47 protein-coding genes and 5 pseudogenes (1 of these 52 running past the window's edge) are annotated in these 57,377 nt (G+C 70.9%); 29 read left to right on the plus strand and 23 right to left on the minus strand.

Features of this window, described 5'->3' with window-relative positions:
• A partial coding sequence (locus ACFQ87_RS09345) for a hypothetical protein (protein WP_380610011.1) occupies positions 1-265 on the minus strand: 265 nt, incomplete at its 3' end.
• On the opposite strand from ACFQ87_RS09345, the gene ACFQ87_RS09350 reads away from it, so the two are divergent.
• The 7 genes from ACFQ87_RS09350 (at position 243) to ACFQ87_RS09380 (ending at position 6,535) form a co-directional block, all read left to right on the plus strand.
• Positions 243-1,496 (plus strand): hypothetical protein, encoded by a 1,254-nt coding sequence (locus tag ACFQ87_RS09350; protein ID WP_380610012.1) that lies wholly within the window; start codon positions 243-245, stop codon positions 1,494-1,496. The genes ACFQ87_RS09345 and ACFQ87_RS09350 overlap by 23 nt on opposite strands.
• On the plus strand, positions 1,489-2,358 hold the full coding sequence (locus tag ACFQ87_RS09355; RefSeq protein ID WP_380610013.1) for a thiopeptide-type bacteriocin biosynthesis protein: 870 nt from the start codon (positions 1,489-1,491) through the stop codon (positions 2,356-2,358). The genes ACFQ87_RS09350 and ACFQ87_RS09355 overlap by 8 nt, the downstream gene beginning before the upstream one ends.
• 122 nt (positions 2,359-2,480) lie before the next feature.
• Complete coding sequence (locus tag ACFQ87_RS09360; protein ID WP_380610014.1) at positions 2,481-3,398, plus strand: ABC transporter ATP-binding protein; 918 nt, start codon at positions 2,481-2,483, stop codon at positions 3,396-3,398.
• Complete coding sequence (locus tag ACFQ87_RS09365; protein ID WP_380610015.1) at positions 3,395-4,210, plus strand: ABC transporter permease; 816 nt, start codon at positions 3,395-3,397, stop codon at positions 4,208-4,210. Before ACFQ87_RS09360 ends, ACFQ87_RS09365 begins: the two co-directional genes overlap by 4 nt.
• Before the next feature lie 211 nt (positions 4,211-4,421).
• Positions 4,422-5,585: a sensor histidine kinase gene (locus ACFQ87_RS09370; protein ID WP_380610016.1), complete on the plus strand. Its 1,164-nt coding sequence runs from the start codon at positions 4,422-4,424 to the stop codon at positions 5,583-5,585.
• Entirely contained in the window at positions 5,582-6,187 is a 606-nt protein-coding gene (locus tag ACFQ87_RS09375) for a response regulator (protein WP_380610017.1), read from the plus strand. Before ACFQ87_RS09370 ends, ACFQ87_RS09375 begins: the two co-directional genes overlap by 4 nt.
• A 126-nt stretch (positions 6,188-6,313) precedes the next feature.
• The gene (locus ACFQ87_RS09380) at positions 6,314-6,535 is read left to right on the plus strand and encodes a hypothetical protein (protein WP_380610018.1); all 222 of its coding nucleotides are present in this window, start codon (positions 6,314-6,316) and stop codon (positions 6,533-6,535) included.
• Positions 6,536-6,642: 107 nt separating this feature from the next.
• On the opposite strand, the gene ACFQ87_RS09385 is transcribed toward ACFQ87_RS09380, so the two are convergent.
• Entirely contained in the window at positions 6,643-6,804 is a 162-nt protein-coding gene (locus ACFQ87_RS09385) for a thiocillin family RiPP (protein ID WP_380610019.1), read from the minus strand.
• Between the two features lie 89 nt (positions 6,805-6,893).
• Positions 6,894-7,529, minus strand: coding sequence for a response regulator transcription factor (locus tag ACFQ87_RS09390; RefSeq protein WP_380610020.1), 636 nt, complete (start codon positions 7,527-7,529; stop codon positions 6,894-6,896).
• Positions 7,530-8,401: 872 nt separating this feature from the next.
• Here ACFQ87_RS09390 and ACFQ87_RS09395 point away from each other — a divergent pair.
• The 4 genes from ACFQ87_RS09395 (at position 8,402) to ACFQ87_RS09410 (ending at position 11,760) form a co-directional block, all read left to right on the plus strand.
• Positions 8,402-8,845, plus strand: a complete 444-nt coding sequence (locus ACFQ87_RS09395; RefSeq protein ID WP_380610021.1) for a helix-turn-helix domain-containing protein — start codon at positions 8,402-8,404, stop codon at positions 8,843-8,845.
• Positions 8,846-8,928: 83 nt separating this feature from the next.
• Entirely contained in the window at positions 8,929-9,444 is a 516-nt protein-coding gene (locus ACFQ87_RS09400; RefSeq protein WP_380610022.1) for a hypothetical protein, read from the plus strand.
• Entirely contained in the window at positions 9,444-10,565 is a 1,122-nt protein-coding gene (locus tag ACFQ87_RS09405) for an MAB_1171c family putative transporter (RefSeq protein ID WP_380610023.1), read from the plus strand. Before ACFQ87_RS09400 ends, ACFQ87_RS09405 begins: the two co-directional genes overlap by 1 nt.
• Positions 10,566-10,575: 10 nt before the next feature.
• Positions 10,576-11,760: an amidohydrolase family protein gene (locus ACFQ87_RS09410; protein ID WP_380610024.1), complete on the plus strand. Its 1,185-nt coding sequence runs from the start codon at positions 10,576-10,578 to the stop codon at positions 11,758-11,760.
• A 141-nt stretch (positions 11,761-11,901) separates the two neighbouring features.
• Here the strand turns inward: ACFQ87_RS09410 and ACFQ87_RS09415 are convergent, their stop codons facing one another.
• Together ACFQ87_RS09415 and ACFQ87_RS09420 are read right to left on the minus strand one after the other, a co-directional pair.
• Positions 11,902-12,033 (minus strand): hypothetical protein, encoded by a 132-nt coding sequence (locus tag ACFQ87_RS09415; RefSeq protein ID WP_380610025.1) that lies wholly within the window; start codon positions 12,031-12,033, stop codon positions 11,902-11,904.
• 993 nt (positions 12,034-13,026) lie between these two features.
• Positions 13,027-13,989, minus strand: coding sequence for a hypothetical protein (locus tag ACFQ87_RS09420; RefSeq protein WP_380610026.1), 963 nt, complete (start codon positions 13,987-13,989; stop codon positions 13,027-13,029).
• Positions 13,990-14,833: 844 nt separating this feature from the next.
• Here ACFQ87_RS09420 and ACFQ87_RS09425 point away from each other — a divergent pair.
• A complete protein-coding gene (locus tag ACFQ87_RS09425) occupies positions 14,834-16,711 on the plus strand; it encodes a WD40 repeat domain-containing protein (protein ID WP_380610027.1) in 1,878 nt (625 codons plus the stop codon).
• Positions 16,712-17,198: 487 nt separating this feature from the next.
• On the opposite strand, the gene ACFQ87_RS09430 is transcribed toward ACFQ87_RS09425, so the two are convergent.
• Positions 17,199-17,600, minus strand: a complete 402-nt coding sequence (locus ACFQ87_RS09430) for a hypothetical protein (protein ID WP_380610028.1) — start codon at positions 17,598-17,600, stop codon at positions 17,199-17,201.
• 784 nt (positions 17,601-18,384) lie between these two features.
• Between ACFQ87_RS09430 and ACFQ87_RS09435 the strand changes: the two genes are divergently transcribed.
• Positions 18,385-20,316, plus strand: coding sequence for a WD40 repeat domain-containing protein (locus ACFQ87_RS09435; protein WP_380610029.1), 1,932 nt, complete (start codon positions 18,385-18,387; stop codon positions 20,314-20,316).
• 181 nt (positions 20,317-20,497) lie between these two features.
• On the opposite strand, the gene tnpC is transcribed toward ACFQ87_RS09435, so the two are convergent.
• On the minus strand, positions 20,498-21,940 hold the full coding sequence (tnpC, locus tag ACFQ87_RS09440) for an IS66 family transposase (protein ID WP_380610030.1): 1,443 nt from the start codon (positions 21,938-21,940) through the stop codon (positions 20,498-20,500).
• A gap of 112 nt (positions 21,941-22,052) precedes the next feature.
• Complete coding sequence (locus tag ACFQ87_RS09445) at positions 22,053-22,985, minus strand: hypothetical protein (RefSeq protein ID WP_380610031.1); 933 nt, start codon at positions 22,983-22,985, stop codon at positions 22,053-22,055.
• A gap of 1,013 nt (positions 22,986-23,998) precedes the next feature.
• Here ACFQ87_RS09445 and ACFQ87_RS09450 point away from each other — a divergent pair.
• Complete coding sequence (locus ACFQ87_RS09450; RefSeq protein ID WP_380610032.1) at positions 23,999-24,706, plus strand: hypothetical protein; 708 nt, start codon at positions 23,999-24,001, stop codon at positions 24,704-24,706.
• A 92-nt stretch (positions 24,707-24,798) separates the two neighbouring features.
• On the opposite strand, the gene ACFQ87_RS09455 is transcribed toward ACFQ87_RS09450, so the two are convergent.
• The gene (locus tag ACFQ87_RS09455; protein ID WP_380610033.1) at positions 24,799-25,053 is read right to left on the minus strand and encodes a helix-turn-helix domain-containing protein; all 255 of its coding nucleotides are present in this window, start codon (positions 25,051-25,053) and stop codon (positions 24,799-24,801) included.
• A pseudogene (locus tag ACFQ87_RS09460) lies at positions 25,004-25,405 on the minus strand (hypothetical protein); the annotation flags it as partial. The pseudogene ACFQ87_RS09460 and the gene ACFQ87_RS09455, both read right to left, overlap by 50 nt.
• Before the next feature lie 369 nt (positions 25,406-25,774).
• Between ACFQ87_RS09460 and ACFQ87_RS09465 the strand changes: the two are divergent.
• The gene (locus tag ACFQ87_RS09465) at positions 25,775-26,029 is read left to right on the plus strand and encodes a hypothetical protein (protein WP_380610035.1); all 255 of its coding nucleotides are present in this window, start codon (positions 25,775-25,777) and stop codon (positions 26,027-26,029) included.
• Between the two features lie 44 nt (positions 26,030-26,073).
• Here ACFQ87_RS09465 and ACFQ87_RS09470 read toward each other — a convergent pair whose 3' ends face one another.
• From ACFQ87_RS09470 to ACFQ87_RS09480, 3 genes are all read right to left on the minus strand, one after another.
• Positions 26,074-27,420: a cytochrome P450 gene (locus ACFQ87_RS09470; RefSeq protein WP_380610036.1), complete on the minus strand. Its 1,347-nt coding sequence runs from the start codon at positions 27,418-27,420 to the stop codon at positions 26,074-26,076.
• 148 nt (positions 27,421-27,568) lie between these two features.
• The gene (mctP, locus tag ACFQ87_RS09475) at positions 27,569-29,194 is read right to left on the minus strand and encodes a monocarboxylate uptake permease MctP (RefSeq protein ID WP_380610037.1); all 1,626 of its coding nucleotides are present in this window, start codon (positions 29,192-29,194) and stop codon (positions 27,569-27,571) included.
• Positions 29,194-29,478 carry a DUF3311 domain-containing protein gene (locus ACFQ87_RS09480; protein ID WP_380610038.1) on the minus strand — a complete coding sequence of 95 codons (285 nt, stop codon included), beginning with the start codon at positions 29,476-29,478 and terminating at the stop codon, positions 29,194-29,196. The genes mctP and ACFQ87_RS09480 overlap by 1 nt, the downstream gene beginning before the upstream one ends.
• Before the next feature lie 375 nt (positions 29,479-29,853).
• Between ACFQ87_RS09480 and ACFQ87_RS09485 the strand changes: the two genes are divergently transcribed.
• On the plus strand, positions 29,854-31,341 hold the full coding sequence (locus ACFQ87_RS09485) for a hypothetical protein (protein WP_380610039.1): 1,488 nt from the start codon (positions 29,854-29,856) through the stop codon (positions 31,339-31,341).
• Between the two features lie 293 nt (positions 31,342-31,634).
• On the opposite strand, the gene ACFQ87_RS09490 is transcribed toward ACFQ87_RS09485, so the two are convergent.
• The 3 genes from ACFQ87_RS09490 to ACFQ87_RS09500 all read right to left on the minus strand — a co-directional run bounded on the left by ACFQ87_RS09490 (position 31,635) and on the right by ACFQ87_RS09500 (position 34,648).
• Positions 31,635-32,570 (minus strand): NADP-dependent oxidoreductase, encoded by a 936-nt coding sequence (locus tag ACFQ87_RS09490; RefSeq protein WP_380610040.1) that lies wholly within the window; start codon positions 32,568-32,570, stop codon positions 31,635-31,637.
• 72 nt (positions 32,571-32,642) lie between these two features.
• Positions 32,643-34,280: an AMP-binding protein gene (locus ACFQ87_RS09495; RefSeq protein WP_380610151.1), complete on the minus strand. Its 1,638-nt coding sequence runs from the start codon at positions 34,278-34,280 to the stop codon at positions 32,643-32,645.
• Between the two features lie 221 nt (positions 34,281-34,501).
• Positions 34,502-34,648: a hypothetical protein gene (locus tag ACFQ87_RS09500; RefSeq protein WP_380610041.1), complete on the minus strand. Its 147-nt coding sequence runs from the start codon at positions 34,646-34,648 to the stop codon at positions 34,502-34,504.
• A 133-nt stretch (positions 34,649-34,781) separates the two neighbouring features.
• On the opposite strand from ACFQ87_RS09500, the gene ACFQ87_RS09505 reads away from it, so the two are divergent.
• Positions 34,782-37,079: an ATP-binding protein gene (locus ACFQ87_RS09505; protein ID WP_380610042.1), complete on the plus strand. Its 2,298-nt coding sequence runs from the start codon at positions 34,782-34,784 to the stop codon at positions 37,077-37,079.
• A 171-nt stretch (positions 37,080-37,250) separates the two neighbouring features.
• Positions 37,251-40,118 (plus strand): helix-turn-helix transcriptional regulator, encoded by a 2,868-nt coding sequence (locus ACFQ87_RS09510; protein WP_380610043.1) that lies wholly within the window; start codon positions 37,251-37,253, stop codon positions 40,116-40,118.
• A 9-nt stretch (positions 40,119-40,127) separates the two neighbouring features.
• Here the strand turns inward: ACFQ87_RS09510 and ACFQ87_RS09515 are convergent, their stop codons facing one another.
• The gene (locus tag ACFQ87_RS09515; protein ID WP_380610044.1) at positions 40,128-42,905 is read right to left on the minus strand and encodes an ATP-binding protein; all 2,778 of its coding nucleotides are present in this window, start codon (positions 42,903-42,905) and stop codon (positions 40,128-40,130) included.
• A gap of 274 nt (positions 42,906-43,179) precedes the next feature.
• Between ACFQ87_RS09515 and ACFQ87_RS09520 the strand changes: the two genes are divergently transcribed.
• The 8 genes from ACFQ87_RS09520 to ACFQ87_RS09555 all read left to right on the plus strand — a co-directional run bounded on the left by ACFQ87_RS09520 (position 43,180) and on the right by ACFQ87_RS09555 (position 50,425).
• Positions 43,180-43,668, plus strand: coding sequence for a sigma factor-like helix-turn-helix DNA-binding protein (locus tag ACFQ87_RS09520; RefSeq protein WP_380610045.1), 489 nt, complete (start codon positions 43,180-43,182; stop codon positions 43,666-43,668).
• Positions 43,665-44,408 carry an anti-sigma factor family protein gene (locus tag ACFQ87_RS09525; protein ID WP_380610046.1) on the plus strand — a complete coding sequence of 248 codons (744 nt, stop codon included), beginning with the start codon at positions 43,665-43,667 and terminating at the stop codon, positions 44,406-44,408. Before ACFQ87_RS09520 ends, ACFQ87_RS09525 begins: the two co-directional genes overlap by 4 nt.
• Positions 44,409-44,799: 391 nt before the next feature.
• Entirely contained in the window at positions 44,800-45,366 is a 567-nt protein-coding gene (locus tag ACFQ87_RS09530) for a sigma-70 family RNA polymerase sigma factor (RefSeq protein WP_380610048.1), read from the plus strand.
• Positions 45,367-45,514: 148 nt separating this feature from the next.
• Positions 45,515-46,045: a hypothetical protein gene (locus tag ACFQ87_RS09535; protein ID WP_380610049.1), complete on the plus strand. Its 531-nt coding sequence runs from the start codon at positions 45,515-45,517 to the stop codon at positions 46,043-46,045.
• Positions 46,046-46,125: 80 nt separating this feature from the next.
• The gene (locus ACFQ87_RS09540; RefSeq protein ID WP_380610051.1) at positions 46,126-46,728 is read left to right on the plus strand and encodes a WhiB family transcriptional regulator; all 603 of its coding nucleotides are present in this window, start codon (positions 46,126-46,128) and stop codon (positions 46,726-46,728) included.
• Positions 46,729-46,964: 236 nt separating this feature from the next.
• Complete coding sequence (locus ACFQ87_RS09545; RefSeq protein ID WP_380610052.1) at positions 46,965-47,870, plus strand: oxygenase MpaB family protein; 906 nt, start codon at positions 46,965-46,967, stop codon at positions 47,868-47,870.
• A 322-nt stretch (positions 47,871-48,192) separates the two neighbouring features.
• On the plus strand, positions 48,193-49,446 hold the full coding sequence (locus tag ACFQ87_RS09550) for a threonine/serine exporter family protein (RefSeq protein WP_380610053.1): 1,254 nt from the start codon (positions 48,193-48,195) through the stop codon (positions 49,444-49,446).
• A gap of 409 nt (positions 49,447-49,855) precedes the next feature.
• Positions 49,856-50,425: a GNAT family N-acetyltransferase gene (locus tag ACFQ87_RS09555; RefSeq protein WP_380610055.1), complete on the plus strand. Its 570-nt coding sequence runs from the start codon at positions 49,856-49,858 to the stop codon at positions 50,423-50,425.
• Positions 50,426-50,639: 214 nt separating this feature from the next.
• Here ACFQ87_RS09555 and ACFQ87_RS09560 read toward each other — a convergent pair whose 3' ends face one another.
• The gene (locus ACFQ87_RS09560) at positions 50,640-51,251 is read right to left on the minus strand and encodes a GNAT family N-acetyltransferase (protein WP_380610056.1); all 612 of its coding nucleotides are present in this window, start codon (positions 51,249-51,251) and stop codon (positions 50,640-50,642) included.
• A 431-nt stretch (positions 51,252-51,682) separates the two neighbouring features.
• Complete coding sequence (locus ACFQ87_RS09565) at positions 51,683-52,450, minus strand: SDR family NAD(P)-dependent oxidoreductase (RefSeq protein ID WP_380610057.1); 768 nt, start codon at positions 52,448-52,450, stop codon at positions 51,683-51,685.
• 247 nt (positions 52,451-52,697) lie between these two features.
• On the opposite strand from ACFQ87_RS09565, the pseudogene ACFQ87_RS09570 reads away from it, so the two are divergent.
• Both ACFQ87_RS09570 and ACFQ87_RS09575 read left to right on the plus strand, forming a co-directional pair.
• A pseudogene (locus tag ACFQ87_RS09570) lies at positions 52,698-52,913 on the plus strand (transposase); the annotation flags it as partial.
• Between the two features lie 260 nt (positions 52,914-53,173).
• Positions 53,174-54,334, plus strand: coding sequence for a PP2C family protein-serine/threonine phosphatase (locus ACFQ87_RS09575; protein ID WP_380610058.1), 1,161 nt, complete (start codon positions 53,174-53,176; stop codon positions 54,332-54,334).
• Positions 54,335-54,574: 240 nt separating this feature from the next.
• On the opposite strand, the pseudogene ACFQ87_RS09580 reads toward ACFQ87_RS09575, so the two are convergent.
• Both ACFQ87_RS09580 and ACFQ87_RS09585 read right to left on the minus strand, forming a co-directional pair.
• Positions 54,575-55,776, minus strand: a pseudogene (locus ACFQ87_RS09580) (PP2C family protein-serine/threonine phosphatase).
• 219 nt (positions 55,777-55,995) lie between these two features.
• A pseudogene (locus ACFQ87_RS09585) lies at positions 55,996-56,064 on the minus strand (hypothetical protein); the annotation flags it as partial.
• Positions 56,065-56,172: 108 nt separating this feature from the next.
• Between ACFQ87_RS09585 and ACFQ87_RS09590 the strand changes: the two are divergent.
• A pseudogene (locus ACFQ87_RS09590) lies at positions 56,173-56,707 on the plus strand (transposase); the annotation flags it as partial.
• Between the two features lie 83 nt (positions 56,708-56,790).
• On the opposite strand, the gene ACFQ87_RS09595 reads toward ACFQ87_RS09590, so the two are convergent.
• Positions 56,791-56,985 carry a cold shock domain-containing protein gene (locus tag ACFQ87_RS09595; protein ID WP_380610152.1) on the minus strand — a complete coding sequence of 65 codons (195 nt, stop codon included), beginning with the start codon at positions 56,983-56,985 and terminating at the stop codon, positions 56,791-56,793.
• Between the two features lie 233 nt (positions 56,986-57,218).
• Positions 57,219-57,377, minus strand: the 3' portion of a protein-coding gene (locus tag ACFQ87_RS09600) for a hypothetical protein (RefSeq protein ID WP_380610153.1). Its footprint extends 201 nt past the window's final position; only the last 159 of its 360 coding nucleotides appear in the window; its start codon lies off the right edge, out of view; its stop codon occupies positions 57,219-57,221.

A 57,377-nucleotide genomic window follows, 5' to 3' on the forward strand; every position in this document is an offset into this window, starting at 1 on the left:
AGGTTTTTTGGTCGCAGTTTTTTTTTCTTTTGCTTTTGTTTTTTGGTTCTTTTTTTGGGGCCTGGTTCTTGGTTTTGGGCTGTCGCTCCGCCGCCTTCTTTGCCCCCTCCCCCCCCCCCCTCGACCGGCTCGCCGCGCAGGAGGCGGAGGTCGCCGGCACCCGCGATGCCGCACGGCGCATCACGGCGATCGGTGCTGCTCGCACCGCCGTGGCGGAGGCGTTCGAGTCGGTCGGTTCGCCGGTGCCCAGCTGGGCGACGAGCACCCCCCTGTTCCACGAGACCGACGCCTCGGCACAGGCGGCCGCTCCCGGGCTGCCCGAGGTGGTCCGGGAGGATCTCGCCGAGGCCGGGCGCTGGCTGGCACCGCTGACGGTGCGCCACCCGCTCTACGACGAGATGGTCCGCTGGTTCGTGCGACGTCACGGGCCGGGTGCCGGCGGTGTGGACCTGCTCGGATTCCTGTACTCCTTCCTGGAGGTGGCCGACCTCGCCGCCCTGGCCCGACGGACGCCGGGCCCGCACCCGGGGGAGGGCGGTGCCGACCGCCTGCGCGGTCACGGCACGCTCGGCCACGCCGGTCACGCGGTCTTCTTCCAGATCGCGGCGGCGGACGCCGCGCGGATCGCGGACGGCGAGTACGACATGATCGTCAATCTGGTGCACTCGGGGGCGACCGGACTGCTGAGCCGCTGGACCGGCGTTCCGGCGGTCCACGACCGCCTGGCCGAGCCGCTCACGGACTGGGTGCGCCAGCGGCACCCCGGCTGCACGGTCTACCAGGTGGCCGCCCACGGTGACTGGCTGGACCTGCAACGACCTACCCTGCGGACGCTGCCGAGGCTGCGCTGCCCGGGCGACCTGGCGGACCCGGGGGCCGACGCCGACCTCGCGGAGCTGGCGCTGGCCCACGACCCCGCGACCGGGACCTTGCAGGCATCCGGCCGTGACGGTGCGCCGGTGGCGTTCAGCTACTTGGGCACCGTGCCGCAGTACCTGCTGACCGGGCCGGTCCAGTTGCTGTGCCTGCTGTCCGACCCGTGGATCAGCATGGGCCGCGTCGACCGCGACCGCCGTGTCCTCGACGACGGCGACAGCGCCGGGGTGACGGTCCTGCCGCAACTGCGGCAGGGCAGGATCGTCTGGGCCCGCAAGCGGTGGAGCTTCTCCCCGGAGGACCTGCCACAACCGCGGCACCGGCAGGCCCCGGTGGAGTTCCTGGCCGAGGTGGACCGCTGGCGGTCCCGGCACGGTCTGCCGGACGAGGTGTTCGTCACTCAGATCGTGCGCAGGCCGACCGGCGCGGAGAAGGACAAGCCCCAGTGGCTGGGTTTCGACCACCCGCACTCGATCTGGGCCGTGCTCGGGCACCTGCGGGTCGACGCCGCACGGATCGACGTCGCAGAAGCCCTGCCACACCGCGGGCACCACTGGGCCGACGGCCCGGACGGTCGCCCGGTCGCCACGGAATTCCTCGGACTGGTGTCTCATGCCTGACCCGACGACCTCACCCGGAGCACTGCTGCGCTCCGTCCGCCCGCCGTCCCACGACTGGTTGTACTACCGCATCCACGTCACGGACCCGGAAGCGGCGGACCGCCTCCTCGAACGCCTGGTCGCCCCGATGATGCGGACGCTGCAGCAGGAGGTGCCCGGACTGCGCTGGTTCTTCCTGCGGTTCCTCGATCCCACCGGACTCCACGTGCGGCTGCGGCTCCAGGCCGAACAGCAGGCGCTGAACGCGTGCGAACGGCGGCTCGACGCGGCTCTGGCGGCCGGTCGGCAGGACCAGCCGGGCCTCTTCGAGTCCTCGGGCAAGTTCCTGTACGCCCCGGAGGTCCACAAGTACGGGCCGGGAGCCGGGATGCAGCTGGCCGAGGAGCTCTTCCAGGCCAGCAGCGAGATGGCCGTCTCGTGCCTGGGGGAGCGTCATCGGGCCAACCGGGTCGGTTACGGCGCCGCCCACATGAAGGTCCTGCTCGCCGGTCTGCCGGCGCAGCAGCGGCCGGCGTTCGTGCACCAGTACGCCTGGTACTGGTCCGGTGGGCCGCTGACGACCGGCCAGGCCGCGAAACCGCGGTTCGCCCGGACGGATGCCCGGGCGGCCGCCCAGGCGTCCCGGCTGGCCTCGCAGGTGGAGCGGGCCCTGGCGGACCCGGCGACCCGGGCTGCCCTGGAGCTCTTCGCCGCGCGGTTCTGGACGGCCATGGAGGGTCGCGAGCGGCAGGCGGGCACAGGGTCGGACTACTACCTGCTCTTCCACCACATGCACCTGACGAACAACCGGCTCGGGGTCTTCCCGGGTGTCGAGGCGGCGCTGGCCCGGCTGATGTGGCTCTCGGCGGACCGGCTCTGTTGAGCCGCCGGGCCGCGTCGCGAAATCGCATGACAAATGTCATGCCGGGCGGATGCGGAAAGTATCGCGGAGTTTCTGACATGTGCGCCAATGCCCCTGAATAACCTTTCTGATATCTTTCAAATATGGCCCAGGACATAGTGATTGAGGTTCGCGATCTCCACAAGAAATACGGGGACTTCGCTGCGGTGAAGGGAATTTCTTTCCAGGTTCCACGGGGGCAGGTGTTCGCACTGCTCGGTACCAACGGCGCCGGAAAGACGACGACGATGGACACCCTGGCCGGCTTCCAGAGCCCGACGAGCGGCACGGTCAGCGTACTGGGCGTCGATCCCCGGGCGGGACGGCGGAAGACGGCCGGGCGGGTGGGCGTGATGCTGCAGGAAGCCGGCTTCTTCGAGGGCCTGACGGTGACGGAGACCGTTGACGCCTGGCGCAGGTTCACCCCCGGTGCCAGGCCCCGCGAGGAGGCGATCGAGATGGTCGCGCTGCAGGGCCAGGCCAGAACACCTGTGGGTCGGCTCTCCGGGGGCGAGAAGCGCCGGCTCGATCTCACGCTCAGTCTGCTGGGCCGTCCGGAGGTGCTCTTCCTGGACGAGCCGACCACCGGGCTCGACCCGCAGGCCCGGCGCCAGACCTGGGCCCTGCTGCAGGACCTGGTGTCCGAGGGCATGACCGTCCTGCTGACCACGCACTACATGGAGGAGGCCGAGTTCCTCGCCGACCACGTGGCCATCATGGACGGCGGCACCATCGCGCGGGAGGGGAGCCTGACGGAGCTGAGGGACCGGGTGGGCGGCACGATCGCCTTCCGCCTTCCGCCCACGCTGAGCTCCCACGACCTCCCGGAGCTCGGGAACGCCGAGGTGCGCGAGTCAGCGGGCCGGGTGACGCTCCTGGCGCGCGACTCCCAACGGGCCCTGCTCGACGTCCTGCTGTGGGCAGACGGGCGCGGTGTCGAGCTGCTCGACCTCCAGGTCGACGGCGGATCCCTCGAGGACGTCTTCCTCGGCATCACTGCGCACGGAAGGGCTGGGCGATGAACTGGTTCGAATACACGGTGGCACATTTCCGGCTGGCTCAGCTGGTCTTCTGGAAGCGCCTCGGATTCGCGCTGACGGGGACGGTACTGCCGCTCGGCCTCGGTATCGCGCTGTCCGTCCGGGCGAAGCAGCAGGACCCCATCGCCGGTGTCCCGGCGGACCTGTACGTCCTGACCGGATTCCTGGGGTTCTCGCTGTTCTTCGTCGTCTACAACCTGGTCAACTCGGTGACCTCGCGGCGTGATGCGCTGATCTACAAGCGGCTGCGCGGAACCGCCCTCCCGGACAGTTCGATCTTCATCGGGGAAGGGGCGAGTGCCTCCGTCGTCAGCTGCGGCGTGGCGGTGATCCTGGCGGTCTTCGGAGTAGCGGGCCTGGGCTCGGGACTGCCGTTCAACATTCCGCTGCTCGCGCTCGGGATCCTGCTCGGAGCCACGATGTTCGCCATGCTGGCGGTCGGCGTCTCGGGCATCCTGCCCAGCGCCGAGATGTCGGTCTGGATCACGACTCCCGTCATGGTGTTCCTGATGATGTGCTCCGGCATCTTCATCCCGCTGTCGAGCCTGCCGGGCCCGCTGGGAACTGTGGCGGCCTACCTGCCCCTGGCGCCGGTGGTCAGCATCGTCCGCACCTCGTACTTCGGCCGTGACTTCGCCAGCCACTCCGTCACCGCGCTGCCCGGGGCGAAGCTGGACTTCCTGGGGAGCCTCCACGTCTGCCTCAGCCCCATCGGGGTGACCGTCGCCTGGGCCGCGATCGGGCTCTGGCTCGCCCGGAGGTGCTTCAGGTGGGATCCGAAGCGCACCGGTTGACCGCCGGGCGGCTGCCGTAACGGGCGGTCGGTCGCGCGCCGGGCGGTGGGCCTGCGTCCGGGGTGCGCGCTAGGCTCGCACAGGGGAGGTAGTTCGCAAGCTCGCGGACCCGTCGGCCGGACGAGAGTCGCCGCCACCCGCGGTGGCCGTCGCGGCGGACGAACTGCTGAGCCTCGGCAAGGTACGGGAACAGGGAGGGGGACGGGCGCGCATGGGTGAGCACTCGTCGCAGGCGGTGTCCCGATCGGCGACCATCGTGCTGATCGCGATCGCGTTGGTCTACGCAGCGGAGCCGCTGCTGCGAATCGGCCGCCCCGGACCGTTGCCGGCCGCCCTGCTCCTGCTCGGGCTGGCAGCGTTCTCCACCGCGCTGGCGCGCGTGCTGTGGCGCGGCGCCCGGGGTGCGCCGCCGGCGGCGCGAACTCCCCTCGATCTCCTGGTGGTCGGGTACGCGGCGTTGGCGATGTGCCTGCAGTTCGGGCTGGAGTGGGCCGCTCTCCCGGCCCTGTTCTCCGGGGCGGCAGCCGTCACCCTCTCCCGCTACCGGGCGCTCGCGGCGGTGCTGGTGGCGCTGTCGGTCGAGCTGTACGCCGGTCTCAAGCTGCACCTTCCCGCGCTGACGGTCGCCGATCTGTTGGGCCGCGCGAGCATCGTGATCATCGTCATCTACGCGGTGGGGAGGATCCTCAGCATGGGGCGCGAGATCGAGCGCAACCGGACGGAGCTCGCCCGGCTGGCCGTACTGGAGGAACGCCTGCGCTTCTCCCGCGACCTGCACGACCTCGTGAGCCACAGCCTGTCGGTGATCTCGCTCAAGAGCGAGGTGGCGACCAGGCTTGCCGAGCGCGACCTGCCGAGGGCGGGAGCCGAGATGGGCGCCGTCGTCGAGATCTCGCGACAGGCGATCAGCGACGTGCGCTCCCTCGTCCGCGGGTACCGGGAGCAGTCGCTGGCTTCGGAACTCGACGGCGTGGTCAGTGTGCTGGAGGCCGCCGGCGTACACGTCGAGGTCACCGCCTTCCGGACCGACCTGCCGCAGCATCTCCAGGACACCTTCCGGTGGGTGGTGCGTGAGGCGGCGACCAACATCCTCAGGCACAGCAGCGCGACGAACTGCACGGTCGAGGTCAGGAGTACGAGTGGTGGAGTGGCTGTGGAGATCATCAACGACGGCGTCGCCGACAGGAGCGCGGGCAGGGTCCCCGACGGGGGCGGCCACGGGCTCGAAGGTCTCTCCGAGCGGCTCGCCCTGATCGGCGGCAGCCTGTCGTACGGCCGCGTGCCGGGCGGCGGCTTCCGGGTGCACGCATGGGCTCCGGAGCAGGCGGTCGCCGGTGCGGGTGGCACGTCGGCCGGGACGGAGGAGGGCCGGTGATCCGGGTGTTGATCGCGGAGGACGAGCGCCTCCTCCGGGACGCGATGACCACCGTGCTGTCCCTGGAGGACGACATCCTCGTCGTCGCCCAGACCGGCAGCGGTGCGGAGGTCGCCTCGCTGGTGGTCTCCGAGAGGTGCGACGTGGCACTCCTCGACATCGACATGCCGGGCATGAACGGCTTCGAGGCCGCGGAGGCGCTGCGAGCACTGCCGTCGACCGTCCCGGTCGTCATCCTCACCGCGCAGGGGCGTCCGGGCTATCTGAGGCGCGCCCTTCGGGCCGGAGTCCGCGGGTTCGTCACCAAGGACGTCTCGGGCTCGCAGCTGGCCGTGATCATCCGCCAGGTGCACGCCGGCGGCCGGTACATCGACCCCGAGGTCGCCGAGGACGCCATGTTCGTCGGTGAGTGCCCGCTGGGACCGCGTGAGCTGGAGGTGCTGCGGCTGGCCGAGGGCGGGCGGTCCCTGGGCACGGTCGCACGCGAGCTCTCACTCAGCGAGGGAACCGTACGCAACTACATGTCGGCCGCCATGTCCAAGCTCGGTGCCGGCAACAGACTGAGCGCCATCAAACTCGCCCGCTCCATGGGATGGCTGTAGCGACGGCGGTTGGTCCGTCGCGCTGGCCCGCGCGCCGTCGGCGCCACCGGGCCCGGCCGGAGCGGCACAGCTTCCGCAGACCTGCGGATGACGGCTCGGGCGAGCCGTGTTCACGAAGGGAACGCCATGGAATCCAAGAAGGACGACAACTCCGGGAGTGGTCTGCTCGGCAGGCTGTTCGGCTCGGACGACGCGCCCGCCGAGTCGGGTGCTGCCGGAGGCGAGGAGGGGCAGAACTCCTCCTCGGGAGCGCAGAGCGGTAAGGACCGGAAGGACCAGAAGGACAAGAAGGAGAAGCGCAAGCGGATCTCGGGCATCATGGGCGGAATCGCCGGCGCAGGAGGCTGAGCCGCGCACCGCCGCCGAAGGACCGGCAGCCGGGCCGTGCGCACGGCCCGGCTGCCCCCAGGTCAGGTACGGGAGCCCGCCAGGGGCTCAGTGCCCGACCGAACCGGTCAGTTGGAGCCGACCGTCGAGGCGCTGCCCAGGCAGCCGCCGACCGTGCCGGCCGACGAGATCGTGCCGAGGCAGTTGAATCCGATGGTCTCGGGCAGCTCCTCGATCAGAAAGCCCTCGTCGCCCAGGTCGGAAACCGCGATGTCTGAAACGGAGTTCATGATGGTGCTCCTCTGGTTGAAGGTGGATCCCGCTGTGGTACGGGCGGCCCCGTCGATCCCTGGCCGCCCTGTGATTCCGGGCCTTTCGCTCAGATCGCGATGAGCCCGGATTCGTACGCCGTGGCAACCGCTTGCGCGCGACTTCGCACGGCGAGTCTGTTGAGAATTTGGTGCACGTGAGATCTCACGGTCGTCTCCGTGACGCAGAGTTCCGCGGCCACTTCGGCGTTCGACAACCCCTGGGTGAGCAGCACGAGCACGTCCAGCTGGCGCCCGGTCAAGATGTCCTGTGGATCGGACCTGACCCCCGCGGCCGTGGACCGCACCAGTCGCACCGTCTTCTCCGCTATCGCCAACGGCATGAGCACGGTGTCCCCGGAAGCGACCACGTGGATGGAGTGGATGAGTTCCGTCGGTGAGCTGCTGGGGCTCAGCACGGCCCGCGCGTTGACCGAGAAGAAATCGGAGCCGCGCACGGTGTCGACATCGGCGAGCATGATCACTTTCGCCGTCCTGGCGATTTCCCGCTGGACGTCGAGGCTCACGACGAGCCCCGAGATCAGGACGATGTCGGGCAGCCATTCCTCCGTCGCCCGGAGTGACTCGTGGTCACCCTGCACCTGAGCCACGACTTCCAGGTCCGGCTGCGCGTCGATCAGCGCTCGCAGGCCGGCGCCGAACAGCAGGTCGGTGGAGCAGATGAGTACACGCGTCACCGTCAGCACTCCGAAGTGCATTCGTCGCCGATCGATATCGCAACTGCCATAAGTATCGCATCCCCCGTTGGAGTGCCCGCTCTCGTGGGCGCTGATCCGTGTGGACAAAGATGTGATCGCCGTTCAGTCCATTCCCGTCGAATTCCCCTTCGCCAGCTCTTCGCCCGCCCGCCAATTTGTCGGGCCGGTAGGTGATCTGACGCCTCGTCGCACTCATAGATCGTCCATCAGATGTGGACCTCGCGGCAACATGTTCGGAGGATTTTGAGGATCACCTGAGGTTTGCGGCTGACTGGATCCATGACGGGGCGAGGCAAGGTCTGCGGGATTGCCCCACAACTCCTGGGCGGACTTTCGGGCGAGGCCAGGGACGGCTGGAGAAGGGTTGGGAATATCCGCCTCGACGGCATGCGTCAGTTCGACTCCCGGACATCACCGATTGATGTCGAGGAGCCGGAGGAAAAGGCTGCGTTCGGGTCCGTCCTGGATTTCTGTGAATGGAATTCAGGAGTCCTCTTGCCGCTATCCGGCGACAGTCGGTCGGGCCGGGTCGGGGGCGGCGCGCCACGCCGCGGGCCGCCTCGAACGGGATTCCGGGTGCACCCGTACCGACGGCGGCGTGCGCCGCACATCCCGGCCGCGTGTCACCTCGACTGCCGCCCGGTGCATGGCGGTACCCCCTGCCCTGGCTGGAGTCGGTCCGTCCACTCTCATGAAGATCGTCTTCAGTTCACATGTACCTCAGTGGAGATCTGACATGAGCAAGTCCTACCACGGGGTGGCGGTTGGTTCAACTGACATATAGACGCCGGGCGTGAGGTACATTCATGCCAGTGGATTCATGCGAGTGGAGTCCCGGCTGCCGTGGTGAGGAGAGACGCGTGACCGAGCAGGCAGGCCGCAGCCTGGCGGACCGGCTGAACCACCTGTTCGCGACCGTCAAGCCGCGCGGGGGCCAGGAATACAGCAACGAGCACGTTGCGGCCGCCTGCAGCAGGGCCGGCGTCGCGATCTCACAGAGCTACATCTGGCAGCTCCGCAAGAACAAGAAGACGAACCCGACCCTCCGGCACCTGCAGGCGCTGGCCGACTTCTTCGGCGTGCCGGCAGCCTACTTTTTCGCTGACGAGGTGACGGACCGGGTCGAGGGGCAGCTCAGGCTCCTGGTGGCGGAGCAGGAGCGCCTGGAGAAGACGGTCGGCAGCAATGACGTGAAGGTGATGGCCATGCGCGCGGGCGAGCTGTCGCCGGAGCGGCGCAAGCAGGTCATGGACCTCCTCGACGTCGTCTACCGACTGGAACAGGCCGAACGTCGGGGTATGTGACCGCGGGCGATGTGACCATCCGTCCGCCGGGGGGCGGTCCGGCGAGCGCGACGACCTGGCACCGAATCTGAGCGGGGGACGGATTGAACGAACGGGCGCTGCGGCGTCAATGCCGGCGTGAGCTGCAAGCACTGGGCGTCCAGCCGCCGCTGCGGGTGGACGACCTGTGCCGGCTCCTCGGGGAACGGCGGGAGCGCCCCATCCGGCTCGTGCCCCACCCCCTGCCGGTGCCAGGGCCGTTCGGCATGTGGCTGGCCACCGCGTCGGCCGACTACATCCTCTACCAGCAGAAGACCAGCAAGATCCATCAGGACCACATCATCCTGCACGAGGTCGGCCACATCCTGGCGGACCACCAGAGTGACGACACCGACGAGGAGTTCTGGCGGGAGTCGATGCCCGACCTCTCGCCGGACGCCGTCCGGCGAGCACTCCGACGCACCCACTACGACCACGAGCACGAGCGCGAGGCGGAACTCGTCGCCACGATCATCCTCGAGTGGGCCTCCGTGCTGGACCGGGTAACTCCGCGTCGGGTCAGCGACCCGTCCCTGCACCGTATCCAGACCGCTCTCGGTGACCGGCGGGGGTGGCTGTAGTGAACGCCGCGATGTACCTGACCGCTGCGATGTTCCTGTTCGCGGTGTGCTGGAAGGTCTACCAGCTCTGGCAGGCCCCCCGGGACCGCGCTCTCAGATCGGTGACTGCCTGCCTCATCTGCCTGGCGGTGTGTTTCTCCACGGGGTTCCCGCCTGAGGAGCGCGCCTTGAACGCCATCGCGAGGGGCGCGGCCCTCCTGGTCTCGAACATCCCGCTCCTGGCGGCCGTCTACTTCCTGCTCGCCTTCTACCTGCACTCCGCCGCCGACCGAGCTCGGGCACGGCGACGGGCCCGCCTGGAGGCCGTTCCGCTGTTGGTGACCGTGCTGGTCATCACTGCAGCGACGTTCGCCACCCCGGCCGGCATCCTCAGACACCCCTATACCCCGGCCGAGCTGCACAATCCGTGGATTGCGATCTTCTTCCTCGCGGCTCAGCTGTATCTGGTCCACGCGTTCGCCACGACGTCCTGGTGGACCGCCCGTTACGCCCGCATGTCGCGCGGGCCGGCAAAGGTCGGTCTTTGGCTCACCACCGGGTCGATGGTCGGCATGGCGATGGCCGATGCCTGTCGCGTCGTGATGGACGTGATCGGCTGGAGCGACGGTGCCATACCCACGTGGCTGGACGGCGCTGCGAACGGCTTCTTCACGATCGCAGTGCCAGTCTTCATCGCCGGTCTGAGCTACCCGGGCGTCATGTTGCGGGTGGCGGCATTCAAGATCTGGCGCCAGCACCGCCGAACCTACCGGCGCCTTGACCCGCTGTGGCAGTTGCTGCACGAGGCGTTCCCGGAAGACGCTCTGGACCGTGCGCCGGCGGCCGGCACCTGGCGGGATGCCCTGGCCCTGCACGCGGTGCACCGCAACTACTACCGCCGTGTCGTCGAGTGCCGCGACGGCCTGGTGAGGGTGAGCCCCTACCTCGCGCAGCAGGGCGTGCAGGACAGCGCAGCCCCCCACGAGGTGGCTGGCCATCTGCGCCCGGCTCTCCAAGCCCGGGCGGCCGGCGTGCCCGCACCGACCCAGGCGATCGCCGTCGCTCTGCCTGACGAGGACGGCCTCGACGCCGACGCGCGCCAGCTGGTGACGCTCTCCGACGCCCTCACGACTCACAGATAGAACTCCACGCATGTTTGACCAACTGATCACAGCTGCCCGAGTCATCATCGGGCCTGGCGGCGAATGCATCGAGGACGGTGCAGTCCTCATCCGCGACGACATCATCGCGGAGGTCGGACCACGCGAGTCCGTCGGGACGCTGCAAGTCCAAGGCGTGATCAGGCACGACTTCCCTGCTGGCACGGTACTGCCGGGACTCATCGACGCCCACGTCCACCTCGCCTTCGACGCCGGTTCGGATCCGGTGACCGGTCTGCTCAGCACGGATGACGAGACCCTGCTGGAGGGCATGGCCGACCGTGCCCTCCAGCTGCTTCGCACCGGCGTGACCACGGTGCGAGACCTCGGAGACCGCAACGCCCTGGCCGTACGGCTGCGCGACGCGATCGCCACCGGGTCCGTACCCGGCCCCCGGATCTTGTCCGCAACAACACCGTTGACCGCGGTCGGCGGGCACTGCTGGTTCTTCGGCGGCGAGGTCGAAGGTGCCGATGCCATCCGGGCCCTGGTACGCCGCAACGTTGAGGCTGGAGCCGACGTCATCAAGGTGATGGCCACCGGCGGTGGCCTTACCAAGGGCGGACCTGCTATCTGGCAGTCCCAGTTCACCGTTGACGAGCTTCGCCTCGTCGTGGAGGAAGCCCGCCTGGCGGGTCTGCCGGTGGCGGTGCACGCTCACGGCACCGAGGGCATCGAGGCAGCTGTGGCCGCCGGGGTGAACACCATCGAGCACTGCACGTGGATGGCCGAGAACGGTGGCTTCGACCTCCGCGAAGATCTCGCCGCCGCAATCAAGGCTGCCGGGATCCACGTCTGCACAGCCACCAGCCCCAACTGGCGCGCGTTCGCTGAACGGGTCGGCCACGAGCGCGCCGAGGAACTCTTCGCCTCGATGCGCTGGATGGCTGAGCTGGACCTCCCGATGATCGCTGGTACGGACGCCGGCGTGACGCGAGCCGTGTTCGACCAGTTCGTCAACAGCCTGGAGTTCTACCAGCACTTGGGACTTCCGCTCTGGAAGATCATCGACATGGCCACCGTCACCGCGGCCAGCGCCCTGGGCATCGGCTCCGACACCGGACAGCTGGCCGTGGGCTACCGCGCCGACCTCCTGGTCGTCGACGGCAACCCTCTCGACGAGCTCGACGCCCTGCGCCGGGTGCAGCTCGTCCTGGCTGCCGGTCTTCCCTTCTGAAGCCGAGCGGAGATGGCCGGCCCGACGCTGCACACGCGCTCAGGACGGCTACTCCAGCTCTGCTGAGCTGACCCGAGACGCGCGCGAACACCGGCGTGTAGAGGTGCGCGAACTGCTCGGGCAGCGATTCGAGTTGGAACATCACGCCGTCGCACTGGGCGAGGCTGGGGCTGTGTAGGCGAGGTTTTCGATGTCCTCGAAGAGCTCGTCGATGAGAAGGTCGATGGCGCAGACGAGCGCGCCGGCCGCGAGCTCGGCGTCCTCTCGCGCCACGATCAGCTCCCTCGAACGCCCCCCACCGCTCGCCGTCCCGGGCCGCGACTCCGCCGCGGCAGCCTTGAGACGGACCCAGACGGCCGGCGGCAGGATCGCGTCATGCGGCCAGTCCGGACACCCCCAGGCCCCCGCCGTGAACGAACCGCTCGCCGCCCGCCGGGAGGAGTGGGCCCTCAACAGTTCCGCCGTACGGCCCCGGCATCAATCAAGGGTTCACCCCAATCCTTAGGGCGAGGAGTGGGGTGAACCCCATCGGGAAGCGCTTTGAATAAATCAGCGAGAACTTTCAGGTGCCACGATCTTGCAGTCCAGAATGAGCCGCCGATCACTCCCCTGGCATCACCTCGCCAATCACCGTGGCCGCGTGCGGGGTCAGACTCCTTCCGAGGAAGATGCCAAGAAGGCGCGCTTCGCACCACAACGCGCCACTCCCGTTTCCGGGGTCCGAATTCCGCCGTAAAGAGGTGTCTGCGACTACCGACGGCAGTGGATCTCGGGAAGTGGACGTACTACGTCGACCGGGCTCCCGCGGACGCTGCACCCCACGCGACAGACGGCCAACCGGCACCATGGTAAGCCACCGGATCGTCTCGACCAGTGTAATTTCCGTGTTACTCGTCGCTTAGGCCCGAGAGAACAGGAAATCTTCAACCTTGGCAATAGCCTCGGGCGCATTCCGGGTTTCCAGAAGGACGCCGGGATCATCGGGCCCGTTAGGATATGGGCCGCCAGCCCAGACTTGATAACCGCCCTCTCGGTCGACGCTCACGAACGCCGGAAGCGGTTCACCACCTCCGTTAGCCCACCAGCAGGGACCGGTGCTGAAGCAAAGCCTGCCGTGGCTCGTAAATGGATAGAATCGCCCGAGTTTACTGGGGCGGGCCTCGATCACCAGAGCCGTCAGCCCCAGCTCTTGTCCTCGGTTCCGAGCACCCTTGCGGTGCTCGGAACCGAGGACCCAGCGCGCCAAGTACTTGCCGTGGGGCGCGGTCACTCGTGCCGGAAGCCGCGCTCTGGATCGCGTCCTTCGTCGAACGGTTCGAACCAGTGATCCGGGTTGAGGTTCACCGTTCCCAGCTTCTGACTGATCTCGCTGTCGGCGTCTTCGAGCCCATCAAGGCTACGGTCGAACAGCATGAGGACGTCGTGGTCCTCGAACAGGAGGTCCAGGCATGTCTCCCAGTCGAAGTCGTCCTCGCTGACAGGTAGCTCATCCACAAGGCCCGCAATCCGGTTGGGGCGGTCACGCAGCAGCGTCTTGGCCTTGCGGATCGCCAGGTGCAGGGCCATCTCCTCGCCAGTGCAGGTCGGGTAGGGCGTCCGCCCCGCATCGAGATCACCGTGAAGATCGTCGAACGCGCGGGCCATCTGCTTGCGCCAGACACGGGGACGGCGAAACGTCAGCGGCGGCAGCTTCGCAAACAGGCCAGCGGCCCCTGGGGCCAGCGGCTCGTCGTCCAGCGCCGCCACCTCTTCCCAAGCCTGCTGCGACAAGTCCTCCAGCGCTACCCGCAGTACCGCGGCCGTGCGCGCACTCAGCTGCCAGCCGTCCTCGTCGGTCTCCTCGTCCGGCTCTTCCTCCCAACGGTCGGCACGTCGACCCCGAAGCCGGTCTCTTACCCGCCGACTGGCGTCCTCGAAGGCGGCGAGCGCGGTGTCGATCAGCCGCAGACGGTCGCTGAACTCCCGCCCTTCAAGCAGCGCACCCGCTTCCTCGAGCAGCCCGCCACCTTCAAGGACGAAGGCGGATCGGGGGATGACGATCGCTCCGCAGTCCCCGGCGAGCCGGTCGGCGGCATTCGCCATCATGGCGGCCGCGACCAGTGGGGTGTCGTACGGCGCGGCCAGGTCGAGATGCTCAATCACCAGGAAGTCCCCGACCGCCATTTCGACGGCGGCCGTGAACCTCTCGTTAGGGTCGCCGTCCGGCGTGAGGAGTTCGGAGGCGACCACGGCGAGCAGCGGACTCTCGTCACTGAGACGATCGCTGAAGTTGCCGACACCCCATGGCCGACAGCGGCTGACACCCAGCAGGCCGACCTGACCGGCAGTCGGTGGCGTCCGTACCGGCGCCCTCGGCACCCGGAGTGATGCAGCTGCCGGACGGCCTGACGGCCCGTGAGGCCGAGGTGCTGGCGTTGATCGCCACCGAGCAGGGCGGTGAGCGGCGCGGTGAGGGCGGGATGGGCGAGGAGCCGGTGTATCAGAGTCCGGTCGCGCTGGTAGAGCCGGTTGGCTTGCCGGCAAGTTGTCCCGGGTGTCCCCGGTTGTGCCCGACGCCGGGTCCCGGTGCGACAAGGCGCGTCAAGCTTCCGGCTGCCGCCCGCGGCCACCGCGCGTCAGCCGTCCGGCGCCGCGACTGTGGTACGTGTCGTGTCCGGGGGTGGGGTGCGGGGTTGCCGGTGTGGGTGGAACGACGTGATGTCGTGATGTCGGGCCCGGGGGTGCGCCTGAGTGGTTGTCAGCGGGTGCGTCTACGGTGCCGGTCATGAATGGTGATGTGCGTGAGGGTGGTTCGGGTACCGGTCCGGTGGTGGCGGGTGAGTGGTGGACGGACCTGGGGTTGTTGGTGAATGGCGATCCGGCGCGGGTGTGGGAGCTGCTGGACTCGGGGGCGGATCCGCGGGCTCGTTTGGTGGCGGCGGTGTATCGGGCGTCGGCGTATGTGCACCGGGATGCGACGCCGGGGGCGCGTCGGCAGTTGCTGGCGCTGGATGCGGCTCGATACGGAGACATGGAGCTGGCGGCACGGATCAGCGCCGCTCCGGTGGTAGGCGAGCCTGCGCCGCGGTGGGGGGTGGCATGGTCCACCGGTACCCAGGTCGATGCCCGGTTCCGGCACATGATGGCCCACGGCACCCCCGTGCACGCGGTGGCGACGGCGATGGTGGACGGCCGCCCGGTCGCCGTCACCGGCAACGAGGACGACGTACGGGTGTGGAACCTGGTCACCGGCGAGCAGATCGGCTGCTTCCCGTACCGCCACGACGGCGCGGTGCGCGCGGTGCCGACGACCGTGCTGGAGGGCCGCCCGGTCGCCATCATGGGCGGTGACTCGGCTATGTCGGTGTGGGACCTGGCCACCGCCGAGCAGATCGGGGACACACTCGAAGGCGTGTGTGCGGTGGCGACGGCGGTGGTGGACGGCCGCCCGGTCGCCATCGCCAGCGGCGGCAAGGATAGGACGGTGCGGGTGTGGGACCTGGCCGCCGGGCAGCCCGTCGGCGACCCCCTGCACGGCCACGACGGCCCGATGCATGCGGTGGGGACGGCGGTGGTGGACGGCCGCCCGATCTCCATCGCCATCGGCGAGGACGGGACGACGCGGGTGTGGGACCTGGCCACCCGCCAGCAGATCGGCGAACCCCTGCACGGCCACGACGGCCCGATGTATGCGGTGGCGACGGCGGTGGTGGACGGCCGCCCGGTCGCCGTCACCAGCGGCGGCGAGGACGGGACGGTGGTGCGGGTGTGGGACCTGGCCGCCGGGCAGCCCGTCGGCGACCCCCTGCACGGCCACGACGGCGAGGTGTATGCGGTGGCGACGGCGGTGGTGGACGGCCGCCCGGTCGCCGTCACCAGCGGCGAGGACGGGACGACGCGGGTGTGGGACCTGGCCACCCGCCAGCAGATCGGCGAACCCTTGGAAGGCCATGACCTGGAGGTGTGGGCGGTGGCCACCGGGGTGGTGGAGGGTCGGCCGGTCGCCGTCACCGGCGGCGAGTGGGGGACGGTGTGGGTGTGGGACCTGGCCACCCGCCAGCAGATCGGCAACCCTCTGCGAGGCCACAGCAGAGACATCTCGGCGGTGGCCACCGGGGTGGTGGAGGGCCGGCCGGTCGCCGTAACCAGCAGCTGCGACGACAACACGGTGCGGGTGTGGGACCTGGCCACCGGCGAACAGATCGGCGAGCCGCTGCAAGACCCCACCGGCCTGGTGCGGGCGGAGGCAACCGCGGCGGTGGAGGGCCGGCCGGTCGCCGTCACCCGCGACAAGGACAGGACAGTGCGGGTGTGGGACCTGACCACCCGCCAGCAGATCGGGCACGCGCTGCAAGTTCCCACCGGCAGCGGCGTGTTGGTGGCGACGACCACGGTCGCCGTTACCGGCAGCAAGGACGGGACGGTGCGGGTATGGGACCTGGCCACCGGCCAGCCGATCGGCAACCCCCAGCAAGGCCACACCGACTACGTGCAGGCGGCGGCACTCGGTGAGCTGGAGGGCCGTCCAGTCGCCGTCACCGGCGGCCACGACGGGACGGTGCGGGTGTGGGACCTGGCCACCGGCGAGCCGATCGGCGAGCCGCTGCAAGGCCGTACCGGCTGGCTGCGGGCGGCGGCAACGACCGTGCTGGACGGCCGGCAAGTCGCCGTCGCCGTCAGCAGCGACGGGACCGCACGAATATGGGACCTGACCACCCGCCAGCAGATCGGCGACCCCATGCGAGGCCACGGCAAAAACATCTCGCACGCGGCAATCGGAGTGATGGAGGGTCGGCTGGTCACCGTCACCGGCTGCCACGAAGGGACGGTGCGGGTGTGGGACGTGGCCACCGGCGAGCAAGTGGGGCCGGAACTGGTGTTCCCCGCAGACGTGACTGCGTTGGCGGTGGCTCCAGGCGGGCGGCTCGTGGTCGGTTTCGGTCACGAGGTCGCGGTCCTGTCTCCCCGCTGACCGGGCAGACCATCCTCCCCATCGGGCCCCTGCGGGCCGGCCACTCGTGAGTAAGCGGAACGCAACGGGCGCCTTGCCGCCCCGGCCCGGAACAGCCGCAAGGCCACAAACCCGGCCGGGGCTGCAGGGGCCAAGCGCAACACGAACACGCCACCGCTTGAGCCTGGCCTGGCGTGTATACAACACGCCATTCCGCGCGGATAGATCTACGCCACCGAGCTGTAAAGGTCACACCCCGCTTGGCCTAGCGGCGCGCACCGGCGCCGGGCCAAGCGGGGGCGGTGTACCGATCTTCCGTGCGCGGTCACGCCCGCTGAGAACCTCGCCGCGGCGGGTGCCAGCGGGGGCGCCGCGAGCCTGGTCGCGTCAGGCCTACTGGATCTGGACCTGGTCCGCCTGCATCCACGAAGAGGTCCTCGCCACTTTCCGGGGTACCCGACCCTTCGCGTCGCTGAACGCTTCAAGACGCTGGCGGAGGGCCAGAAGGTCACATTCGTGGCCGTGCAGGGCCCCACGGCCAGCCCGGCGCCAGCAGGCAGCCGCGACAGGCCGCCGACACCAGCAACCAGGTAGGCACCTTCAACATCCCGAGCCTCGCCCGGGCGGCGAACGCGAACCCCGCCGCCGCGCAGACCGCGTCCGCGACCGCCGTCCCGGCCGGAGACGGCAGCACCGCCGCCGGATCGTCGGCGAGCGCGACCAACCAGGACGTGAACACCGCCGCAGCCCGGCCCGCCCGACGCGACCAGCACCGCAGCCAGCCCCGCACCGTCGTCACCGGCCTGCCCAACCGCTCGGCGATCCACCTGCTCCCCCAGCCGACCGCCGCCAGCTCCAGGCCAGCCCCCACCACCTCGGCCGTGTCCGCGCGCCTGACCAGGGACAACACCGGCAACAGGATGTGCGTCGCCTCGCAGGAACGACACCTCGCCCTGCGCGGGCGCACCACTACGACCCCGCCCGGACCCCGCAGGCTCCGCGACCGGCCCCAGCCCCACCGGGCCAGCACCCCACCGCAGTCCGGGCACGACAGCTCGCCCGCCGACAATCGCTGTTCGACAGCCGCAGCTGTCACCTCTACCGTGACCAAGGCGCCCCCAGTTGGCGCTCGCACGGCCCTCCCGGACGCCGCCAAACGAGCGTGCGGCACCCCGAAGATCAATCCCCCTGCAGCAACTTCCTTACCATCACCACCGTCAGTGGCACAACACTGCCCGCTCATCAGCATCCTGAGTGGCTATCTACAGGTGTATCAGAGTCCGGTCGCGCTGGTAGAGCCGGTTGGCTTGCCCGCAAGCTGCCCGGGGGCCCCGGTTGTGCCCGACGCGGGTCCCGGTGCGACAAGGCGCGTCAAGCTTCCGGCGGCCGCCCGCGGCCACCGCGCGTCAGCCGTCCGGCGCCGCGACTGTGGTACGTGTCGTGTCCGGGGGTGGGGTGCGGGGTTGCCGGTGTGGGTGGAACGACGTGATGTCGGGCCCGGGGGTGTGCCTGAGTGGTTGTCAGCGGGTGCGTCTACGGTGCCGGTCATGAATGGTGATGTGTGTGAGGGTGGTTCGGGTACCGGTCCGGTGGTGGCGGGTGAGTGGTGGACGGACCTGGGGTTGTTGGTGAATGGCGATCCGGCGCGGGTGTGGGGGTTGCTGGATTCGGGAGCGGGTCCGGAGGCTCGTTTGATGGCGGCGGTGTACCGGGCGTCGGCGTATGTGCACCGGTATGAGACGGCGGGAGTGCGTCGGCAGTTGCTGGCGCTGGACGCGGCTCGGTACGGGGACATGGAGCTGGCGGCGCGGATCCATGCCGTTGCGGTGGTGGGCGAGCCTGCGCCGCGGTGGCAGGTGGAGTGGTCGACCGGTAGCCAGGTTGACGCCCGGGTCCGGCACGTCATGACCTCCAGCGACCCCGGGTTCGGGGGAGGTGTGTGCGCGGTGGCGACGGCGGTGGTGAACGGCCGGTCGGTCGCCCTCGAGATCTGTGAGGCCGATGAGGTACATGTGTGGGACCTGATCACCGGTGACCAGATCGGCGACCCCCTGATAGACCACGACGGCGTGGTGTACGCGGTGGCAACGGCGGTGGTGGACGGCCGGTCGGTCGCCGTCACCGGCGGGGACGCGGTACAGGTGTGGGACCTGGCCACCGGGGAGCAGGTCGGCGAGCCGCTGCACGGCCACGACGGCGTGGTGCGGGCGGTGGCCACCGGGGAGGTGGAGGGCCGGCCGGTCGCCGTCACCGTCGGCGACGACAAGACGGTGCGGGTATGGGATCTGGCCACCGGCGAGCAGATCGGCGCCCTCCTGCACGGCCACGACGGCGTGGTGCGGGCGGTGGCGACGGCGGTGGTGGACGGCCGGCCGGTCGCCGTCACCGACGGCGCCGACGAGACAGTGCGGGTGTGGGACCTGGCCACCGGCGAGCAGATCGGCAACCCCCTGCGAGGCCACGACCGCACATATTCTGCCGTGGCGACGAGCGTGGTGGAGGGCCGCCCGGTCGCCGTCACCGGCGGCTACGACGAGACAGTGCGGGTATGGGATCTGGCCACCGGCGAGCAGATCGGCGCCCTCCTGCACGGCCACGACCGCACAGTGTCTGCCGTGGCGACGAGCGTGGTGGAGGGCCGGTCGGTCGCCGTCACCGGCGGCTACGACGGGACGGTACGGGTGTGGGACCTGGCCACCGGCGAGCCGATCGGCGAGCCCTGGGAAGGCCATGGGGAAGGCTGTCCTGAGGTGTGGGCGGTGGCCACCGGGGTGGTGGAGGGCCGGTCGGTCGCCGTCACCGGCGGCGAGGACGGGACGGTGCGGGTGTGGGACCTGGCCACCGGCGAGCAGATCGGCAACCCCCTGCGAGGCCACAGCAAAGACATCTGGGCGGTGGCAACCGGGGAGTTGGAGGGCCGGCTGGTCGCCGTCACCGTCGGCGAGGACGGGACGGTGCGGGTGTGGGACCTGGCCACCGGCGAGCAGATCGGCGAGCCGGTGCACGGCCCCACCGGCAGGATGCGGGCGGCGGCAACCGGGGAGGTGGAGGGCCGGCCGGTCGCCGTCACCGTCGGCGAGGACGGGACGGTGCGGGTGCGGGACCTGGCCACCGGCGAGCCGATCGGCGCCCTCCTGTACGGCCACGACCGCACAGTGTCTGCCGTGGCGACGAGCGTGGTGGAGGGCCGGCCGGTCGCCGTCACCGGCGGCGAGGACGGGACGGTGCGGGTGTGGGACCTGGCCACCGGCGAGCAGATCGGCAACCCCCTGCGAGGCCACACGCAAGCAGTGCGGGCGGTGGCAACGACCGTGCTGGACGGCCGGCCGGTCGCCGTCACCAACGGCGCCGACGGGACCGCACGAATATGGGACCTGGCCACCCGCCAACAGATCGGCGACCCCCTGCAAGGCAGGCGGGAGGCGGCCACCGGAGTCATGGAAGGCCGTCCGGTCGCCGTCACCGGCGGCTACGACGGGCCGGTGCGGGTGTGGGACCCGGCCACTGGCGAGCAAGTGGGGCCGGAACTGGTGTTCCCCGCACCAGTGTTTGCGTTGGCGGTGGCTCCAGGCGGGCGGCTCGTGGTCGGTTTCGGTCACGAGGTCGCGGTCCTGTCCCCCCGCTGACCGGGCAGACCATCCTCCCCATCGGGCCCCTGCGGGCCGGCCACTCGTGAATAGGCGAACGCAACGGGAGCCCTGCCGCCCCGGCCCGGAACAGCCGCAAGGCCACATACCCGGCCGGGGCCGCAGGGGCCAAGGGGCAGCGCGAACGCGCCGCCGCTTACGTGTCCCCGTCTCGGTGCTGTCAGGTCGGGGCGGGGATCCAGGCGCCTCGGCCGTCGAAGAGTCGGGCGATGGCGTCGAGGAGGTTGTGGCCCTGCTTCGTGGCGGTGGACAGGTAGCCGCGCACGGTGAAGAAGCGCTCGGCGCCGAGTGCCGTGCGCCGGCCGCCGGTGACCTTCTGTTGGATCTCGGCCATCCGGATGGCCTGCTCGCTGGTGTTGTTGTCGAAGAGCACCCGCCAGTCGAAGGCGAAGCGGAGTACCTGGTCGCGTTCGTCGAGGCGGCCGAGCAGGTTCGCTGCCTTCGACCGCTTGCGGCGCGGCTCACCCGGGGCGCGGGCCGGGTGCGAGGTCCGCCCGGCGGCGACGATCTCCTCGTAGCGGGAGGCCAGGCGTTCGAGGGTGTCCACGGTGAAGCCGGTGGAGTGCGGGTGTGCGGCCCGGATGGCCTTGACCTCGTCCCAGGTGTCCACCAGCAGCGTGGCGAGGTCCCCGGCCCAGGGCTCGGGGCGGCCGTCGGGCGCGTTCTCCACGACAGCGGCGAGTTCGCGCAGGTGGTGCGCGTTGCACAGGGCGTGGGCTACGTCGGTGTAGGTCTTGTAGGGCTTCCAGCCGTCGTGAACGGCGACGCCGGTGAAGTGTGGCAGGACGCCCATGGCCTCGAACGCCTGCACGCCGCGCTTCGCATGGACCAGGTAGAGCGTCAGCGAGCGGGTGCAGGCGGTGTGCACCCAGCAGGTGCGGCCGGCGACGCGGGTGCCGGTCTCATCGAAGCCGACCACTTCACACTCGACAAGCTGTCGCCGCACGGCCTCGGTGTGCTCGGCGACCGCGTCGGCGGCCTGTCCGGCCCAACCGAGCAGGGACGCGGTGGCCACGTCGGCGCCGAGGACGTCAGCGAGCAGTTCGGCGCACCGCTCGTAGGGCAGGTGCTGACGGGCGAGCAGGTAGAGGGCCAGCCTCTTCAACCGGGGCCCGTACTGGGCCGGGGCCGCCGGCGAGTTCGGCGGGGCGGCAGCGGTGACCTGCCCGCACACGCAGCGGCGGTGCTCGATGCGGTGCTCGGTCACCCGCAGGCGGATCTCGGGCAGGTCGAAGACCTGACGCCGCTCGACAGAGACCACCTCGGCCAACGCCAGGTCGCCCGCGCAGCCCCGGCACTCCTGCGGGGTGTGGACCTCGACCGCATCCGGTGCGTCGACCTGCATCAGTGAGCCCCCGGCAGCGCCGCGGGGCTTGCCCGGGCCGCGACCCGAGGGCTTGCGCAGTGACGCCGGGCGGGCAAGCCCGTCGCTGGACGGCGGCTTGGACGAGTTCTTCGAGTTCATCCCCAGACGCCGCTTGAGCTCCGCGTTCTCCGCCCGCAGCTCAGCGATCTCCGCCCTAGCTGCAGCCAGCTCGCTCCGCAACTCGCCAACGAGTGCACCCAGTTCCGCATAGCTCGGCAGCGGCGGGGTCCCGGACACAAGACCCAATGATCAACCAGCAGAACGCCGAGATCAACTCAGCGTGCCAGAAGCACCAAATCAGTCACCCGGCCTCAAAAGCGCGAAGTGATCGGCGCTAGGCCCACCCCTTCTAGCCGCCGCGACGGTGCCTCTTAGTCGCCCCTGAAGTGCGAGCGATGAACGCTGCCCGCCCTTCCCCTTCGCTCGACCTTCTGGCTTTGCCGTTCGCAGCTCGTTCGTCCTGCTCGGCAAGGCGCTTGGCACCGGCGATGAAGCACCGCAGATACAGGTCCGAGAGGCTGTCGATGTAGTACCGGTCTGCCATGACCGTCCCGGCCGGGTGGACGGTCTTGGCGCTCATCCACTCGACGAGCTCCGCTGCGGTGTGCCGCACGAGCCGGGGCTGTTCCAGCGGCAAGGCGCCCAGTAGGCCGACCGACGCCCTCTCCCAGTTCTGCTCCTGCCTCTGACCGACCTCTGCGCGGAGGCTCTCGAGATCCGCCATCGTCGCGGCGAAGAGCCGGTCCAGCCGTTCCTCGCCCGACGTCTCGGTCTGCTCGGCCATCTGACCGGCATGACTGATGGCCAGGTACTCCCAGACGCCGATTACCGCGAGGCTCGATTCATCGGTGTCCAGTGCGAGAACGGCCTCAAGGTCCGCCATGAACTCCAGGTCGTCTTCAGGAAGTTCGGGCCGGTTCAGGTTGGTGAGGACTCCGATCAGGCGGTCGTCGAGCTCGCCGCGGGACGCCTTGGCCAGGTCGGGTCGCCGGCGCAGGTTGCGGCGCATCTGGCGGATGATCGGCCCACCGTTGCGAACCTCCAGCTTTGCCTCCGCCTCTGCCATGTCGTAGTAGACGTCGTCTCCGGTGAACCCCTTCGGCACCTCGGCCGTGGCCGTGGTGATGGCCTCCCGATCGCACTGGCGGCGGGGAAAGTAGTTCTTGGCGAGTGCGCGTTTGAGTGCGAGCTCGGGGACCGGCGCCTTGTCGCTCATGAAGGCCAGCAGGGCCAGGAGGTCGACGCTACGGCCCGGGCCGGCGTGGCGCGCCAGGGAGCGCACGAGGTCCGGGGTTCCTGGCGGGTACATGGTCCGGTTCCGGCTCGACCGAGGCACACCCTCTCGGGGCGGGGCAGCAGTCCTCTCCTGCGCCAGTGCTTGAGCTGATTGGCGCTGACGGGGTGTCCGTCGGCTGCGGCGAGGTCCATCAGTTCGCGGTCGGCGCCGCTCGGTGCGGTTCGAGGCATGTGGGAACGCTACAAAGCCGTCTCGCGCGCCTTTCCTGCCTGGCGTTAGGAGGTGGAACTTCCTCCCATGTCCAGAACCGCCGCCGGACGGCCGCTGAGTAATCGCGACAGGGGCTTCTCAGCTGCGGTTTCCGATGCTTGTTGGCGCGGCGTCAGGAGCGCGGCGGCCGGCGCGTGGCCAGATACCCACCGGAACGGCGTGGAATTCGCAGGAGGAATTGCCCGGGTAGTTGTCTCCGAGGGGCGCGTTCTGGCTATTCTGGCTCGGACAGGGCCAGCGGGCACCCACCTGCCAGGCCCCCGGAGACGCCGCCTGCGGTGGTCCGTGTCCGGAGCTGGTCCCCATCTGGTCCCCAGCAAGATCGTTTAGAGGGTCCTTGCAGGCCCCCGTTTCACTGACGTGGCGTCACACAAAGGGCCGCTGACCTGGGATTTCTCCCGGCCAATGGCCTTTCCGACTCACGTCGGGACGACAGGATTTGAACCTGCGACCCCTTGACCCCCAGCGGTCGAACAACCATCCGACTGATGTTCACCAGTCCGGATCTCGCAGGTCAGGGCTCATCTCATCCGCTCCGCATGACAGCTGATGCCGCCCCATGACGCCCCGTCCGTGAGAGGCGCGTGAGAGGCGGTGTACGAGAGCCGCATCGGCTGTGTCCTCACGACCTGATTTGTAGCGGGACAGAGCCGTCGACTGGACAGGCCCGGTAACGGTCCGCAGGTCGCGTCGACGGGTGACTGAACGGGAGGCCTCAGCGGTACGTAAGCCTGCGCGAACCCCGAAGTCGCCTCCCCAGCCCGGAAGGTCTCGATGCCGTGCGCGCCATGAGCAGGATGAATCTGCTGTTCACGCTCACCTCCCTGTCCGTCGTGCTCGTCGCCGTCGAGCGCTTCTCCTTCACCACCAAAGTCCTGCTGCAGCCTTACGGATTCCTGCGCCTGCACGAGCTGCTGCAGATGACCACCTTGATCCTCGTCACGGTGGGCATTCCGGCGCTGATGTTCCGAGAGGTCTCCCGCGACTTCTCGGCCCTGCGGTCGAGGGAGGGGAAATGGCTCTTCCTCCTCTTCGTCACCGGCGTGTACTTCTATGCCACCGGAAACGGCCTGCACGAAGTCGCCTCGGCCACCTTCAGCGAGTACTGCGATCCCAACGCCTTCACCGGCGATCTCTGCGGCGGCCTGTTCTTCAACGACTTCTACACCGGCAACGCGATGTTCTTCGTCGGCGCCCTGCTGATGAACACGAGCCTGCTGATCACCGAGAGCAGGAATCCGGACGAGTCGTCTGCCAGGAGCTCCCAGGCAGCCCTCGTGGTCAACGCGGCGGTGTACGCGGTGACCGTCCTGGCGTACGCCGGGTTCGACCGGGCCCCCGTCGGCCTGGTGTACTCCGCCGGGATGTTTTTGATCGCAAGCGCGTTCTTCCTGAAGGTCCGTCGGCAGTACCGGAAGTTCCCGTTCACCACCTACTGCGCCCTCGTGTACGCGCTCGGCGGGTCCGCGTCGATAGCGGTTCGGATATTCGCGTGAAGCCCCCGATGGCCGTTCCTCACGGCCGAGGTCGCGCTCGACAAGGCCTGGACCGCGGCGTCCTTCCGCACTGCCGCCCACGTATGGAGCGACTACCTCGTCAACCCCCGGGTCGCACCGCGCGCCCACCGGCCTCCCAGGCGCGAGCGCAGATGGCTGGGCGATGCGCCACGGGCGGATCCCCTCTCGCCGCGGCAGTAGCGTGAGGGCGGCACGCCGACCACAGCGGTGAAGTCCCGGGTGAGGCGGGACTGGTCGGCGTATCCGAGATCGGCGGCGAGCTCCGCCCGGTCGACCTCACCGCTGTTGGTGCGCTGCGCCGCCTCGTGCAGACGGGCGCGGCGCAAGCTTGAAGCGGGCGGTGGCCTGGTCGACCCGGAGCAGGCTGCGATCGTCCGTCATCTTCCTGTTCATCACGGCTACTTGTACCGGCTGAAGGTCCGGCCGGGCGGAGACACGGGTCCGCAGGAAGGACTCGACGAGGGCGACCATCGCGTCCGTCTCCGCTCGGACGAGGACGCGCGGCCAGAGCTCCGCAGCCTCCGGGCCGGAGGTACGGTCGGCGGACAGGACCTGGTCGGTGAGATCCTGGACCGAACCTGCGGCGAAGGCGCGGAAGCCGCCCGGGAGGAACTTGACCCCGTGCACCTGGCCCGCCCCGACCAGGCGGCGGGTGCAAACCCCGCCGTCCGGCCCGCGGACCTGTCTGCGCCAGGCCCGAGCTGCCCGACCTGTACACCTCGCTGTGCAACGCCGCCGCCGAGACCATTCGCGTCGTCCAAGGCATCGAGGACGCCCCGGCCGTGCTTGGCGCCCCGACCCCCTCGGCCGGGTGGGACCTGCGCACGGTCGTGAACCACGTGATCCTGTGAACCGCCCACAACTTCGCGCTGCGCGCCGAGGGCGGCGAGGTTCCGGCCGAGTGGTACGAACGTGACTTCACCGCCGAGCCCGACTGGACCGCTGCCTATGCCGAGCAGGTCGACAAGGCGCTTGGCGCGTGGTCCGAACCGGCGGTCTGGCGACGGGACATACCGCTGGGCGACTCGGCGGCCCCGGCGACGGCGATTGCCGGGATGGATCCTGCTCGACCACGCCCTGCACGGCCGGGAGGCCGCACAGGGCTCCGGCCAGGTCTACCAGCTTGACGAAACGACGGCTGCTGCCGTGCTCGGCCAGGTCGAGCAGTGGGCCGACGCATTCCGCCAGTACGGCGGCTTCGCGGAGCCCGTCCCGGTCGCCGCCGAGGTGCTTGCGTCCGACCGCGCACTGACATTGTCCGGCCGCCGGCCAGTGGCCGGTCGAAGCCCGGCTCAAGGCTGAGAAGGGATCCTCCCTCCGAGACACCGGGCATGGATGCGGCGGGCCTACTGCGGGGCGTACACCACCGCACCGGCGCCGGAAGAGGGCTGGCCGGGCCTGCAGCTGACGGCCAGTACGAGCCGGTTCGGGCGGACGGTGCGGCCGAGCACCGGCCGTACCGGCTGGTCCGACACCGGCAGGAAGTGCCAGCGGGAGAGCAGGGCGACCAGTGCGATGGTCGTCCCCTGCCAGGCGGACCCCGCGCCGACGCACCCGTGGTCGTCCGAGCCGAACGGGATCAACATGCGCCGTGCGGCGGGGCCGTTGTACCGGTACGGGTCGAAGCAGTCCGGGTCGGGGAACAGGCCCGGGTCGTGGTGCAGTGCGTACGGGCTGATGAGGATCTCGTCGCCGGGCGCCAGTCGCCGATCGCCGAGCAGCACCGGTTCGGACGCGCGGCGGAGCAGGAACGGCCGCGCGTAGCAGCGCAGTGCCTCGCCGACCACCTGCCTGGTGTACAGCAGGGCCGTGAAGTCGGCGGCGGTGGGCGGCCGATCGCCCAGCACCTCGGCGATCTCGGCAAGGATCCGTTCCTCGATGTCAGGCCGGCGCGACACCTCGTGGAGCACCCAGGACAGCACGGCGGCCGGCGCCTCCGTGCCGGCCAGGACGAGGCCGGTCAGTTCCTCGGTGATCTCGTCGTCCGTCAGGGCTGACTCGCCCTGAGCGGCGAGCAGCAGGGACAGTGCGTCGGTGTGGTGCTCAGGAGAGCTGCGGCGGTGGTCGAGTGCTTCGGCGAGGGCCGTGCGGACCGCGTCGGGCGTCGGCCGGAGCGGCGGCTCGGCGGAGGCGAGCCCGGGGAGGTCGTCGAGCATGGCCGGGAGTGTTTCGCGCAGTGCCCGGGTCAGTTCGAGCCCGGCCGGCCCGGCGACGAGCGACCGGGTGATGGTGGCCAGCGAGAGGTGCGTCATCTCGCGCGGGATGTCCAGCTCGCTCCGGTCGGTCCAGGAGCCCGCCGCCTCCGCCGCTGTATCGGCGGCGATCCGCGCATGGTCGGCGAGCCGGGACCAGTGGAAGGCCGGCTCGATCACCCGGCGGCGGGCCGCGCGGACGGATCCGGGGCACGCCGCGAGCCCGTGGCCGAAAGCCGGGCCCGGTCCGTCAGGAGCCGACCCGGCGTCGAACTTCGTGGCCTCGTCCACCAGGATCTGTTCGACCAGGTCCGGAGAGGTGACGAGGTGCAGCTTCCGAGACCCGAGGCGGACCGCGACGACCTCCTCGGCGGAGCGGACGGCGGCCACGAAGCCGCGCGGGTCCTCGAGCAGGTCGGTGAGCTGCGGCCCATCGGCCGCGCCGGAGCGGTGGGGGCACTTCTCGGTGGGCACGGCGCGCTGGGCCGGGGTCGCGGACATGGTCTCTCTTCGCTTTCGGGGTGTCGCCGACCCGCATGACGGGTGCGGTGGCACGGAAGTTCAATCGCGTCCGGACCGGGTTCTGCCGAGTCCGGCGGGCCGGGGGGGTGACGCCGTGCGGGCACCGCACCCGGCCCGCCGCAGCGGGTCAGTCGGCCATGGCCGGGGCCGGACCCGGCGTCGGCTCGGGAGTCTCCGCTTCGGCCCGGTAGTCCTCCGGGCTGGTCTCGTCGGTGCCCTGCGGAGTCCGCGCGAGGCGGAACAGGACGGTGAGCACGGCGGCGACCAGGAGGTTGAGCACGAAGGCGGTCAGGCCGATGTAGCCGTTCTGGCCGATCAGCGGGATCAGCGTGGTGCTGCCGCCGAAGTGCTTGGTGGCGGGCGTGGCGATCCCGTACGCCTGCCAGGTGCCGTAGGCCATGCCGACCGCCCAGCCGGCCAGCAGCGCCCAGCGGTGGAACCACCGGGTGAACAGGCCCACGGCGACAGCCGGCAGGGTCTGCAGGATCCACAGGCCGCCCAGCAGCTGGAGGTTGATCGCGAACTGCTTGTCCATGCCGAGCACAAAGGCCAGCGCGCCGACCTTGACCAGCAGCGAGGCGATCTTGGCGACCTTGGTCTCCTGCTCGGGCGTGGCGTTCGGCTTCAGGAACTCCTTGTAGATGTTCCGGGTGAACAGGTTGGCCGCGGCGATCGACATGATCGCCGCCGGGACCAGCGCGCCGATGCCGATCGCCGCGAAGGCCACGCCGGTGAACCAGCCCGGGAACAGCTGGTCGAACAGCTGCGGCACCGCGAGCTGGGCGTTGTAGCCCTTGACGTCCTTGCCCACGCCGGCCGCGATCGCCATGAAGCCGAGCAGCGCCAGCAAGCCGAGCATCAGCGAGTAGGCGGGCAGGAGCGCCATGTTCCGGCGCACGGTCTTGCGCGACTTGGCGGCCAGCACGCCGGTGACGGTGTGCGGGTACATGAACAGCGCCATCGCGGAGCCGAGCGCCAGCGTGGCATACGCCCACTGGGCGTTCGGGCCGGTCACCATCGAGCCGGTCGGCTTGTGGGTGACGGGGCTGACCGTGCTGAACTTGGTCGCCGCCGCGTCGAAGATGTGCCCGTAGCCGCCCAGCTTCATCGGGAGGTAGACCACCGCGACGATGATCACGATGTACACCAGGGTGTCCTTGACGAAGGCGATCAGCGCCGGCGCCCGCAGACCCGAGGAGTAGGTGTACGCGGCGAGGACGGCGAAGGCGAGGAACAGCGGCAGGTCCTTCATGAACCAGTTCCCGCTGCCGCCGACCCCGAGCACGTCCAGCACCGCCTGGATGCCGACCAGTTGGAGCGCGATGTACGGCATGGTCGCCAGGATGCCGGTCACCGCCACCGCCAGCGACAGCGCCTTGGAGCCGTACCGCCCGCGCACGAAGTCCGCCGGGGTCACATAGCCGTGCACCCGGGCCACCGACCACAGCCGGGGCAGGAACAGGAACACGAGCGGGTACGCGATGATCGTGTACGGCACCGCGAAGAAGCCCGCCGCACCCGTGCCGTAGATCGCCGCCGGGACGGCTATGAAGGTGTACGCGGTGTACAGGTCACCGCCGAGCAGGAACCAGGTGACCCACGTCCCGAAGGAACGCCCGCCCAGGCCCCACTCGTGCAGGTGCAGCGCGTTGTCCGCCTTGCGCCAGCGCGCGGCGAGGAAGCCGAGCGCCGTCACCAGCAGGAAGAACAGCACGAACACCACGAGGGCCGGCACATTGACGTGATCGCTCATCACACATCACCGCCCCGGACAGCCTTGCGCTGCTTCTCGTCCCGCCCGAGCAGCAGGTACGCCGCACCGGTGAACACGGCCGACACCGGGATCCACAGAATCTGGTACCAGTAGAAGAACGGCATCCCGCCGAACGCCGGCGTCAGCTTGGCGTAGGAGGAGACCCACAGCACCGTGACCACCGGCACGGCCAGGGCCAGCCCGGCGAGCACCCGTTCCGGTGTCACCGGCGGCAGGCTGCGCGACACCTCTTCCCCGCTGGTTCGACGGACTTCCGTTGACATCTGTGCAGCCTCCGTGTTTCTGATCCGGCATCCGCTCGGTCGGGCTCTCCCGGCCGGCGCATGCCCACCCTTACGACGGTGCACCGGCTCGGGTTCAGGCAGTGGAGGAGCTCATTGCCCGGAGAGCCGTCCAGGCCGCCAACCGCGCCGACGCCCGCGCGGGACGACCACGACGAGGCCGGCGACCAGCAGGCTCACCCCGAGGGAGACCACGCCCCAACGGCGTTCCTGCCCACGACAGTTGATCGAACCCCTGGGTGACCTACCTCACATGCCGGAGTTGGGGCGCGGTTGAGGAATTCGCGGACCGGTTCCGTCAAATCGCCGGACGGCTGCCACCGCAACAGGCGGCCGACGGACTACCGAGGGAACGACATGATCCGAGCACGCGCAGCGGTACTCGCGGCAGCCCTGGCAGTGGGCGCGGCGGCAATGACGGGCTGTTCGCCGAGCGGAACGGCCGCGAAGCCCCAGCCGGCCGACAGCGCGACGGCGTCCAGCCCCGTCAACTACGTGCCGGGTACGGCGCAGGAGAACAACGCCCCCGCCGGCACTGGCGACTTCGCCGACGGCCCCGCGAACTCGCCGGCCGCGATGAAGTGGGTGCAGCTCAGCGCCGGGGCGGCGGGCGTGCTCAACCCGGTCGTCCACAACGCCGCCGGCTTCACGCTCTACCGGTTCGACAAGGACACCACGAAGCCGTCCAAGTCCAACTGCAACGACGCCTGCGCCACCACCTGGCCGCCGGTCCTCGTCCAGCCGGGCTCGCGGATCTTCCTGGACGGCGTGTCCCGGGCGGACATCGGCGTCGTCAAGCGGGACGACGGCGCCCTCCAGATCACGATCGGCGGCTGGCCGGTGTACCGCTTCAGCAAGGACACCGCGCCCGGCCAGGCCAACGGCCAAGGCGTGGGCGGCACTTGGTTCGCCGTGACGCCGGAGGGTGGCAAGGCCGGCCAGTCCCCGCAGGGTACGGACACCAACACCCAGCTGGACTACCAGAACGGCACTGCCAAGCAGCACGACGCGCCGCCGAACACCGGTGACATGTACAACGGGCCGCGCAACAGCCCCGAGGCGATGAAGTGGGTGCAGCTGACGGCCGGTTCGGCCGGTGGGCTCAGCCCGATCGTGCACGACGGCGCGGGCTTCACGCTGTACCGGTTCGACAAGGACACCACGAAGCCGTCCAAGTCCAACTGCAACGACGCCTGCGCCACCACTTGGCCGCCGATCCTGGTGCAGCCCGGTTCGCGGATCTTCGTCGACGGCGTGCCCACCTCGGAGATCGGAATCGTGGACCGCGCCGACGGAACCCGTCAGGTCACCATCGGGGGTTGGCCGGTCTATCGCTTCAGCAAGGACACCGCCGCAGGGCAGACCAACGGTGAAGGTGTCGGCGGTACCTGGTTCGCGGTCTCCCCGCACGGTGGGAAGGTCCTGCGCCCGACGGAGGGTACGGGCGCCACCTCCTCCGCCGCGCCGAGCGCCGGCGCCTCCGCGTCCGCCTCCTCGCCGGCGAGCGCAGCCTCCTCGCCGGCGAGCGCTCCCGCCGGTACGCCGAGCGCCGCCGCGCCGTCCAGCCCGGCTGCCTCCCCGGTGGCCCTCGGAAACGGCGTGGTCACCCTGGACAGCGGCCTCAACTTCACCGAGCCCGACGCCTCCGAGAACATCGCCGGCCCGGGCTGCAAGAACACCGGCCGCGGTGACCTGGCGCTGTCCCTGGACCTCAGCGGCGGCCCGGTCAAGATCTGGACCGGCCGCGACTGCACCGGCACCTCGGCCGTCGTGACCAGCAGCATCCCGGACCTTTCCAAGATCGGCTTCGACAAGAAGATCGCCTCGATCCGGTTCGGCGACTGAGGGAAAGCCGGGGCGCAAGGCCCCGAAGTCCCGACGCCCGCCGGTTCTCCTCGGAGAACCGGCGGGCGTCTTGCTGTGATTCGGACGCGCGGGAACCGGCGGACGTCCCGCCGCAGTTCGGGCCGGGCACCGGCCGTGAGAGGCCGTCCGTCGGGCATGAGCCGGGCGTTGAACGCCGACCGCTCGGCTCCCGGCCGGCCGTGGAGGTACCGACTGCCCGGCGCTGGTCCGGGCACGAAAACGCCGACCGCCCGGCGCGAGCCGGGCGGTCGGGTGGGGGTGGGGGAAGCTGATCAGGAGACGTTGATCACGATCTTCCCCTTGGCACGCTTCGAGGCGCTGTAGCGCAGCGCGTCCATGGTCTCGTCCAGGTCGTACGACCGGTCGAGGTACGGCCGTACGGCGCCGACGTCGACCAGGGCGGCGAGCTTCTCCAACTGCTCACCGCTCGGCCGCATGAAGAACGGCTCGACCCGGATGCCGTGGCGCGCGGCCATCTCCTGGGCCTTCGGGACGAACACGGTGGAGACGAGCACGCCGCCGCGCTTCAGCACGCCGTAGGAGCGCTCCTGCGTCTCGCCGCCGAGGGTGTCCAGCACCACGTCGAATTCGCCGTCGACCTCCTCGAACTTCCGCGTCCGGTAGTCGACGACCTGGTGAGCGCCGTGCTCGCGGGCCTGCTCCGCCGCGTCGGCGGAGACCGTGGTGGTGATCCGGGCACCCAGGTGCCGGGCCAGTTGGATGGCGATCGAGCCTACGCCGCCCGACCCCGCGTGGATCAGCACCTTCTGCCCGGCGCTCAGGCCGGCCCGCTCGACCAGGCCCTGCCAGGCCGTCAGCGCGACCAGCGGCAGCGACGCCGCCTCGTCGAAGTCGAGGCTCGCCGGCTTGAGCGCGACGAGGTCCTGCTCGACGGCCACGTAGTCGGCGAAGGCGCCGGAGGTGGTCGGGTGGACTCGGGAGTAGACCTCGTCGCCGATCTCGAACCGGGTCACCGCCTCGCCCGTCGCGACGACCACCCCGGCCGCATCGTTGCCGAGCACCAGCGGCATCGCGACCGGGTTCACGGCCTGCAGGGCCCCGGACGCGACGATGTGGTCGATCGGGTTCACGCTCGCGCGGCGGACGCCGATGAGCACCTCGGTGGCACCGACGGTCGGCTCGGGTCGCTCGCCGACTCGTACGACGTCGTCGATGGCTCCGTACGCCTCGATGTACGCTGCCCGCACGGTTGTCTCCTTCGGTTGGTAGTCCGTTCCGGCACACCTGTTACGAGGGCCGCGGCCGCCGCGTTCAGCGGATCAGCCCCGGAGTTCGGGGAACTGCTCGTCGCGCCACTCGTGTTCGTTCGTCGTCGTGTGCTGCTCGCGCTCGCGGAGCTCGACCCGGCGGATCTTGCCGGAGATGGTCTTGGGCAGCGGGTGGAACTCCACCCGGCGCACCCGCAGGTAGGGCGGGAGCTGCTCGCGGGCGTGCCGCAGGATCGCCAACGCGGTCTCCCGGGTGGGCTCCCAGCCGGGCGCGAGCGCGACGTACGCCTTCGGCACGGCCAGCCGCACCGGGTCGGGTGCGGGCACCACGGCGGCCTCGGCCACGGCCGGGTGCTCGATGAGGACGCTCTCCAGCTCGAACGGGGAGACCTTGTAGTCCGAGGCCTTGAACACGTCGTCGCTGCGGCCGATGTAGGTGATCCAGCCCTCGGCGTCGCGGACGGCGACATCGCCCGTACGGTAGAAGCCGCCGGCCGTCACCTCGGCATTGCGCTCGGGGTCGCCGAGGTAGCCGGTCATCAGGTTGACGGGAGTCCGGGAGAGGTCCAGGCAGAGCTCGCCCTCGTCAGCGGGCACACCGCTGACCGGGTCGACGAGTACCACGGGCACGCCTGGCAGCGGCCGGCCCATCGAGCCGGGCTTCACCCGGGCGCCGGGCGTGTTGCCGACCAGCAGGGTGGTCTCGGTCTGCCCGAAGCCGTCCCGGATGGTCAGCCCCCACGCCCGTTCGATCTGGGCGATCACCTCGGGGTTGAGCGGCTCGCCCGCAGCCACGAGTTCGCGCAGCGCGCCCGGGCCCGAGGAGAGGTCGGTCTGGATCAGCATCCGCCAGACGGTCGGCGGGGCGCAGAAGGTCGTGACCTCTGCCCGGCGCAGTTGCTCCACCAGCCGCGCGGCGTCGAACCGGGCGTAGTTGTAGACGAAGATCGTCGCCTCGGCGATCCACGGCGCGAAGAAGCAGCTCCAGGCGTGCTTCGCCCAGCCCGGGGAGCTGATGTTCAGGTGCACGTCGCCCGGACGCAGCCCTATCCAGTACATGGTCGTCAGATGCCCGACCGGGTAGGAGGTCTGGGTGTGCTCGACCATCTTCGGCCGACTCGTCGTACCCGAGGTGAAGTAGACCAGCAGCGGATCATCAGCCGAGGTCACCGCCTCGAACGGCTGCTGCCCGACGAGCTGGTACGCGTCGGCGAACGTCGCCCAGCCCGGCACCGGCGCGCCGACCACGACGCGGGTGTACGCGCCCGGCACCGCGTCGAACTTGGCGGTGTCGGCGGCATTGGCGATCACGTACCGGGCACCGCCGCGCTCGATCCGGTCCGCCAGGTCGACCGGCCCGAGCGCGCTGGTGGTCGGCATGATGACCGCGCCGAGCTTCATCACGGCGAGCATGGACTCCCACAGCTCGACCTGGTTGCCCAGCATCAGCAGCACCCGGTCGCCCTGACGTACGCCCTGACCGGCCAGCCAGTGGGCGACCTGGTCAGAGCGCCGGGCCAACTCGTCGAAGCTGTACTTCGCCTCGCCGCCGTCTTCCTCCACGATCCACAGCGCGGTCGCGTCGTTGCCCCGGGCGAGCACGTCGAACCAGTCGACCGCCCAGTTGAACCGCCCTTCGAGGGCGGGCCAGTGGAACTCCTCCAGCGCGGTCTCGTGGTCTCCCGTCATCTGCAACAGCACATCCCGCACTGCGCGGTAGCGCTCGGTGGCGGACTTCGTCGTCACGGCAATCGGCTCCTCAGGAGAGGGCAGCCGGGCCTCGGGAAGCCCGGCGCACGTCGGTCGTTCTCACGTGCGTGCGGTGGCCGCCCGACGAACGTACGGGCGAGCGCCGCTGCACACGCAGACTCTTGACGAGCCGGCACCGCCGCGGGTTCACCCACCGCTGCTCAGTCGCCCTCCTCCGTCGGCACGAGCGCCGTCCGCACCCGGACACTCCGGCGCCGGGTGATGTGCAGAGCCCGTCCGGCCGGCAGCTGCTGCGCCGAGCCGGTGCTCACCACGTCGTAGTCGTCCACCACGAGGAACGTCTCCACCAGGACGCACGCCCACCACGCGGCGCCGCCGTCCGGGCCGCCTGTACCGCCTCGTGACGGTCCCGGTGGAGATTGGACATACGATCGCCGACCGGGGTAACTGTGCCGTATGCGAAATCACGTCACGGATCCGATGAGCGGAAACCTCCCGGAGGATTTCACCAGCTTCGTCGGCCGTCGGCGTGAGCTCGACCAGGTCCGCCGGCTGCTGTCGTCCGCTCGGATCGTGACCCTGACCGGTGTCGGCGGGGTCGGCAAGACCCGGCTGGCGCTGCGGTCGGCGGCGGAGCTGCGGGCCGGGTTCCCGGACGGCGTGTGGGTGCTGGAACTGGCCGCGTTGGCCGAGCCGTGGCTGCTGGCCCAGGCCGTCGCCGACGTCTTCGGGCTGCCGCAGTCGGTGCGCGGACCGCTGCCGGCCCTGATCGACCACCTGAAGGACCGCCGGATCCTGCTCGTGCTGGACAACTGCGAGCACCTGCTGGAGGCGGCGGCCGCCTTCGTGCTGGAGCTGCTCCGGGCCTGCCCGCAGGCGCACGTCCTGGCGACCAGCCGGCACCTGCTCGGCTTCACCGGCGAGCACGTCCTGCCCGTACCTCCGCTGGCCTCGCCGCCGCTGGCGCAGCTGCCGGCGCCGGCCGAACTGGCCGAGTGGGAGGCCCCGAGCCTGTTCCTCGACCGGGCCCGCGCGGTGGACCCGGAGTTCACGCTGACCGAGCGGAACCGCACCACCGTCGCGCGGCTCTGCCTGCGGCTCGACGGTCTGCCGCTGGCCATCGAGCTCGCCGCCGCCCGGCTGCGGGTGCTGGACGTCGACCAGCTGCTGGAGCGCCTGGAGGACCGCTTCGCGCTGCTCAAGGGCGGCAACCGGGCCGGGCTGCCCCGGCAGCAGACCCTCGGCGCGCTGGTGGACTGGAGCTACCAGTTGTGCTCGGCGCAGGAGCAACTGCTGTGGTCCCGGCTGTCGGTGTTCGCCGGGAGCTTCGACCTGACCGCGGCGGCCGAGGTCTGCTCCGGCGACGGGATCGAACCGGACGAGGTGCTCGACCTGGTCGCGGCCCTGATCGACAAGTCGGTCCTGCTGACCGAGGGCTCCGGCCCGGGCGGTGGCCGGCGGTACCGGATGCTGGAGTCCATCCGGGAGTTCGGACGGGCCCGGCTGGCGGAGTCCGGCGGCGAATCGGCTCTGTTGCTCCGGTACCGGGACCACTACCGAGCGCTGGCAGCCCGGGCCACCGCCGAGTGGTTCGGCGCCGAGCAGCTGACCTGGGCGAACCGGCTGCGCGCGGAACACGCCAACCTGCGTGGCGCGCTGGAGGTGTGCGCGGTCGGGCCGGCCGGAGACGTCGCCGGGCTGGAACTGGCGGCGAACCTGTGGCCGTACTGGGTCTGCTGCGGCTTCCTGAGCGAGGGCCGCCAGTGGCTCGACCGGATGCTCGCGGCCGGTCCGGCCCGGACCACCGCCCGGGCCGGCGCGCTGTGGAGTTCGGGCTCGCTCGCCGTGCTGCAGGGCGACATCCCCACCGGGACGGCCCTGCTGACGGAGTGCGAGGACATGGCGGCCGAACTGGACGACCAGGAGCGGCTCGCCTGGGCCCGCCAGTACCGCGGGCTCGCGCTGATGTTCGGCGGCGGCGACCTCCGACAGGCGTCCGCGCTGATCGAGGACGCCGTGCGGCTGCACCGCGCGGCCGGCAACCTGCTGGGGCTCGGCAAGAGCCTCTACATGTGGTCCCCGGTGCTCTCCTTCCTCGGCGACGGCCAGCGGTCGGCGGCGGTGGCGCAGGAGAGCCGGGAGGTCGCGGAGGGGCAGGGTGAGCAGTGGTGCAGGTCCTACGCGCTCTACATGCTGAGCCTCGCGGCCTGGCGCGCGGGCGATCTGGGCTCGGCGAAGGCCCTGGCACTGCACAGCGTCCGGCTGCGGGCGCCGTTCCGCGACTCGCTGGGCCTGGCGATGGCGGTCGACATCCTCGGGTGGATCGCCGCGGCGGGCGGGAAGGCGGAGTTCGCCGCCCGGCTTCTGGGGTCGACCGAACCGATCTGGCAGTCCGTCGGCGCGCTGGAGTTCGGCTTCCAGGACATGGTGGCGTACTACGAGGAGGCGGTACGGCGTTCCCGCGCCCAGCTCGGCGAGCGGCTGTTCGCCGAGGCCTTCCACGCCGGCACCCGGCTGGACCAGGACGGGGCAGTCCAGCTCGCCCTGAGCGACACCGAGCCGCCGGTTCCCGCCGCCCGCACCTCGGGCAACGGCCTGAGCCCGCGCGAGCAGGAGGTCGCCGGGCTGGTCGCGCAGGGCCTCGGCAACCGGGAGATCGCCGAGCGCCTGGTGCTCTCGCAGCGCACGGTGGAGACCCACGTCAGCCGCATCATGACCAAGCTGGACCTCGGCTCGCGGGCCCAGGTCGCGGTCTGGGTGGTCCGGCGCGACGGCTGACGGACCGTGGTGGCTTCGGCGGCGCACACGTAGTCCGTCGGGTCCGGCCCGATTACGTGTTTCCCCGGATGCCGGCCGGGTGCCGCTCATCCGAGGATGAGGGCCGGGAGCAGCGTGGGCGGGTTCGGCCGGGCCGCGCCGAGGCTCCGCCGTACCGCTGAGGAGTTCCGTTTGGACGTCGTTCTCACCCCGCCGGGCATCGAGTCGGCGCGCCGCGAGGGCGTGGCACGCACGGCCTCGGTGTTGTTCGGCCGGGAGCGCGAAGCGGCCGACCTGCGCAAGCGGGTGGACCGGGCGCTGGCCGGTTCCGGTGGCGCGGTGCTCGTCACCGGTGAGGTCGGTGCCGGCGTGACCAGCCTGGTGTCGTCCGCTCTGGCCGAGCCGGCCCGGACGGGCGTGCCGGTCTGGCTCGGCGCGGCGGACGAGCTCGGGCGACGGTTGCCGCTGCTGCCCTTCCTGGAGTGCCGTACCGGGGACGGCCGCGCGCTCTACCGCTCCAGCCCCGACCTGGCCGAGCTGGCTCGTACCGCCGGTGGCGCGGTGTCGCTCGCCGCCACCAGCGGCCTGCTGCTGGAGGCGGTCGAGGAGCAGTGTGCCCGGGGCCCGCTGGCACTGGTGATCGACGACGCCCAGTGGCTGGACGACGCTTCCGTCGCGCTCTGGCGCCGGCTGGCCCGCGCGGCCGAGGACCTGCCGCTGCTGCTGGTGGCCGGGGTACGGCACAGGCTGTGGTCCCGGCCGGTCGAGTCGCTGGTCGTGGCCGCCCGACTGGCCGGCGACGTGATCGAGCTGGGGCCGTTGCCGTCGGAGGCCGTCCTGGCGCTGGCCGGCCATCGGCTGGGCGCGGCGGCCGGCGAGAGCCTGACCACGCTGCTGGCGCAGGCCGGCGGCAACCCCGGCTACCTGCTGGAGCTCCTCGACGTGCTGGACCGCCAGGGCGGGCTGCGCCGTGGCGCAGCGGCGGTGGAGCTGGCCGAGGGCGGGGCGGTGCCGGCCTTCACCGAGCTGGCCGAGCTGCGGCTGGCCGAGCTGTCGCCGGGGGCAGCCATGGCCGTGCGGGAGGCGGCGCTGCTCGGGCGGCGAGCCCGGATGGCGGATCTCGCGGCGGTCACCGGGCAGTCCACGACCGAGCTGGTGGGCGCGGTGCGGGAGGCCGTGTCGGCGGGGCTGCTGGCCGAGTCCGAGGACGGTCTGACCTTCCGGCACCCGATGCTGTGGCGCGGTATCCGGGAGAGTGTTCCGGACGTGCTGCGCTGGTCGATGCACGTGGACACGGCGCGCCGGCTCGCCGGGTCCGGTGCCGAGCCGGTGCGGGTCGCCGAACAGCTGGAACAGGCCGGGCCGGTGCTGGACGGCTGGGCGGTCGGCTGGGTTCGGCAGCACGCCTCCGTCCTGGTCGAGCAGGCCCCCGAGCTCGCCGTGCCGGTGCTGCGCGCGGCGGCCGGGGACGGGCAGCTGGACGACCGGGCCAAGGTGCTGCAGGCCGCGCTCGCCCGGGCGATGCTCCGCGCCCGGAGGTACGACCAGGCGCTGGAACTGGCCCGGAACATCGTCGCCTCGACGGCTGACCCGGTGCTCACGGCCGAGGTGGCGTGGGACCTCGCCCGCAGCCTGCACCTGGTCGGCGGCCACACCGAGGCCGGCCGGCTGTGCGAGGAGCAGCTGACCAGGGACGGCGTGCCGCCTGCGTTGCGGGCCCGGCTGGCCGCCTGCCTGGTCTACTCGCTCATGGTGCTCGGCGAGCCCGTCGAGCACCGGCTCGCCGCCGCCGAGGCCACCGCCGACGCCCTGGTGCGCGCGTCCGGCGACCCGTGGGCCTCGGGCGGGCTGATGCTGTGCCGGGCCGTCGCCGCGCGGGCGGCGGGCGACGACGAGCGGGCGCTCGCGCTGCTGTCGCAGGCCGACGACGTGCTGTCCGGCCCTGAGGACGGCCGGCCGGAGCTGCGCGCGGTGGTGCTCTCCGAACTCGCCGACCTGCTGGGCGAGTCGGACAAGCGGGTACAGTCGGACGCCGCACAGGCCCGGGCCAATGCGTCGGCCACGCGGTCGCGCACCCACAACTCCCGGTGGACGGCGGTCGCCGGATTCGCGCTGCACCTGCGCAACGGCGCCTGGGACCTCGCCGGGGGCGAACTCGCCGAACTGTGCCGCCCTGACGAGCCGCAGCCCATGCTGAGCGCGCACTGTGCCTACGCCGTCCAGCAGGCGGTGTGCGCGCAGCCGGAGGGCGCGTCGGCGCAGCTGCGGCTGGCGCAGCAGGTGGCGGGGGCCCGGGCCGTCGGGCGTAGCGCGACGCTGCTGCGGGCCGCCGAGGCGATCGCGGCCGAACGGGCGGGGGACTCCGCCCGCGCCCTGCGAGCTTTGGAGGGGGAACTGACCGCCGAACGCGCTCCGGGAGCGGCGTACCGCCTGGTCTGGTGTCCCCGGGCGGTGCGCTACGCGCTGGACTGCGACCACCTCGAACTTGCCGAGCGGTTCGTCGGCTTCGCCCGGGAGTCGGCGACCGCGCAGCCGCTCCCGCACCGGGTGTGGGTGCTGGCCTGGTGCGAGGCGCTGGTCGCGGCGGACGACGCGCGGCTGTGTGCGGTGGCCGAGTACTTCCGGTCGGCCGGGCGGCGCACGCAGCTGGCCTGGGTGCTGGAGGACCTGGCCGCGCTCCGGGCGGCCACCGGGCAGACCGCGTCGGCCCGCATGACCCTCGCCGAGGCGCTCCAGCTGTACCGGGACCTGGGCGCTCTGGCGGAGGCCCGCCGGGCCGAGCAGCGGTTGCGCGCGGCGGGTGTCGAGGCGGTGCCCCGGCGCCGGACGGGCCGTGGGCGCGCGGCGGCCGGCTGGGAGGCGCTGACTCCGACCGAGCTGACGGTGGCCCACCTGGCGGGCCGCGGCCTGTCCAATCCGCAGATCGCGGAACGGCTGGGCATCTCCGCGCGGACGGTGCAGACCCACGTCTCCGGCATCCTGGGCAAGCTCGGTGCCACCTCGCGGGTCGCCATCGCCCAGGCACTCGTGCGCCGGGAGGAGTCCCCGACCGGCGGGTGAGGTGCCCGGCTACCACTCGGCCGGGTCTGCCGGGATGTGGTGCGGGATCTCGACCCGGGAGCGCAGCCCGAGTTTGGTGAGGATCCGCGAGACGTGGGTCTGCACCGTGCGCCGCGGCAGGTTGAGTTCCGCCGCGATGCCGGGGTTGGACATCGCCTGTGCGGCCATCCGGGCGATCCGCTGCTCGGTGGCGGTCAGCGACTCCCAGCCCCACTCGCGCCGGGCGCTCGGAGCGTCCGCCCCGTACGGGACCCCGAGCCGGCGGCACTCGGCGGCGGCCCGGGCCGCCGCGTCCTCGGCCTGCCGGTGGTCGCCGGACGCGGTGAAGGCGCGCGCCGCGTCCTGCAGGGTCTGGGCGTGCTCCAGCGGGCGCTCGGTGCGCTGGTAGTACGCGGCCACGTCCAGCAGCGCGACGGCGTCGCCCGCGAGCAGGGCCTCGCAGTGCGCGGCGGCCTGCTGCCAGTAGACGATCGCAGCGTGCTCGGCCTCCGCACGGCAGACCTCGGCGGCGTGGGCGGCGGCGGCACGGTCTCCTGCGGCCAGCGCGAAGCGGACCAGGTACGGCAGCCAGTGGAAGCGCATCCCCTGCTGGCGGATCCGCTCCGGGTCCAGGCACTCCAGCAGGGCTGTGGTCGCCCGGCTCCGATCGCCCGCCCGGTCCGCCGCCACCGCGTTGGCCAGCGCCAGCAACTGCCGGGTGTCGAAGTCGAACTCACCGGTCGGCCGGTCGGCGCAGAGGTCCAGGTGGCGCCGCAGCGCCGCGTCGTCGCCCCGGTGGGCCGCGATCGCGGCCAGCATCGCGTGCACCTCGAAGAGCAGCCAGTGCTCGGCCGTGTCCTGGTCGACGAGATGGTCGATCTCCGCCGTCGCCTCGTCCCAACGGCCCTGCTGGAAGCGGAGCTTCGCCAGGTCGACCGTGGTGGTGAGCGGGGTGACCCCGCCGCTGTGCTCGGTCGTCCGCCGCAGCGAGTCGACGGTGTCCTCGATGTCCGCGGTGCGGTCCAGGGTGCGCAGCGCGCGGAGCCGTCCCGACAGCGCGATGACCAGCGTGTAGCGCTCCGACGGATCCCGGCGCAGCGCGTCGATGGCGTCCTCGATCCGTTGCAGCGCGAGGTGCGGGTCCACCGACTCCGCGAAGAACGCGCTGAACCAGTTGGCCAGGCCGACCGCGAACCAGGCCTCGCAGGACCGGCCGAGTTCGATCGCCCGGTCGAGGTGGTGCTGCGCCGCCTCGGGCCGTCCCAGGTGGTGCTCGATCGGTCCGCGCTGGGCGTGCAGCGTGGCGAGCCACCTCGGCGGGATGTCACCGCGCGAGAGAGCCTGCTCGATGACGTCGACCGACTCCACGAGGCGCCCCGCAATGTGCAGTTGGATCGCCAGGTGGAAGCTGGCCTCGCCGACCGTCGCGGGGTCGGCGTCGGACGCCAGCAGCTGCCGGCAGAGCACCGGCACCTGCTCAAGCCGGTGGACCCGATGCAGGGCGTTCACCACCGCCAGGTACAGCCGGCCGTCCGGAGCCGCCGGGTCGAGCAGCGGCGAAAGCAGCTCGACGGCGATGGCGGGAGCCCGGTTGACCAGCGCCTCACTGTGCTCGTGCAGCCAGGTGCGCGACCAACTGCCTCGCGGTGCCCAGGAGTCCGACAAGGCGGCGGCCTTGGTCAGCTGCCGCAGCACGCGGTCCAGCGGGGCGTCCGCGGCTTCCAGCCGCTCGGCGGCCCTGGTGTGCAGCGACGCCCTGAGCGCGAGCGGGATGTCCTCGTACAGCCGCTCCTGGAGCAGCGGGTTGCGGAAGGCGGTCGTGCTGCCGTGGAGGCCGATCAGGCCGAGCGCCTGTGCGCCGGTGAACCTCGGCGCCAGCTCCCGGGCCGAGCCGTCCAGGACGGCCAGCGCCTCCTGGGTGCCGAACTCCGGTCCGAGCACGCTGAGGGTCTGCAGGAACTCGCGGTCCTCGGGGCCGAGATGGCTGATGCGGTTGCGGACCGCTCCGGCCAGCGTGGCACCGACCAGCTCGGTGGCGAGGTCGACCGCTCGGCTGCCGTCCGCGGCGGGCCGCAGGAGGCCCTCGCGTCCGACGTGGCCGAGGAACTCGACGGCACACAGCGGGCTGCCACCCGTGCCCGTCAGCAGCTGGGTCAGCCTGGGGCCGGGGGGTGCGCCGAGGTGGTGCTCGGCGAGCGCGGTCAACGCGGCGGTGTCCAGCGGGCCGAGGCGCAACAGCGGGCCTTGGCGCCGGGTGCGGCCGCGGCGCAGGGCGTCGACGGCGGCGCCGACCGCCCGGCTGCGCACCGCCCCGACCAGCAGCAGCGGCAGTTGGTCGGCCTGCCGGGCGAGCCGCTGCCACCAGATGGCGGTGGCGTCGTCCACCCACTGGAGGTCGTCGATGAAGAGCAGCACCGGGCGTTCTTCGCAGGCCGTCTCGACCAGGCCCAGCAGACGCTCGATCAGGGCCGGGATGGCGTCCTGGTTCGCCCCCGCGCCGGTGCGCAGCAACTGGCGGATCTCCGCGCGGGCGGCGTCCTCGCCACGGCGGTGGACGCCCAGCGCGTCGAGCACGGGCAGCAACGGGAACTCGCCGGCGGCCTCGTCGCAACAGCCGCGCACGAGGGTGAAGCCGGCCGCGAGCGCGTCCGCCTCCAGTGCCTGGACGAGGGTGGTCTTGCCGCTCCCGGGCTCGCCCTCGATCAGCACGGCCTCGCCGTACCCCCGCCGGGCCTGCGGCAGCAGCTCCGTGAGCCGGGCCAGCTCCGTGTCACGTCCGAACAGCGGCACCGAGGGGGATTCCGTCATGGTCTTCCGCATGCTGGCCGCTGCCCTGCCCTGTCTGTTCGCCCTTGACCTGAAAAGAGAGCCGTTCAACCGATTGTCAGACTCACGCGGGGATGGTACTGGACACCGGCCGGACGTCCGCCTGCCGCCGACCGGTGGCGCGAGCGAAGTGGCGAGACCGTGACGGGGATCACGCTGAACCGGACGTCCGGCCCGTCCGTAAGGTGAGAGGACGTCGAGTGGGAGGCGGCCCGGCCGAGCGCTCCCACCGCTGCCCCGGAAGATTGTCAGGCTGATGAAGCATGCTCAGGAGCGGCTGGTGCGCGAGCTGTACGCGCGGCACGCCGCTGCGGCCTATCCGCAGGCCCTCGCACTCGCGGACGGTGACCGGGAGCGGGCCGGTTCGCTGCTCCGGGCTGCCCTGATGGGCGCTCTGCGCCGCCCGGCCGCTGCGCCCGGTGCCGACATCGGCGGCCGGCTGGCCGACGAGCTGCGTCGGCGGTCCGCCGCCCGCCCGCGGTTCGGGCTGCTGCGAAGGCGCCGCGGTGCCCCGGCCGAGCCCGAGCCCGCTCGGCCGCCCGTCGGGCCGCCGGTCATCGCGGACACGCTGGCCGGACTGCCGTCCGAGCACCGGGACGCCCTGGTCGAGACCTTCCTCAGGGGCCGGACCGTGCAGCAGGCCGCGGAGGCCCTCGGCGTTCCGCCCCAAGCGGTGAAGTCCCGTCTGTACTACGGGTTGCACCGCCTTGTCCTCGCGATCGAAGAGCAGGAGTCGGCCCGGTGAACCGGAGTCCCGCCTGCGCCGACCTGGGCGCCTACGTACTCGGCGGACTGGACGGGCCGGAGACCGACCGGTTCGAGGAGCACCTGCTCGGCTGCGAGCAGTGCCTGAGCGAGATCGGATCCTTCCAGTCGGTGCGCGACCTGTTGCTCCCGCTCGTCGGACAGCCGCTGGAGCCCGCCGTCGCCGGCGAGAGCCGCATGCCGGTCGCAGGCCCGCCGGGTGACGACCTGCTGCACGAGCTGCTGCGGGACGTCGCCCGGGAGCGGCACCGCGCGACCTGGCGGACCGTGGCGGCGCTGACCGCTGCCGCCGCGCTGCTGGTCGCGCTGCCCTTCGTCGCGCTGTGGTCCGGCTCCGGTCGGCCGGTGGCCGGCGGCCCGGTCACTTCGATGCCCAGCCCGGCCGCGATGCTGATGATGACCGGTGAACAGCACACCGCCACCGAGGCGGTGACCGGCGTCACGGGGACGGTCGGCCTGGAGGACAAGGCCTGGGGCACCCATGTCGCGCTCCAGCTGAGCGGCGTCGACGGGCCGCTGGTCTGCTCGCTGGTGGCGGTGTCCAGGAGCGGCGAGCGGGAGCCGGTGACCAACTGGTCGGTGCCGTCGCCCGGGTACGGCGTCGCGGGTCACCCCGATCCGCTGGTCGTCCACGGCGGCACCTCGCTGACCCGGCCGCAGCTCGACCACTTCGAGGTCCGCGCCGCGGACGGCCGCCGGCTGGTGTCGGTACCCGTCTGAACCCGCTCCGCCCCTGACGAAGGGGACGGCCCGGTCCACTGGACCGGGCCGTTCTCGCGTTTTCGACCACCGTCCGCGGCGCGGCGGCGCCGCCCGCTGAACGGAACTGTCACGGAACCCCGCCAACTGGCACATCGTCGCAGGTCAGCGCGGTAACGAAGGCCTGATCGCGGCCCGGCCGCCGGAGCACCGGGACGAGCGGGCGACCGTTCGACCCGCGAAATCCGACGTTCGTCGCGCACGCCGGCGCCCCGGACGTGCCGTCACCCCGGCGAAACGGCGCGGACCGCGCGCTTGCGGAGCCAGTTGGCGGATGTGCGCGATCGGGGCGGCCGGGAGGCTCGGTATGCCTCGCCAGAGAGAGCAGGCATCACCGCACCAGAGGACCCTCATGACCCAGCTCGCCCGTCAGCCTCAGGCCGCTCCCGCGACCGGGCCGCGGATGACCGACGCCGAATTCCACGCCCTGCTGACCACGCACCAGCCGGCCGTGTACAGCTACATCGTCAAGCGCACCTTCGGCGACGCCCAGCTGGCGGAGGACCTCACCCAGGAGGCCTTCGTCCGGGCCTGGCGCCACCCGGAGATCCTCACCACGGACCACGGCACGCCGCTTCCGTGGCTCTACCGGGTGGCCCGGAACCTGCTCATCGACCACCTGCGGGCCCGCGGCAGCCGGCCGACCGAGGTGGGTGCGCCGGCCTTCTCCGTCTTCGCGGAGAAGGCCGCGCTCGGCGACGAGATCGACCGGCTGCTGAACAACTGGTCGGTCCGCCAGGCCCTGGCGTCGCTCAGCGAAGCGCACCGGACCGTACTCACCGAGCTGTACTTCAACCACCGCTCGCTCGCCGAGACCGCGCAGCTGCTCGGGGTTCCCGAAGGAACCGTCAAGTCCCGATGCTTCTACGCCATCCGCGCGCTGCGCCTGGCGATCCAGGAGCACGGCCTGCCGCTGTAGCGCCGCTCTTCCCGGACGGGTACGCGAATTCGGCGAAGAAATTCCGAACGGAATTGAGACCCGCCGCCATTCGGTCCGTAAGGAGGGATGCGGGCGACGACGAAGACCGCCCCGCACCTCCCACTACCTGTCAGCCAGGAAGGCCACCATGCCCACGTTCAGCCGTACCGCCCTGCTCGCCGTCGCCGGCGTCGCCGCCCTGACTCTGGTCGCCGCCTGCGGGTCCGACGGCACCTCGGGGACCGCTTCGCCCTCCTCCGCCGCGGCCTCCGGCGGCCCGGCGCTCGTGGCGGCCGGCTCGAACACGCTCGGACCGATCGTCACCGACGCCGACGGCAACACGCTCTACCGGTTCGACAAGGACACCGCCAATCCCTCCGCCTCGAACTGCACCGGTACCTGTGCCACCACCTGGCCGCCGGCGCCCGCCGCGGAGCACATCCGGGCACAGGGCGTCGACAGCGCGCTGATCGGCTCCGTGACCCGGACCGACGGCACCAAGCAGCTCACCCTGGGCGGCTGGCCGCTCTACCGCTACGCCTCGGACGCCAAGCCCGGCGACACCAAGGGCCAGGGCGTCGGCGGCACCTGGTTCGCGAGCACGCCCACCGGCAAGAAGGCCCCCGCAGCCACACCCGCCGCCAGCGCCGTCCAGAGCGGCAGCGGCTACGGCTACTGAGCAGCCCCGGGAGCGGCGCGCCGTCTGACCGGCCGCCGTGCCCTCCGCTGTCCAAGCCTCCTCTCGAAAGGGTGAGTTCCATGTCCGGTGCCCCAACGCACGCCGGGCTCTGGCCGGCGGACCGGGCCGGCGAGGACCCGATGGCCGACGCCGCCTGCCGGTACGTAGACCCGGAGCTGTTCTTCCCGGACAACCGCGGCGGCGGCGGACCCCCTGCCGAAGCCCGGGTGACCAGGGCCAAGCAGATCTGCCGGGCCTGCCCGGTCCGCCGCAGGTGCCTGCGTCAGGCGGTCCGGGACCGCGAACTGTACGGCGTGTGGGGCGGCCTCACCGGACAGGAGCGCCGCGGGCTGCTCAAGCAGGTGCAGAACTTCCGCGGCCTGCCCGCCGGGGTGCCGGCCCGGCTTCAGCACGGCGAGCCGGTGCGGGTCCGGGGCCAGGACCGGCCCGCCGTCGCGGCCACCTTGGTCAGGGCCGGCTGGAGCGAGCAGCGGATCTGTCGCGCTCTCGGCATCGATCCGTCAGAACTGCGGGCCGTGCTGCGGGTCGCCCGGCGGGTGCTGTGGGTGATCGACCTGGTGGGCACCGACCAGCCGCCCGCCCTCCCCGAGGGCCGCCGCCGGCCAGCGGACCCCACCGCCCACTGGCGCCGGCCTCCGGGCGGACTGCCGCACGCCGCCTGATGGGAGCTACCGAGTCGGAGAGACTCGGTGCCGTAGCCGCCGGCAGGTGAGCACTCTCGCGGCCGGAGCCGTTCGAGCGCTGAAGTACCTGACCAGGGGAGGAAGAGTTGCTGCTGATCTGAGGAGATCGACCCCGCGGTGACCGGCGATTCGTCGCGGTGAACCAGTGTCTGCACACGTCCGTAAGACGGCGGGTGCAGGAAATCCCTGCCCGGGCAGAGCAGTAAAGGCCGACCGTGAAGACCCTTGCCACCCCGACCAGCCGGGACACCGCCGACTGTGGGCTCTTCGGCCCGTCCTCGGTGACCTGGCACCTGCACGCCGATCCCGCGATGTGGGCCGGTGGGATCAGCGCACTCCACCTGCAGGCGCTGCATCCCCTCGCGGCTCTCGGCATCGTCCAGAACTCCTCGTTCGAGACGGACCCCTTCGGCCGGCTCTTCGGCACCGGCTCCTTCATCGTCGCCACCACCTGGGGCACCCGTGCCCGGGCGGAACAGGCCGGCGCCCGGGTGCGGGCCGTGCACGAGCGGCTGCGCATCCACGATCCGCGCAGCGGCGCGGTGCACCGGCTTGACGACCCGGACCTCCTGCTGTGGGTCCACTGCGCGCTGGTCAGGTCCAACCTGCACGCCGTCCAACGAGGCGGCCTGCCGCTGCGCGCCCAGCAAGCGGACGACTACGTCCGCGAACAGCGGCGCATCGCGGCACTGGTAGGGCTCGCCCCCGGCGATGCCCCCGGGTCGGTCGCCGACCTGGAGGACTACCTGGCGGGCATGCGGCCCGTGCTGACCGCCTCCGCCGAGGCACTGGACATCCACCGCTTCATCTCCCGCCCACCACTGCACGGGCCGCACCGCGCGCTGCGCCCCATCTGGAGCGCGGCCTCCCGCCTCGGCTACTCGCTCATGCCCTCGTGGGCCCACGACCTCTACGGCCGGCCCGGTCGGCCCGCGACGGTGGCGACCGGGCTGCTGCGCGCCGCCCGGGCCACGGCCCTGCTGGTCCCGTGGCGCACCCGGCTCGGCTTCCCCACCCGCGATCTGCACCAGGCCGTCGAACGACTGGGACGGACGGCCCTGCCCTCCCGCCGCCGACTGCGTGGGCGCACCACGCCTACGGCGACTGATCGCAGCCAGTGAGGCCCGGTTCAGCGTCGGCGCAGTGATCTTCGTCGCGGCTTCCCTCTGAACATCGGCCCGGCCGGGGCCGTCATCCAGGCTGAGCGACGCACACAGCGCGTCCCGGATCACGAGGAGATCTTCATGACGGACTTCTGACAACAGTCGGGCTCTCACCCTGTCTTGGTGGTCAGTCACCGGTGCCGGTGGCCCTGCCCCGGGCGTACCGGTCGCGCATCGGCCAGTTGCGACCGATGCGCATGCTTCACAGCCGCCGCACCGCCACCACGGCGGCCCCGTACACGTAGAAAACGGAAAAAGGTTGCACGCGACCGTACGCGCCATGGTCAGCACAGTTCCGCCAGACCGGGGTCCCGACTCCCCGGCCGACCCGCGGCGCCGCCTCCTGCTCGAACTCGGTGCAGGCCTGTTGAGCGGCGGCCTGCCCGTCCACGATGTGGAGGAGGAGCTGCGCAGGCTCGGACGGACGCTGGGAGCGCCCGATGTGCGGGTCGCCGCCCTGACCACCGGGCTGTTCGTCGCGCTGAGCGCGGACGACGCAACCGCGTTCGAGCCCGTCGGCCCCGCACTGCGGTTCGAGCAGACGGCCGACCTCCTCGACGTGGTGCACCGGCTGCGCGCAGGCGGACTCGAAGGACACCGGGCGCTGCGCGACCTGGACGCGATCCGCCGGGCACCGGCGCGCTGGCCCGCCTGGGTCGCGGACCTCGGGATGGTGCCGGTCGGGGTGGGGCTCTGTCTCTACCTGCAACCGGTGGCGTCGAACGTCCTCGCCGCCGCGATCGGCTCGCTGCTCGTGGCGGGCCTCACCATGACGGCTCGCCGGCTGCCGCTGCTGCGGCCACTACTGCCGGTCACCGCCGGCTTCCTCGTCTCCGTTCTCGTGCTGGGAGCAGCCCGGTTCGCACTGCTGGACGGTCCGCTGCGCACGATCGTCGCCACCCTGGCGGTCCTGCTGCCGGGCGCTCTTCTGGTGACCGGACTGTCGGAGATCGCTGCGGGTGCGGCCAGCGCCGGAACGGCCAGGCTGGTGTCCGGCTCCGTGCAACTGGCGCTCTTCCTCACCGGCGTGGTGGCCGCCGCCACCGTCACCGGCGTTCCCGTCTCCGCGCTGGCCGACACCCAGGTGGCCACACCCAGTTGGTGGGTGATCTGCCTGGGACTGGCGCTCGCCGTGGCCGGGCTCGTGATCAACGTCAACACGCCGCCGCCGGCCATCCCGTGGATCGTCGCGGTGATCGCGGTGGCGGCCGCCGTCCAGGTGACGGTGGGCTCCGCCAACGGCGCGGCAGTGGGCGGCCTGGCCGGCGCGGTCGCCGCCGCGGCTGCGGCCACCGTCGCGCATTGGCTATGGGGCGGCTCATCCTGGCAGGTGCTGTACCTTCCCGCGTTCTGGGTCGTGGTGCCCGGCTCCTTCGGCCTGCTCAACACCGCACAGATCGAGGTCGGCAACGGGGCACACGCCGTGCTCGCAGCCGTGTCCGCCATGTTCGGGGTCTCCATCGGCACGCTGATCGGCTCGGTTGTCAGCCGGATTCCCCGGCCCACAGCCGCTCCGCCGCGGCCGCGGCCCTGACCACGCTGACAGCCGCGATGCCACCGGCTTCACACGAGTGGCGCAGTCGGCGAACGCCACGGCCCGCCACCCGACCGCTCGCACGGTTGCCCCAGCACCCGGGCCTCGGTAGCCATCAGCAGACGCTGCTGGCGCTCATCCAGGTGTGGGAACAACACAGCGAATTTCAGGGCGAGTTGGCTACTGATCGACTCAGAGATGCGCATACCACATCAACGAGCCGCCGAGCGGGAAGCAACACGTTGGTTCTCTGCGAGCCCTAACGGCTTGGGGAGCGATACAGGCGGGTCCTCGGCCGTGAGGTGAAGGCGGCCGTGTCATGCTGCTGTTCCTCCAGCACGCCACCCGGTGACAGACGCGGCCCGAAAACTCCCTGGACCGTCCGACCCGTCTCGGCCATGATCCTCACGTGACCACCTACCTCGAGTCCGAGCGCCTGACCCTCCGTCCCTTCGCCGCCGCCGACTCGGACCTGCTGATCGAGCTGGACAGCGACCCGGCGGTGATGCGCTACCTGACCGGCGGCGCTCCAACCCCGCCAGAGGAGGTCCGCGACCTCGCCATCCCCAGCATCCTCGCCGGCTACGAGCGCTGGAATCATGACCTCGGCCTGTTCGCCGCGCACGAGAAGGACGGCGGCGCGTTCGTCGGCTGGTTCTGCCTGCGTCCGCTGCGCAGCGGCCCGCGTGAGGAGGCCGAACTCGGCTATCGCCTGCGCCAGGTGGCCTGGGGCCGGGGCTACGCCACCGAAGTCTCGCAGGCGCTGCTAGCGAAGGGGTTCGCCGAGCTCGGCATCCGTATGGTCTGGGCCGAGACGATGACCGTGAACCGCCCTTCGCGTAACGTCATGGAGAAGCTCGGGATGACGCTCGCGGAGAACATCCCCACGCCGGACGACATGATGGCGGTCGAGGGTTCCGAGCACGGGGGTGTGCGGTACGAGATCACGAAGGAGCAGTGGGAGCGGCGGCAGGCATAGGCGGCGCGAGGCGCGGCGCCCGTGGATGTGAAGTCATCGGCCCGCGCGGCCTTGTCTCGTCCTCTAAGTTCGAAGACCCCCGTTCCTGCCGACGCAGCATCGCCGATCCCGCCTGCCCTTGACCAGCTCCGCCGACAGCCCGCGTTTTCGGACTTGCCTGATGTCCCGTGCCAGCGGAGGTTAAGCGTGTGTCATCGAACCTGAGCGAAGGCCGTCACCGGCCGAGCGGCAGGTGCAGGTCGAGGATCATGTCGAGTGCCCGCACGCCGTCCGCTCCGGTGAAGGAGCCGACCGTCTGGAAGCCCTGCTTCTCGTAGTAACGAATGGCGCGTGAGTTGTCGGCGAGAACGCCGCCCAACAGGATGATTCTCTTCTTACCAAAGCGCCGTGCGACGTCCGCGATGAGCGGGAAGACCTGCGTTCCCACCCCCTTCCCCTGATAGTCGTCAGCCAAGGTCGGGCCGAAGCGACAGTCCGTGGCCGCCAGCCGGATGCCGGCCCTGCGATAGCGGGCGATATCCGCAGAGTGGAGATCGAGGCTGAATTCCAGAAGACCGACGATCCTGCCGGACGGCACTTCGTCAAGCACCAGTCTGAGCTTGTCGTAACGGGCAATCGCGTCACACAGTTCACGGGCAGCAGCGAGGTCGTACCCGTTGAACGTACTCAGCCGCCTCGATTCGGCAGACAGCCCCTCAAGGAAGGCTGCCAGATGATGCGCGTCAGTGTGCGTGAGCGGCCGGAAGACGACCTCCGAACCGCCATTCAGGTCCAGGCGCCGCGTCAGGACAAGCGGGTCACCGGCGACCGCCGTCAAGGTGAGCATCTCAGCGACCCCCTCTCGAACTTCGGTGACACGAACCTACTGATCGCCAACCTTGGAGACAACGTTCAACCTGCGCTGCCGCAGGACACCTGATCGCAAAACGGACATCACGCGATTATTGTCCGTTCTCACCGAAGCCAGTCGCCGTCTCATCTAACCCAGTCGATGCAGTCCGGGCCAGGCATGCGGCCACCCGCCTGGAGTGCCTACAGTTGCGCCTGAACCCGAGCAAGTGGCCGTGTCAGTTTCTGAGGGAGTCGTTTCGTCGTGACCTCGGGAGCCGTCTCTCGGGGAGCGGCGTGATCAATGTCAGTGACCCCTTTGATGCCGCTCGTGTGCTGCGGGCCCCCGCTTGAGCATGATGAGCACCGGAACATCCCGTCGAGCGGGCGCGTCGCCGAGGCCGACACGGCCTGCGCCGACCTCGCGATTCACGTGCTCGGGAACAGGGGGCCACCCGCCATGAGGCCGCCGTCGACAAGGAGGATGTGCCCGGTGACGTAGCTCGCCTTGTCGGAACCCAGGTACTGGACGGCCTCGGCGATCTCCTCCGGGGCACCCGCCCGGTGCATGGGCAGCACCGAATCGACCGCAGCACGCGCCGTGTCGTCGCCGGTGAACCGGTCGTACATGGCGGTCCGGGTGTAGCCGGGCGCGACCGCGTTGACCCGGATACCGTGAGCGACGCCTTCGAGCGCGGCCGACTTGGTGATGCCGACGACGGCGTGCTTGCTCCCGACGTACAAGGCCGCCCCGGGGTAGCCCATCAGGCCGAGGGTGGAGCTGACGTTGACGATGCTGCCGCCGCCCTGTTCCCTCATGACCCGGAACTCGTGCTTCAGACAGAGCAGTGTTCCCTTGACGTTGGTGTCGAAGGTGGCCTGGTAGGCCTCATCGGTCACTTCGGTGACAGGGCCGGGTGTTCCCTCGGTGCCGGCGTTGTTGAAGGCGACATCGATCCGCCCGAACCGCGCGACCGCGCGATCGACGAGGTCCTTCACATCGGCGTCGAAGCGGACGTCGGCACGCACGAACTCGGCCGGGGCGCCGAGGTCGGAGAGTTCCCTGGCGAGCAGCTCACCCACGTCCTCGTGGCGGCCGGAGACCACGAGGTTCGCGCCTTGACGGGCGTAAGCGAAGGCGGTGGCGCGGCCGATGCCGGTGAGCGCGCCCGTGATGAGGACGACGGGATCAGACACGTCGAGGGTCCTTCCTGCAACCACCCAGGTGGACGATGGGTAAGCGGTTCGGAACCCCCACGACACTGGGTTCCTCTTCGGGCTGGGGCGTATTCGCCGGTACGCCCACAAGGAAGGTGTCTCAGCCGGACGACAGCCGCCTCGGACCCGACCGTCGCATCCATCGAACGGCGGCACTCGACGACCCGTATGGCCCAGGGACGGCGACCAGGACAGACGACCTGAGAGCGGTCGAGCGGGCGGGAGGCTGCGGCCCAAGCCCGGACGCGCCGCCTACAGCCGCCGCAAAGCCATCGTCGAACCCATCTTCGGTCAGATCATGACCTGCCAGACGGGCCGCCAACTCCTCCTGCGTGGCGAGGACGGCGCCCGGGGCGAGCGGCGACTGCCGGCCGCCTGCCACAACTTCCGCAAGGCATTCCGACACGCCGGAACCACCGGACTCGCCGCGCCGGCCAACTGATCGGCCAGCCAGCGCGGCCCCCGACGCGCTCCACCCCGGGCCCCGGACCCACCCGCCAGCCCCGCAGCCGCCAATCAGGCGACCGGACGGCCGATCCCGCCGACCGCCGAGTGCGCATTCGGCCAACCAGTTGCCCGTTACTGACACACGCTCCTAGCGACTCGAGGCAGACGAACATCACGCACTGTCCGTGACAGGAGGGCTTCCCACCGCGATCGAGGTGCCATGACCACGCCGCAGGGACTTCCTATACTGCCTGTATGACCGGTCAGAGGCGGTCCGCACCGCAAGCCCGGAAGCGGATCGTGCCGTCCGACTACGTGAACCTCATGCCGTTCGCGATCATCCTGCTGACGGCTCTACTGGACCTGACCACTCCACTGGATCTGCAGTTCGACCGACTCCTGTCGGCCGCACCCGCGCTGGCCGCCTGCGCGTGGTCGGTCAGGGGGACCCTTGCCATCGGGCTGCTCAGCTTGGTGACGAATGTCGGCCTGGCTGCCGCCCAGGGGCTGCTCGAACGCCCCGGGCACTTCTTCACCGTGGGGGCGATAGCGGCGGTCACGCTGGCTGCCGCCGTCGCCAGCGGCGCCCGTCAGAAGCGGGAACGCACCCTCGCCGACGTCCGCTCGGTGGCCGAGACCGCCCAGCGGGTGCTGCTGCGCCCCGTCCCGCACCGCCTCGGCCAGGTCAGCATCGACACCTTCTACATGGCCGCCGCAGCGGAAGCCCAGATCGGCGGCGACCTGTACGAGGCAGTGCGCACGCCCCACGGTGTACGGCTGCTCATCGGTGACGTACGCGGCAAGGGCCTGCACGCCGTGGAGGCGGCCGCGGTCATGCTCGGCGCCTTCCGAGAGGCCGCGCACGACGAACCCGACCTCCCCCACCTGGCACGACGGGTGGAGACCAGCATGAGTCGCGCCGCGGCCCAGATGCCGGGCGGCGACGTCGCGGAGCGTTTCGTCACCGCCGTGTTCGTCGAGGTCCCCGACGACGAGCCCACCGTCCGGCTCGTCAACTGCGGGCATCCGCCACCGCTGCTCCTCCACGACGGACAGGTATGCGAGCTGGAACCGTCCGCCCCTTCACCCCCCATCAACCTGGGGATGCTCGTGGACGACGACTACCACGTGGACGTGGCCCCCTTCACCGCCGGGGACCAACTGATTCTCTACACCGACGGCGTGACCGAGACCCGCGACTCCAGTGGGAGCTTCTACCCACTCACCGAACGTGTCCGCCCCTGGATCGCGGCCGCTCCCGGCGAGCTCCTCGACCGACTCCGCCAGGACCTCATCGTCTACAGTGACGGCGCCCTGCACGACGACATCGCAGCGCTCGCCGCACGACGCCTCCCGGAGGCGGCCGGAACGGCGGAGCACGTCGGTGGTCACGTGACGGTTCGGCCGATGGCGTGACGGGCGCACGGGGGTGACGCCCACCAGGGTCACCCGCCCCGGGACGCAGGTTCTGACGCAACGCACTGCCGAACAAGGCGATCGCGGCTGCCGCCGGCCGCGACGGAATCCGCGGTCGCGACACCGTGACCACGCAACCGCAGCGGTCCTCCGCTCTGAGGAGAGCGAGCCGTGCGCGGCGTAGGCTATCGCGACTCACTGTGGTCACAGGTGCAGCTGAGCTGGGGCTCAGTAGGCGATTCAATGAGTGTCGGGGTGCCATTCGACGAGCAGGATGGTGGCGTCGTCACCGAGGTCGCCACCCTGGTGTTCGAGGATCGCGTGGATGAGCAGCCGCAGCACCTCGGAAGGCTGCTGGCCGGCCGCTGAGGAACGGATGATGAAGTCCGTGAACCGGTCCCCGCCGAACGCCTCGCCGTCCTCGCCACAGGCTTCGGTGACGCCGTCGGTGTAGAGGAGCACCCGGTCGCCGGGTTCCAGCGTCGTCTCGTGCACCTCACGGTGGCTGGGCGCGAGCCGGAACGGCAGGCCCATCGGCGGCTGAGGGGGGCTTTCCAGGGCGTGCTCCAGCACGCGTTCGTTGCGGATCAGCAGGGGCGGCGGGTGACCGCAGTTGCACCACTGCAGCACGCCGGTGTCCACGTCCAGCCGGCACAGCACGCCGCTGCAGGACTGTTCGGGGAGCCACTCGGCGAGCGCCTGGTCCACCGCCTCGATCATGTCCGGCAGGTCGGCGCCGGAGCGGCGGGCGTTGCGGCAGCCGGCCATCACCATCGCGGTGGTCAGCCCCGAAGAGAGGTCGTGGCCCGTCGCGTCGAAGATGCTGGCGTGCAGGATGTTCCTGGTCACCGAGTGGTCGAAGGCGTCGCCGCCGAGCGCGTAGGCGGGTTCCAGCACGACGGTGGAGATCACGCCGGCGCGGCCGACGCTGTGCGGTGGCAGGAAGGCGCGCAGCATCTCGGTGGGCAGCGTCAAGCGCTGCGTGCGGGAACGGGCAACGAGCCAGTCGCTGTAGGTGCGCTTGGAGGCGACCACCATGGCCAGGACCCCAGCCAGCATCCGGCAGCGGCGCAGCCGCGTCCCGTCCAGGACGCCGGCCCGCACGCCCAGCACGCCGAGCCGCTCCGCGCCGTCCACCATCGGCAGCCACGCCGTCACGCCGTCCAGGGACTCGTGGACGCGCAGCGACAGTGTGCGGTAGGCCCAGCCCCCTCACTGGAGTCCACCAGCAGCCGGTCGGTCTGTTCGTCGAGGGGGATGAGCAGATGCTGGCGGAGGTCGGCGACGTAGACCGTGGCACTGTCCAGGCCGAGTGCCCGGGCGGCACGGTTCGCCAGTGCGGGCAGACGGTGGGGGGCGATCGCGTTGGCCTCGGCGAGCAGCTGTTCCAGCAGCCGCTCGTCCGCCCCCGTGGCGGCCGCCCGGTCGTCCTCGTCGGCCATGACACCACCTCCGCCTTCTCAGTCTTGCACCCATCCGTCCGGGTCTCATTCCGGCCGGGGAGCGGCGGCGATTAGCGGTGGACGATCGCGACCGACGTGCTGGCCGATCCGGGCTGGCTGGGCCGGCTCGATCTGTCCTTCGTCGACGCGTCGTGGCAACGGCAGGTGCAGGGCAGCTGGTGACGACGGCTGCCCGGCGGGAGGAGTCCGCGTCGCGTGTCAGGCGCCGAAGTCGGCGAGGATCCCGCCCCACAGCGTGACCCGCGCGGCCAGGGCGCGGCGGACCGTGTCGGCGCACTGGGCCCAGCGCTCCTGGTCGTCACCACAGGTCGATCAGCATCTGCATCGCCTTCGGTGTGCTGCTCGCCGTCCACCTCGATGTGCCGCGCGAGGTAGTCCTCTTCGGCCGGCGGCCCCTTCGGACAGGACGCCTTCACCATCGACTGGGACCGCGAGCGGGTCACCTGCCCGAACGGGGCCGTCAGCACCCAGTGGCACCACCGAAACTCACAGCACGGCGCGCCCGTCATTCGGGTCGGCTTCAGCCCGGCCGACTGCCGCCCTTGCCCCCACCTGCGCGACTGCGTCGACTCACCCACGGCCCAGCGCCGTGAGCTCACCCTCCGGCAGCGCGACGAACACGAAGCCGTCCACAAGGCCTGGGCCGAGCAGCAGACCGACGCCTGGAAAGAGCGCTACAAGATGCGTGCCGGGGTCGAGGGCGCCATCTCCCTGGGTGTCCAGCGCTGCGGCCTACGCAGATCCCGCTGGCGGGGCCTCGCGAAGACCGGCCTCCAGCACCAGCTCACCGGCCGCCATCAACCTCGCCCGCATCGACCTCCACCTCACCGAAACCCCCCGGGCCCGCACCCGCACCAGCCACTTCACAGCACTTCGCCCCGCCGACCAACCGGTCGGCGGGGCGAAGTGATCAAGGCCCGCATTAACCAACAGCGTCCGGGCACGTGCGCGGTGCGGGCCCCTCGCTGCCAGGCGGGTGCCATGGCAGAAGAATTACAGCGGGCGAATGTTCTCGGCCTGCGGGCCCTTCTGGCCCTGCGTGACGTCGAACTCGACCTTCGGGCCCTCGAGCAGCTCACGGAAGCCGTTGACGTTGATGTTCGAGGGACGGCCAGGCCGAGCGCAGCGACCACCGAGATCACTACCAGGACCGTGAACCCGACGGTCTGCCCGGCCCACACCTGCCAGGGCTTGGGCGAAGGCGTTCCGGACGCGCGGCCGGCCAGGAACAGCACCGACAGCACGATCACGTCATCGACGTTGGTCCCAGCGAACAGACCTGCCGCCGTCACGATCGTCTTGACCAGCTCGCCCCCGACGCGAACCTACCGGCCTCGTCCCGACCGCGTCACGGCCCTGAGGAGGATCCGAACGACCGGGCGGCCGGCTCCTCTTCCACGTCGTTGCCGCCCTGACCAAGTTCATCCGCGAGCTGATCGCCTCCGGCACCCGCGACGGCGAACCGCAGTGCTGGCCAGTGCTCGGCGAAGAAGATCTCCTTGACCTCGCGCACCGCATAGTGGACGAGGCCCCGGCCAGCGGGTCGGCCCACCAGAAGCCGAAAGGAAGTGTTCAGGACC

Origin of the sequence: Kitasatospora sp. NPDC056531 (assembly GCF_042794375.1) — a bacterium.
Taxonomy (GTDB): domain Bacteria; phylum Actinomycetota; class Actinomycetes; order Streptomycetales; family Streptomycetaceae; genus Kitasatospora.

What these genes read in the sequence shown, in the direction of transcription:
- ACFQ87_RS09355 (WP_380610013.1), top strand. Translation starts at nt 1,489, where the DNA reads ATGCCTGACCCGACGACCTCACCCGGAGCACTGCTGCGCTCCGTCCGC.
- ACFQ87_RS09360 (WP_380610014.1), top strand. Translation starts at nt 2,481, where the DNA reads ATGGCCCAGGACATAGTGATTGAGGTTCGCGATCTCCACAAGAAATAC.
- ACFQ87_RS09365 (WP_380610015.1), top strand. Translation starts at nt 3,395, where the DNA reads ATGAACTGGTTCGAATACACGGTGGCACATTTCCGGCTGGCTCAGCTG.
- ACFQ87_RS09370 (WP_380610016.1), top strand. Translation starts at nt 4,422, where the DNA reads ATGGGTGAGCACTCGTCGCAGGCGGTGTCCCGATCGGCGACCATCGTG.
- ACFQ87_RS09380 (WP_380610018.1), top strand. Translation starts at nt 6,314, where the DNA reads ATGGAATCCAAGAAGGACGACAACTCCGGGAGTGGTCTGCTCGGCAGG.
- ACFQ87_RS09385 (WP_380610019.1), bottom strand. Translation starts at nt 6,804, where the DNA reads ATGAACTCCGTTTCAGACATCGCGGTTTCCGACCTGGGCGACGAGGGC.
- ACFQ87_RS09410 (WP_380610024.1), top strand. Translation starts at nt 10,576, where the DNA reads ATGTTTGACCAACTGATCACAGCTGCCCGAGTCATCATCGGGCCTGGC.
- ACFQ87_RS09435 (WP_380610029.1), top strand. Translation starts at nt 18,385, where the DNA reads ATGGCGGCGGTGTACCGGGCGTCGGCGTATGTGCACCGGTATGAGACG.
- ACFQ87_RS09450 (WP_380610032.1), top strand. Translation starts at nt 23,999, where the DNA reads ATGAGCAGGATGAATCTGCTGTTCACGCTCACCTCCCTGTCCGTCGTG.
- ACFQ87_RS09470 (WP_380610036.1), bottom strand. Translation starts at nt 27,420, where the DNA reads ATGTCCGCGACCCCGGCCCAGCGCGCCGTGCCCACCGAGAAGTGCCCC.
- mctP (WP_380610037.1), bottom strand. Translation starts at nt 29,194, where the DNA reads ATGAGCGATCACGTCAATGTGCCGGCCCTCGTGGTGTTCGTGCTGTTC.
- ACFQ87_RS09480 (WP_380610038.1), bottom strand. Translation starts at nt 29,478, where the DNA reads ATGTCAACGGAAGTCCGTCGAACCAGCGGGGAAGAGGTGTCGCGCAGC.
- ACFQ87_RS09485 (WP_380610039.1), top strand. Translation starts at nt 29,854, where the DNA reads ATGATCCGAGCACGCGCAGCGGTACTCGCGGCAGCCCTGGCAGTGGGC.
- ACFQ87_RS09495 (WP_380610151.1), bottom strand. Translation starts at nt 34,280, where the DNA reads ATGACGGGAGACCACGAGACCGCGCTGGAGGAGTTCCACTGGCCCGCC.
- ACFQ87_RS09505 (WP_380610042.1), top strand. Translation starts at nt 34,782, where the DNA reads ATGAGCGGAAACCTCCCGGAGGATTTCACCAGCTTCGTCGGCCGTCGG.
- ACFQ87_RS09515 (WP_380610044.1), bottom strand. Translation starts at nt 42,905, where the DNA reads ATGACGGAATCCCCCTCGGTGCCGCTGTTCGGACGTGACACGGAGCTG.
- ACFQ87_RS09520 (WP_380610045.1), top strand. Translation starts at nt 43,180, where the DNA reads ATGAAGCATGCTCAGGAGCGGCTGGTGCGCGAGCTGTACGCGCGGCAC.
- ACFQ87_RS09530 (WP_380610048.1), top strand. Translation starts at nt 44,800, where the DNA reads ATGACCCAGCTCGCCCGTCAGCCTCAGGCCGCTCCCGCGACCGGGCCG.
- ACFQ87_RS09535 (WP_380610049.1), top strand. Translation starts at nt 45,515, where the DNA reads ATGCCCACGTTCAGCCGTACCGCCCTGCTCGCCGTCGCCGGCGTCGCC.
- ACFQ87_RS09540 (WP_380610051.1), top strand. Translation starts at nt 46,126, where the DNA reads ATGTCCGGTGCCCCAACGCACGCCGGGCTCTGGCCGGCGGACCGGGCC.
- ACFQ87_RS09550 (WP_380610053.1), top strand. Translation starts at nt 48,193, where the DNA reads ATGGTCAGCACAGTTCCGCCAGACCGGGGTCCCGACTCCCCGGCCGAC.
- ACFQ87_RS09560 (WP_380610056.1), bottom strand. Translation starts at nt 51,251, where the DNA reads ATGCTCACCTTGACGGCGGTCGCCGGTGACCCGCTTGTCCTGACGCGG.
- ACFQ87_RS09575 (WP_380610058.1), top strand. Translation starts at nt 53,174, where the DNA reads ATGACCGGTCAGAGGCGGTCCGCACCGCAAGCCCGGAAGCGGATCGTG.